Below are 57,671 nucleotides of genomic sequence, written 5' to 3'. Positions count from 1 at the left end.
ACATAGCCAATGATGCTATATTTATTTGTAGGATTCTCAAAATATCTCCAATTTACGTATGCCCGATCCCTTTTTAACATTATTGGATACTGACCCTTCGCCCGCTCCCAAAGATCATCAAATCGGTCATCGGCTTGCTTAATTGGAACGAGATTTGGACTTTCTTTCAGCAGAGCTTTTCTCCTTCTTAAGACATTCCCAACCGATTGGACAAGAGGAAGCTTATTTATTGAGGCAGGCAATTTAGTCATCGCAAGCTTTACTGGATTATTAACATAAATTAACCTCGGAACATAACATAATTCTTTTGCTCCTGTGTACTTTTGAAAAAGTTCTTTTGCTTTAGGAGCAGGAAAACCGTATAAAAAGTCCACGTCCTCTTCTTTGCTGCTTTTTACGACATGATGAACAATATCCTTATAAATCCCCTTGCCACGGCTAGATGGTGATATCATGGCATCAGCACGCATCCCAAACAACTTTTCTTCCGTCCCTACTTGCACTTTTACTGGCATGACTGACACATGACCACAGATCTTGTTATTATCCTCATAAACAGAGATAATCTCTTTGTTAATCGGGTTTTTCCTGAACTTCCAATGCCATTCTTTCTCAGAGCGCTCTTTCCCGAATACTTCTTTAAATAACTCATTAATTCCTTTTTCGTCATTGCTTTTGTAGTTTCTAATCACAATCGTATCACCTGTTTCTTTTCAATATGAAACCAATAGCTGTTGTTTTTAATAAAACAGAAGATAGAGCATAGATTACTGCTCCCGTTATGCCTGTTATCACAATAATTAATAATGGCTGTTGAACCAATGTTTGTACTTTTGGAATGGTGTATACCAACACAAGAGACATAATGGATGTAGCCATGATTACCTTTAAGAACTCTTTTCCAATAAACTTCAAATTTAATCCTTTAGCCAATTTAATTAATATTATAAAACAGATCGTGACATAAATGGCCCCAACAAAGGATGAAGACAAGGCCAACCCTTGATAGCCAATCCAGTTACTAAATAAATAATTAAACAATATATTTAACCCAATTGAAATCCCACCGACAAAAAGGATAATATGACCTTTCTTCTTGGAATAAAATCCTTTTGTAATGACACCATGTAAACTATAAAAAAGAACCGAACCTAAATATAAAATAGCTACTTGAGTTGTGGCAACGGTTGCCTCATGAGAAAAAGCTCCTCTTTCATAAATCAATTCGATTAATTCACTCATCAAGAACATCATACCAACAACAGCAGGCATTAGTACAAAAAACATCAAGGTCAAGCCTTGTTCAATTCCTTTTCTAAATAAGCCGTCATCTTGATTCATAGCTGCCTTTGATAATAGAGGGAAAACCAATGTTCCAATAGTTACCCCAATTAAAGCTTGTGGAAAATGGACAAGGCGGTTCGCATAATTTAAATAGGCGATAACCCCTTCATCAAATCCATTCGCAAAAATGGTATCGACTAACAAATTGATCTGCCCGACAGCTACTGTAATTCCAACTGGTATAAAGATGATGTAGAACGCTTTTACATCGAGCCAATCCATCTTCGTTTTGAAAGCAACGAGCTTTCTGCGAAGAACATATACATACTTTACAGCTAATGAGACAATCGCACCAAGTAAAAATCCAATAGGTAGCGAATAAACTCCAATGACTGGCGATAGCGTAACCGCACCAATGATCGTAAAGACAACGACAATTACCTGTGACATGACAGAGAAAGAAAATTCTTTCCTCGCATCAAGCAAGCCTTCTAGCACGGCATTGATACAAACAATAAAAATAGCCACAAAATAAATAATCGAAACCCATACAGCGATATCCGTTGCTTCAAGATGGAAATTAGGATAAAGAATCGGAATAATGTAGGGAGAAATCACAATTCCAATGACAGAAAGAATAAGTCCAATGATGGCTGTTCCTTTAAGGATATGTGTTAGATGTTGTTTTTCTCTTTGTTCCGTTAACGCTTCTATGTAGCTCGGTACAAATGTATTCTTCATTCCTGTTGTCATAAAAAGAATAATCATGTTTGGAATGATAAATGCAGCTAGGTACGCATCTGTCACATAGGTATCGCCAAAGTAATAAGCAATAATCATATCTCGAATCATACTCGAAACTTTTAATAATAAGGTTGCACCAAAAAATAAGATACTTGCCACTTTTAAGCTTTTCATATTTGTATTACTCCATTTCAGGACAAAAAGGCTTGTCCAAGAACAAACCTAACGCCTTATTGATTTTAACACCTGAATCATAAATAATGGCAAGGCCAACTGACGCTTCACTCGTTTTGGTTCTGACAGCAAGCGGTATAGCCATTCTATTCCGAACTTTTGAAAAAGACGAGGTGCTCGTTTTACTTGACCACTAATCACATCAAAAGAGCCACCCACTCCTTGATATATGGATGCATTTACTCGGTTCATATGTTCCAGAATCCATAATTCCTGTGTGGGACTTCCTTTTGCAACAAACAAAATATCTGCCCCAGAACGATTAATCGCTTGAACCACTTTTTCATCGTCCTTCTCATAGCCATCAATTGTTCCAACAATTTGTATGCCATTGTATTGCTTCTCTAACTCCTGCTTCGCCATATTCGCCACTCCTGGCTTCGCTCCATATAGGAAGACTTTATAGCCTTTTTCCGCTGCAAGAGTACATAAGTGAAGCATAAGGTCAACACCAGTTATTCGTTCGGTAATGTTGCCTTTTGTCAGCTTTGAAGCAACGATCACACCAATACCATCAGGAATTTGATAGGTTGCTTTATTCAGCAATTCCTTTAACTCAGGATCATCTTGTGCTTTCATAATTTTCTCAGGGTTGATGGCCACACAAAAGGACTTTTTCTTTTCTTTTATATCACGATCCACTTCCTGCATGAGTTGTTTATAATTATACGGACATACATCTACACCTAAGATGGTTTCTTTTTGCATAATTCAATTCCTTAACTTGTTTTATTCTTAATTTTATCAAACATTTGCAGAATAGGTCGATACGTTCTACTGATTAACGAAAATTTTTCGATTAGTACTTCTATAAATAAGACCAAAGCAATAAATATAATGGTACTTGCCATAGAACTTACTTGTGAAAAAGCAACAGCCGTAACACCAAATACCGTTGCTAACAAATATATAATCAAAACGGTCTGCTTGTGGCTATAGCCAAATTCAAGAAGTTTATGATGAAGATGGCTTTTGTCTGCAATCGTTATTGGTTTATTTTGAATCGCCCTTCTAATAATAGCAATTGCTGTATCGATAATTGGAACCCCTAAAATCAAAAAGGGAATTAACAATGAAATCGTCGTGACTTGTTTGAAACCCATCAAAGATACAACCGCTAATATAAACCCTAAAAAGAGTGCACCGCAATCCCCCATAAAAATTTTGGCGGGATTAAAATTATAAAATAAAAATCCAATTACAGCTCCAATAATGGCAATAGATAAAAACGCGACGACCACATTTCCCATTAGAATTGACAAAACAAAAATCGATACCGCCGCAATTCCTGATACACCAGCTGCCAGTCCATCTAACCCATCAATTAAATTAATCGCATTTGTTATGATCACAATCCATAAAAATGTGATTGGAATACTAATCCAGTACGGAACAGCTACTGCTTCATTAGAAAACGGTACATTAATGTATTGAATGGTAATTCCTGACATAAAAATGACAACGGATGCAGCAAGTACTTGTCCGATAATCTTTTGGATCGGGGTTAACTGAAACAAATCATCTAATAACCCTGTTGCACCGATGATTAATACACCCAGAAGAATTCCATAACTGAGGTCAACAAACTGAGAAATAACAAAAAAAGCGATAATAAACGTAGCTATTAAGGCAATACCACCAATTCTAGGAACCGCTTTTTTATGTACCCTTCTCTCACCTGGCTCATCCACTGCTTTGATGGCGTAACCGAACTTAATCATAACCGGTGTTAGAAGACAAGAAGATAATATTGTTATCAGAAACACAAATATAAGCAATTCTGTCAACATTATCTCCTCCTCCTCACTGTTTTCTTACTTTTATTATTTATTAAAACTTCCTAAAGTATAGGTTGAAAATCCTGCCTGTTCCCATGAATTTGTATCGATACAATGTTTCGTATCATAGATAATCGAACATCTCATAAGATCTTTTAACTCGTTAGCATCCAATTGTTTGAAATAATCATGGTCCGTTAAAATTAATAATAAATCAGAGCCTTTAACGGCTTCATGCAAATCTTGAGTTTGGCGTTTTAACTGATTTTCCTTTATATGCGGATCGTAAGCAACATACTCAATGCCTTTTTCCTCTAAATGATGAATAATATCTAAAGAAGGACTTTCACGCATGTCATCAATGTTGCCTTTAAATGCAAGACCAAGTACCGTGACTTTCGGATTCGTAATCTCATTGTTCTTAAAAATCGATTCGACACTTTCAACCGTATATTTCGGCATCGAATCATTCGTATGACGAGCTAATTGAATAATCTTAGCCAACTCCGGCGAACTATCAAATAAGAACCAAGGATCAACAGCAATACAGTGTCCACCAACACCTGGACCTGGTTTATGAATATTCACTCGCGGGTGATAATTGGCTAAATCAATCGCTTCCCAAACGTTGATTCCCATTCCATCACTAATTTTTGCAAGTTCATTCGCAAAAGCAATATTCACGTCACGATACGTGTTTTCAATTACTTTTACCATTTCTGCTGTTGTTGCGTCCGTTACATGGATCGTACCCTTAACAAACGTCCGGTACAATTCAACCGTTCTCTGACTGGATTCTTCATTAATCCCTCCGACAATGCGGTCATTGTTGACAAGCTCTTCAAATAGCTTTCCAGGAATCACTCGCTCTGGCGAATGGGAAACAAACAAATCAGTTCCCATTTCTAATTCTGTTTCTTTTAATACGGGAAGAATCACATTCTCGACCGTCTTAGGCGGTACAGTCGATTCTAAAATGACTAAATCACCTTTCTTCAAATAAGGGACGATCGACTGAGTGGCCGATTCTACATATGTTAAATTCGGTGTTTTATCTTTATTTATAGGTGATGGCACAGCAAGAATGAATATGTCGGCCTCTTTTGGAACCGTATCAAACGTTAAGCTTCCACTATCAATAGCCTCCGCTAATTTCTCTTGAAGACCAGGTTCTTCAATGTGTAACTGCTTTTGTTTTAATTTTTCAATCGCAAGTTCATTAATATCAACACCATGAACTTGGTAGCCATGATTTGCAAACATTACTGCAGTCGGCAACCCGATATATCCTAAGCCAACTACTGTTAAGCTCTTTTTCATTCTTCATCCTACTTTCTTTATATAATAAACCGGTATCCTTTTTAATCGTAGCAGCAAGCTAGCCTCCATCTATACTATATGATAACAATTATGATGAAAAGGTTATTTTATTGCAATTATATATTTTTACATAAAAAAGAAAAAAGTCGTCAAACTATTGTCAATGTAACTCTAAATGTATGTAAAAGAGGCTATCATTAGACAGCCTCCCCATTGTTACCTAAGAATAATCCTTTGAAGATCATCTCTTGTCTTTTGACTAATTGCGCCTGTTCCTCCTAAGTAATGTATATGAGGGACAAACTGAATTTCAGAATTAATATAGCTACGAACGGAAGATGGTACACCGTCTTTTTGCGTTAACACAATAGGTGCTCTGTTCTTTGCAGCTAATACTGAACCCGGTAGCGCATCTATAAATACTTCGCCACGTGCGAAGAAAATATTGCGTGGATCAAGATCTAATTGTTTCACAATTTCTGTGCTCGTTGCATAACGATCTGGACCACTAATTCGAGACACATTGCTATTACCAACGACTTGCTTCAAACGGTTTTCAACATTTGCAGAAACCGCAACTGTTCCACCAATAATCGTTGCCTTTTTCACATTATTAGACTCGATATACTTCTGAACACTGCTTGGCAATGAGTTTGCCTCTGAGAAAAGGATCGGTATGCCATTCATCGCCGCATACGATGCGATCGACAGTGCATCTGGTGAATTCGAACTCCCAGACGTAATAATGACTTCGTTGACCCCACCAATTTTCTTTGCTACCTCGACCGATGTCGAGTAACGCTCAGGTCCTCTTACTCGTTCTACGTTTGATGCTACTTTCTTCAACTCATCTAACGCCTTCTTAGAAACAGCCTGCTCTCCACCAAGAATATAGACATTCTTAATGTTTTGAGAACGAAGAAGTGACATGACTTCGCTTGGAACTTTATCTGTTTGTACTAATAAAAGCGGTGCATCATGTTGGTTCGCTAACACACTTCCAGTTAACGCATCTACTGGGTTATCGCCTCGACCAATCACGACTGTATCAAATGACTTCCAGCCATACTTCGCAATTTCAGCACTAGTGGCATAACGCGTCGAACCACTTAATTTGCTATTCACATTATCATTAATATAGTTTGAATTGCTCGTATTAGGGTAATAGAAAGATAGGATGTCATTTACGCTCTTTCCATCAAGAGCCATCCCTCTAGCACCGTATTGACTCATTCCAACGCCATGGCCAAAGCCTCTACCTTTAATTGTATATTCGCCTTTTGATGATAGATTCACTGAGTCGATATAGATGCTTCTCATTACAGCTGTACCAAATATCGTACGAAGCTCTGAAGCTCTTGTACTAGAAGAAGAACGTAGAGTATGGATCTTAATCTTTCCGTCTTCCATCACATAACTGCCATCTTGATTTTTCACAATAAAATCAAAGCGATACGATCCGTTGACCTTACGTTTTCCTTGCGTCGTACCACTAAATGATAGGTCGCTAATTTTCGTTAACTTAATTTCCTTGCCTCTGTAGTCACTTTGATTGTTAATCCATGTTTTAATATTCTTAATAGCGTCATGGTTGTGATCCGCTTCGCGTGTGTCATTCCACCAATCAGCCGGTTTTCCCTCTAATTTCTTAGGGTCAATTTGAACTTCTTTAAATGAGAACTCCCAGCGACTATTTGGGTTATCCTTTGAATCGTACGGATCACTTTTTGCTGGTAAATAGGCAAGTCCTGCCGCTTGAGGACTCGTTCCCCATACGCCTGTATTGGTTTCTGTATGGCCACCATTGCTCGAGCTATAGTAAGCTGGGAAAATCGTTCCACTATGTGTACGAACATGTCCTTTTGTCTCATTTACCGCTCGATCTGTATTCGCATGATGTCTAGAGTAGCCTTCGTATTTTTGGTTAGCAACTGTATCCACTAACACGCCACCAGAATTATTCATATGGTGAAACGCATAGTTACGAGCAGAGACAGCCTGTGCTTTTAATGCCTCTAGTGCATTATTGCCCCAGCTTGCAGGCATCTCACCTGGTACGACACCTTTTAAATAATCTTCCATTGGCAATGTATTAATCGGAACAATGGCGTTATTTTCTCTTGTAAATTTGACCGCACCTAAATAACTACGATCATTGATCGCAAAACGATTGGCTGTACCATATTTAACGGGTCTAATTTCAAATGAGTTCGTAAATGTTTTTACTCGATTATTTCCTTGAAAAAGTTCTATTCTATTATTATTAATTCGAACTTGATAGTTTCCCTTCAATAAGAAGTCAGGGTCATTATCCAAATAATAAGTTCCTGTTATTGATAAATTCATCGTTGTTGCATTGTTATTGTACTGTATTAATTTGACTGAAACTTCATTTGGGATCGAATCCGCTCTCGCTTCTGATATCGCAAGCGGGAAAATCAATACCGTTAACAGTACTACTGCGAAGATCTTTTTTAGCAAACTTGTCGCCTCCTACTTCCTTTAAAATTACTCCTGTCAATCCATCTATCATTCTATCACTTTTTTCGACTGGTTTCCCCACTTTTTTTACAATTTCTATTTATTGCACCAAAATTATTACAAAACTATACAAAAGCAGACAAATGAAAAGGGCGACTCAATCGTCACCCTTTTTATTATTTCGTTTGATACGAATTCTGTCCCATATTTTGATAAAACTCTTCGTACATTATTTGATCGACTTGCCATTTCACATCTGTTGATACGGCAGCCTTACCACCAAGGACATGGAATGATAAGCCGTGACCATAAGCATCCTTTTGTTGTTGCAAATACGCTTCTACCTTAGAAGGCATACGATCTGACTGCACTAACACTAGCGGCATATTCGTTCTAGCTCCAAAAACACCTCCCGCTAGCGCATCTGGGAAGTTTTGCCCTGTTACAATGTGATAGCCATCAATTCCATCAATGCTAGATTCAAAGTAATCATTGATTGCAATCGCAGTTTCATAACGATTAGGACCAGAAATCCTTTTCGGATTCGGAAGCTGGTTCAACACCTTACTGGAAACAACGGCTGTTCCTCCTACAACATAAGATTGACTAAAATCATACTTCGCAAGGAACTCTGCCGTTTCTGCTGGAATCTGATCGTCTTCTACAAATACAATCGGGATTCCAAGCTTCGCAGCATACGTAGACACAGCTAGCGCATCAGGAAAATTTCGACCATTGGCAATGATCACCTCTCCGTTTTTCTCTGCAATATAATTATTGAGTTCTACAGCTGTAGAATAACGGTTCGGCCCTCTAAGTCTTGTAACAGATAATCCTTCTTTTTCTAATTCCTTCACAATCGAGTCAGGAATGGCGACTGTACCTCCTAGGACGACCACATCAGACACATTGTAAGATTTTAATGTCCGAATCGTTTGTTCATCTACTTTTCTAGGTGATGTTAGTAGAATCGGTGCATCTAATTCATTGGCGAGTGCACTTGCTGCTAAACTATCAGGAAATGATTGATTGCTAGCCAAAACAGCAAATCGGCCTTTCTTTTGCTTTACATCTTTATTTAAGTCAGACTCTCTTGGAGTCAGTTCTCTTTCTGCGATTTTAGACCAACCATAATTAGCAATTGCCGCTGATGTCGCTACCGATGTACTCCCAGCAATTCTATTTTCATTATAGAGTAGGTCCATCGCTTGAGCCGCATCAATGCGACCGAAATCATAGTACTTTGAATTTGAATTCGATTGATCCGATGACTGCTCAATCACATAACGATTTTGTTTGTTCGTCAGGTTCGGTGCTTCATTTTTCAACATAGCAGCAAGCGAAGCTGTCATCGGCGCTGCCATGCTTGTCCCAGATAAATCCATATATGAGCTGGAACTAGAACAAGAATCATATGGTTCGAAATTTCCTTTTACACACGTACTATGAATATTCACACCAGGTGCGGTAACACTTACCCAATCTCCATAATTGGAAAACGAAGCAAGATTGTCGGTTTTGTTGTCAACAGCTCCTACTGAAAGAACTTCCGGGTAGGCTGCCGGGTACATTTCCGCTTGCACACCGTCATTCCCAGCTGCAGCAATGACGAAAATCCCCTTATTTACCGCCTCTTTAATCGCATCATGAACTGCTTGTGAATGTTGGTAACTTCCTAAACTAATATTGATAATGGAAGCATTATTTTTCACTGCGTACTGAATTCCTTTTACGATATTCATATTGCTAGCACCGTATTCATCACCTATTTTTATAGGCATTAATCGGACATCGCGAGCAATGGAGGAAATTCCTTCTCGATTATTCGTCTCGGCTCCAACAATCCCAGCGACATGTGTACCATGACCGACATCATCTCTTACATTCGTAGAAGATGTTATGACATTGTAAGACTTATACACTTTATTCTTTAAATCAGGGTGCGACGTGTTCGCCCCTGAATCTAACACTGCAACAATGGTACTGGCTTGCGGGCTATACTGCTGCCATGCCTGTGTAACATTAATTAAATCAAAATCTTTTCGTTGCTTCTTGAACAAAGGGTCATTTGGAGTATTGGTATAATGAAACGTAATTTCTTCTTCAAAATACTCTATTTGACTATCATTCTGCAATTCTTCTAAAAAACGATCATAGTCTTCTGCCTCAATCGTAACTACTTCTAACTGACTTTCAAGTTCTTGATTGCTTGTGCTTAATAAACTATTAATCTCTCCCGAAGACTTTTTAATTAATACTTCTTTTTGCTCTGCTGAAACTGGTAGAGAAAATAAAAAAAGTACAAATAAAGTTAAACTGACTATTCTTAGTTTGTTCAAGAAAAAACCTCCGCTCTAAAAGTGAGTTTCACACTTGCTTTGTCCATTTTACTATTTATTCCTTTTCTCATCAAACATCTTTTTTACTAGATTTATAAGAGTTGGAAACAGAAACGAGGGCACTGAAAAAGTCGATTTTGCTTTTTCAATGCCCTCGTCGAACGTACCATTTTACTTATCTAGTTTCAAAATATCATTCATTGCACTATTTGGTACAACCCCACCAATAACATATAGGTTTTTAGGGTTTGTCATTAAGCGCTCAATTGAAGAATCGACACTTCTTGATGATAAAACGAGAACTCCATTTGCTTTAGCAACTAAAGGAGCTGCAGCTAAAGCATCTGGGAAGTCTTGTCCTGTAGCCATATATACCTTTTCGCTATTACTTTCAGCGTTAAACTCTTTTAATACAGCTCCAAGCGTTTCATACCGAGATGAGCCAGACAACCTTTTCACATTGCTAGCTTTACTTGATACCTTTTTCGACACATCCTTGGACACGGCCATTTCTCCACCTAAAATATGAACCTTTTTACCTTGAAGCATATCTAATTGTTCGTCATTAATTTTTGATGGGTTGGTTAGGACAATTCCCCAATTGTTTTGGGCAGCAATTGGCGCAGCACCTAACGCATCAGCAAAATTTTGACCAGATGCTACAAAGTAGCCATCGACAGAATCAAGCTTTTCATTTATTTTGCGGTTCGTCTCATAACGAGTTTTTCCGCTAATTCTTGTTACATTGCTCTCACCGACAATGTCAGCTGCTTGAGTCATAGCTTTCTTCGATACAGCAGCTTCTCCACCTAAAATAATCACTTTATTGGCACCTAATCGTTTAATCTCACTATCTATAACAGAATCAAGTTGTTGACTTCTAGTTAAAAGAATTGGAGCATCCCCATATTTCGCTGAGAGCGGTGCAGCAGAAAGAGCATCTGCAAACTCAGTGGAAGTTGTTAATATAACGGTTTTATGCTTGCGATCCTTATCAAATCCATTTGGATACATTTCTTTTGAAATTTCAACGGATGTATCCATTCTGCTTTTCCCGACTAATTTCTTAACGTTAATATTGGAATCAATTAAACTTTCTTCTTTCGGTTCAGGTTTCACTGTCTCCGAAGCTTTTTTTTCTTGAGATTCTTCTTTTACAAATCTCTTTGCCCCTGCATAACGTGGGTTCCAATAAGAGTTACTAAGTGACGTTGTTGTCACACCTGCACTCGAGGAAGCATGAACGAATTGATTATTTCCAACATAGATTCCAGCATGTGAAATCCCAGCTTGGTATGTATTTTTAAAGAATACTGCATCACCAGGTTGTAAATCATTTCTAGATACAGAAGTCCCTTGATTAAATTGATCAACAGTCATTCTATGAAGATCTACGCCAACATCTGAATAGACATATCTCATAAATCCTGAACAGTCAAACCCTGACGGTGTTGTTCCTCCCCAACTATATGGTGAACCAACTAAACTTCTCGCTAAAGAAACAATACGGTCAGTTTCTGAATTTGCCTTCGCTTGAAAAGGCATCACTAGACTACTAACTAACAAAACGACTAACAACATGGTAAAGTTACGCCTTAAAAACACAATAGATTTCACTCCTTATTTTTTACTGCTTCTCCATTCTAGCATTATACTATTCGTCATTAAATTACAATTACATTACAAATCGGACATATATCGTCATAGAAACGTAAAAAAGTCTGATAGAGTACCCATAAAAAGGGTGATTTTCAAGGCCACTGAAAAAGTGCTCGTTTATTTAGGACTTGAAAAGGAGCTTTGATCTCGCTCCCGGGATGGGGGGCACGCACCCGTAGGCGGGCGCTGAACTAACCGGCTGCGCCGGTGGATTTCAACCTGCCCTTCCCTCCTGCAGGAGTCGGCCCCCATCCCGTCCGCTTGTTTTAGAGGAAAGATAGAAATTCCCTACTTTTCAACGATCAAAAGAAACTAGGGGAAATAGCGCAAAGAAGGCAATGAAAAAGAAAAAAACGACTTTTTCATTGCCTTCTGATTTTCTCCTTTTTATGGGTACTCTAAGCAATGTACGGAGCCGTTGCCATGTTTTAAGCCTGCTATGAGTGGGTGTCTCATAGAAGGCGCGCAACATGTGAAGCCATTGCTGCTTCCTCGAATTTGCTAAAAGCGACTTTTCCCTTTTCACGCTGATGTTGTTAAATGTAAAAAAAGCCTTCTATGAATTCACATAGAAGGCTTTTAATATGATAGAACAATTATTTGTTATTGTAGTACTCTACAATCCCTTTATAGATACCATTTGCTGCGCTTTCTCTAAAGCCATTCTTCTTCATCCGATCAGCTTCAGCTTTGTTCGTTAAGAAACCAACTTCTACTAAACTAGCAGGCATATTCGTATTACGAAGTACAGAGAAATTCGCTGTCTTCACGCCACGATCCCGAGTTCCTAATTCATTTACTAGGTGCTTTTGAATGGCAGTAGCTAATTTCTTGCTATCTTCGCTCGTTCCAGCTAGCCAGTATGTTTCTGATCCATTTGCTGCTTCAGTAGCAGCATTAGCATGAACACTAATAAATGAACTTGCTTTTGCACGATTAGCAATATTCGCTCGTTCCTCTAACGCAATAAACGTATCATTTGTTCTGGTCATCACAACGTTCGCCCCAGCAGCACGTAATTTCTTTTCTACTCGAAGGGCGATATCTAAAACGACTTCTTTTTCTTGCAAGCCATTTGCTGTAGCACCTGGATCACTACCTCCGTGACCAGCGTCAATAACAATGATTTCATTAAAAACAGAACTACTTGGTGGCTTCGAGTCTTCTCTTATGTAAGAAAGACTTACGTAACCCCATTGGTTTCCGTAACGAATCTTACCCCAACCATTGACCTTCTCATGGATCTCCACTTTTGCGCCACTTACCAAGCGTCCAATGACCGTCCCATTAGGGCTATTACGAACATTTAGTGTTGTGCTTGATGTTACTGTTCCATATGAAACCGACTGTTCATTAAATACCGTATCAGCAACAGCCATCGTTCCACCAATGACCGTCGTGCTTTTATTCGATGATTGAATGTAATTAATGACTGAATCCGATGCTCTCTCTGGACGAGTTAAAAGAATCGGCGCCTTGTATTGTTTTGCTAAGCCAGAAGCCGCAACAGCATCTGGGTAATCTTCGGCTTGGCTGCTAACAGGTGTTCCTCTTACAACAATGTTTTTATCGCCCGAAAGCTTAGCCCATTTTGCCGCTTCCACACTCGTTGCAAACCGATCAGAACCCGAAATACGGGTTACCTTTATCCCTTTGTTCTTCAATTGCTGCTCAACGTTTGAGTTAATGGCTACCGTCCCACCAAAGATCACGACATTTTTGACAGATGAAGGCAAATTAACCGGCAATCTATCTTGACGAGCCAAATAGATTGGCAGATTTTTGTTGGCAACAACACTAGAAGCAGATAGAGCATCAGCAACCGTTAAACCATTGACAAGAATTGCGGTATCCTTATTTGTCAATCCCGCTTCCTTATTAATTTCATTTGCCGTTTGGAAGCGATCTGACCCTGATACTCGCTTCACTTCTTTTACGCCACCACTTTTTAAACGATTGACGACAGAATCACTAATGGCAGCTTTTCCACCTAGAACGTATACCGTATCTGCACCAAGACGACGAATCTCAGCTAACACTCGGTCATCTAAGCTTCCTTGTCTTGAAAGCAAAATCGGGGCATTCTTTGCTGCTACGAGACTTGAAGCAGCTAACGCATCGGCTGGTTCATCAGATCTCGCGATAATTACTGCTGAACTACTTGAAAAGCCCTTTTTCGAAATTTCAATCGCTGTTCCAATTCGATCTGAACCAGAAATTCGTTCCGAAATCGTATTAGCACTCACCGTGTGAGCAGTGTGAAACAACGTGAAAATAAGAGCGATTGTCAAGACAATCCAGCTATTTTTCTTAATAGACATACTCCTCCTCCTTGATTTTTCAAAGTTCTACAAAATACTTATAAAATCTATTATACTCATTTAATAGTTTGGTGAATAGTAGGGAATTTTGTTCATTTTTTCTCACATTTGCTACAATCAGCGCTACATCAGTGTCGAATCTTCGGATTTCCTAAGGAAAAGCACAGAAAAAAAACTCCAATTTCTCTAATAAATGAGAAATTGAAGTTTCGATGGCGTTTACCTATGAAACGATAAAATCGTTCGGACGTTCGTCATTTAATTCAAAGTGATATTTAATCACATCAACAATTCGTTTGGATGCTTGTCCGTCACCGTACGGGTTTGACGCCTGCGACATCGCTGCATACACATCAGAATCGGTTAATAGCTCTTTTATTAACGAGTAAATATGATCTTGGTTCGTTCCAGCTAGCTTTAATGTCCCTGCATCAATTCCTTCTGGGCGCTCCGTCGTATCACGTAACACTAATACAGGCGTTCCTAAAGATGGAGCTTCCTCTTGAACTCCGCCTGAATCTGTTAAGATTAAGTACGCTTGATCCATAAAGTTATGGAAGTCTTTCACACCTAAAGGCTCAATCAAATGAATTCTTTCGTCTGTACCGAAGATTTCATTCGCCGCTTCTCGAACTGCAGGATTTAAATGAACAGGATAAACAACTTGTACATCATCGTGCTCATCGACAATTTGTTTAATGGCTCTAAACATATTGCGCATAGGCTCTCCTAAATTCTCCCGGCGATGTGCTGTTAAAAGAATGAGCTTATCATCTCCAACTTTTTCAAGGACTGGATGATGATAGTCTGTTGTAACCGTTGTTTTTAATGCATCTATAGCTGTATTTCCTGTAATGAAAATCGAGTTCTTATCCTTATTTTCGGCTAAAAGGTTTTCTGCTGACTTTTTCGTTGGCGCAAAGTGCAGATCCGCTATCACTCCAGTTACTTGTCGATTCACTTCTTCAGGGAATGGCGAATATTTATTCCACGTTCTGAGCCCTGCCTCTACATGGCCAACCGCTACTTGGTTATAAAATGCTGCAAGGCTGGCAACAAATGTTGTCGTTGTGTCCCCATGAACCAAGACAATATCAGGTTTCACTTCTTTAATAATCGCATCTAACCCTTGTAAAGCATTTGTTGTGACATCCACTAAAGTTTGTTGACTCTTCATAATATTCAAATCATGATCCGGTGTAACACCGAAAATGGCTAACACTTGATCAAGCATTTCACGATGCTGCCCCGTCACCGTAACAACAGACTCAATGTCTTCATGTTGATCAAGTTCAAGTACTAATGGTGCCATCTTAATCGCTTCCGGCCTCGTGCCAAATACCGTCATAACTTTCCGCTTATTCATGTTTATACCCCTCTACTCGTTTGTCTAAACGGATTATAACAAAAAAATGAGCAGCCTGGCTAATGACAGACTGCTCATTTCTGAGTCATTACTTTAATTGAATAACAATTTCATCGCTAACAGCGGTTTGACCGCCTAGCACGTTAAAGTAAGATAAATGATTATGGTTAATGACTTTCTCAACTTCAGTATGCAAGCTGTTTCGGCCCGCTAACAAAATGGGTGCTCCTTCTTTTGCAGCTAACACAGAACCTGTGAGTGCATCAGCAAAGTTCGTTCCAGTTGCCACAAATACTTGGTCTTGTCCCTTTGCTGTTTGCAGTTCACTCACAATTTTGGCCGCTGTCTCGTACCTGTCACTTCCATTAATACGAGTTGGTTTTGGAAGATTGCTTACTACGCCATTAGAAATAGCCCCTGTTCCACCCACAACGACCGTTTCTTTTATCCGATTATCTGATAAAGCCTTAGTTGTAGCTGAAGCCAGCTTGTCTGTATCCGTTAGTAAAATGGGATACCCATTTTGTGCTGCATATGGAGCAATCGCTAATGCATCTGGGAAGTTACGTCCATAGGCAATTATCGCTTTCCCTTCCTTGCTTCCAAGCTCCTTGGCAATCAATTGCGCTGTTTCGTAACGCTGACTACCACCAATGCGATCGACCTTTAATCCCATTCCTTTAAGACTCTTTTCAACATCAGACGAAACCGCTCCGGTTCCCCCTAAAATAATCGCCTTTTTCGCACCTAATCTATTAATCTCACTTGCCGTAGCAGAATGAAGCGTATCTTTTCTCGTTAGTAAGATAGGAGCATCTAATTTGTATGCAAGCGGAGCCCCTGCTAAAGCATCAGGATAATCGGCTCCAGTTGATATGATGACCGTATCTGCCCCTTCAGCCCAACCTCGCTTTGAGATAGCAGTCGCTGTCTCATATCGACTGGCTCCACGTACTCTCTCTCCAATGTGCTCGAGATTACTTGATGCAACATATCCCTCTAGTTTACTTCCTTTTGTCTGTACCGGGTACCATACAAAATGATTGTTTCGGTGCTGCTGCTTATTTTCATCATAAGAGAACTCATCTTGAATCGTTAATACATTTTGATTTCCGATTGTACCCAAAGACCGCGCTGTCGCTGTCGGACTAACTCTTACATTTAAGTTAGGACTTGACATCACTAAGTCATCTTCTTTAAAAAGATGTCTCGTTTTTTGCAACGGGCGATTGATTTCATACGAATTTTTTTTAAATCCTAATATATGATTGCTTCTATAATCTAAGTCTGATAGCTTCACTTCATTTAATTCTCGATACAAGTTCAGACCAGGATTACTAGATGCAATTCTTGAAAATACTTTATCTTGATAAGAATTCATGTTTCTCTCGCCTTGGTTATCTCCACTTCTAAAGAGTGGACTGTTGGCATGCACCGTACCATTATATGCCATGACCGCAAAATACCAATGCTCAATGACATCAGGATTCATATCATTTATTTTCGGCAAGTCTCTTCCGCTTCGTTGTTCAAAATTGTACTTTAGAACTTGAATACCTGCCTCAATGTTGTATTCAATGTCGTATTTTAATTTTTTTGTGTCAAAATTAAAATGCTGTTCATTGTCCGTAATTTGCATAATGCCAATACCGCCATCGCTACTCACATGAGGCTTGCCATTTTTAAATTGATCCCAATCAGATTCAATATAGGCGATTGCCTTTACAATCTCTGGTGGAACATGATGTTCTAACGCCTTTTCTGTTAATAGTTTGTTTACTTCATGATAAGGCGGATTCTTACAATCTCCCACTTCGCAACTTTCCGCAAATGCAAGCTGCGGCATCGTTACAAACGCCAAGATCAACAACAAAAAAACTTTGCCACTTTTAAATAACTTCATAAGTTTAGCAATCTCCTTTTCTCCTTTTCTTTTCACTTACACAAGTATACAATAAAAACTACATATCTAACTACATTCCTATACATTTTTTTACATTTCAATAGATTCTTTCTTCCACCATTCGACTTTAACTAAAATATTCCTACCAAATTCAACATTTTTCTCCATTGTTTATTCCGTTCTATCACAAACTCTATTATAATAACACTAGTCTATTTACCCTATTTTTCTTCTTTATTATGACAAAACACCCAACAAATAGTCTAAGTATGATTAAGAAAGGCGGCACGTTTATTTTGAAATTATTTCTATTTTTCAGTAGTATCTTTTTCGCACTCGCCATCATTGTTGGTGGTCACTTTTACTATCAACAGAAGTTGGATCTTATTGCCGAAGAATCCGCTGCGTTAACAGCAGGTATAGTAATTGAATCCGTTGAGAAAGATGTGGAGCAAAGCGAACTCGCTTTCTCAGGTCTACTACACGAATGGACAAACTCTATTGAAAGTCACGAGCTTGATATTACTGTTTTCGGGTCAACATCGATCGAATTGGACAATCAGCCGAATGAGTCTTGGCCCTATTTATTACACTCTAAACTAACGACCCACTACCAAGCACCAGCTATCAATTTGACTGTCATTAATGCTGAAGGAACCTTTTCTATCGATGTTTTAAGAGGGAACTATCTTCAACAAGTAGTAAAAAGCCAACCCGATGTTCTTTTTTTTGAACCATTCATATTAAATGACAATGGCCACGTTCGTCTTGAAGACTCAATCGACGCGATTGACCTTTTGCTACAATCACTAAGCACAAGTTTACCTGAAACCGTTATTGTCTTAATACCACCAAATCCACTTTTTGGCGCCAATTTTTATTTAACCCAATTGGAACAACTTAAACAATTTGCCCAGACAAACAACATCCTTTATGTAGATCACTGGCCCCATTGGCCTTCAACAGATGATGAAGCTTTAAACGATTACGTAGAAAATGCAAGACCAAACGCAGAAGGGCACAAGCTATGGGCTGATGCCATGCTGAAAATGATTACGCAGTAACCTCTCTTTTCCTAGAGCACTAGCGTCATTCACAAATTAAGCCTTCTATGAGATCTCATAGAAGGCTTTTAGCTTTTAGCGGCACTCCATTAGCAGCGCTTCTTATCATCTACAAAAGCAGCACCAACAATAATTAATAAAATGAACAGAACGACGATTAACGCAAATCCTGTTCCTCTTCCTGGTTGTTGATACGCGCCTGCAACCATTGGAGCATCATAACCGCAGCCATATCCGTATCCATAGTTATACATTCTTCCCCCTCCTTCCACCAGTGATGTTATATTGTATGTCCAGATGAAAATTTCGTTTAGGTGAAGACCACAATTTTAGAAAAATTGGGGGGAACCTTAGAAGTAATAACTTTATTTCAGTCATATGCAAACAATCCAGTAGACAAATAGAAGTTTAAAAACCTGTCAATGCAATATTGTCTCTAAGACGCAGCTCTCTCTACTAGTTCACTTTCTAATTCTTCAACATTCTCAACTAATGCCTGAACTTGTATACTTCCTTCTTTAATTGATTCATCTACTTCTAATTGAATCTCATTGTAAGAATTGAAACTTTTTTCATTTTGCTCAACAAGCGATTTTGAATTTTCCATGATTGAAGAAATCTCTTGACTGCTTGCATTGACCTCTTCCATCATTGAAGAGATCTCACTTACCTCCTCTGAAAATTGCTTCAGTTGTTCTAGCACTTGATGAATGCCATTATGTACATGTGAGAACATTTTTTTCCCTTCTTCAATCTCTACTCGAGATTTATTCATTGAAATTGCCACTTGCCCAACATCTTGTTTAATCGATTCAACTGTCTTACTTATTTGCTCAGTCGCAATTAGAGAATGATCCGCTAAATTCCTAACTTCTTCAGCAACAACTGAGAAGCCTTTCCCATGTTCGCCAGCTCTTGCTGCTTCGATCGTTGCATTTAATGCTAATAAATTGGTTTGGTCAGCTATATTTTTAATAATCTCGATAACGCTGGAAATTTCAGATGTCTTGATCATCAATCCTTCAACAAAACGCTCTGTTTCCTGAGACTCATGCTGGATATCGTTAAACTGACTATCAATAGTGACCAATGTTTGCTGACTATCATTGGCCAGCTTGCTCGAGGTGGTGGAACGGTCATTTAAACTTTCAACGGTTCTTGCTGCATCATCTACAACGCTTGCTACCTCACTAATAACCGAATTCGTTTCATCAAAGGTTTTAAATACATCAGAATTACTTTTATTAACTGCTTCAAGCAATGCATTCTGCTGACTGTTCCTTAGCTTTAGCTCACTAAACACTCGCTTAAAATCAATGGTCCCTGTCGCAACACGAGATGAATGTCTATTAAAATCATCAAGTGACTTAGATAAATTGGATGCTAGGTGCGACACATTTTGTCCAAGTAAACCAATCTCATCATTCCACCTGTCTTTTATTTCATAGTCAAAGTTCCCTTTATCAAACTCAACTAGCTTTTGGTTAATTTTCTCGATCCTCTTTGTGATAAAATAATGAGAAAACACAACAACTAAAACTGGAATTGTTAATATATTAACTAAAAAAGTCACAGTAGCGAGAACCCCTCCCCCTACCATTTCATTTCGACTCAATATTGAATTAATAAAACCGGATATAGGAGCCCCGACCACACTGCTCAAAACGACAATAATGAGTAATTTAAGCTTTATTGTTTTAAAAAACTTCATTTTCTCTAGCGATTGAAACATAGTGTTAACCCCTCTTTTTCTTTATATTATGGAACTGGGCACTTACTCTGGATTCGAAGCGCCTTTAAATAACGACTCTTCCAAACAAGTAAACCAACCATCAACATATACCCACCTCTTAACTTGATCAAACCTCATTCATGAGATTTTTTTACCACAACTAAAGATTCACCTATTTACAAAAAAATCTCTCCCCCTCTAAACGCTTTCTCCCCCCTTGCTATATATACAAGGTGAGAGGAGGTGATACGATGCTAGTCGATTCTCGCTTGATCCTAGGATTGGAAAATGGTCAAGACAACGAGGGCAACCCGATTCGTAAGACGAAGAGCTTCAACAATGTGAAACCAACTGTGACCGATCAAGAGCTTACTACCATTGCGACCGTGTTAGCGCCTCTTCAAGAATGGGACTTAGTCTCCGTTGACCGTACGAACATTCACAGCTTGATGTAGTTTGAGTTGATCAAAATGACTAGAGAGGAGGAATCCCTTTGAGCAAACGACTTGAGTTAGTGTTTAAAAATGAAATGGGCGGAAATGTGACTCTTTCACTCGACAACCCTGTCTACCCACCGAATGCCGCTAGTGTCAGTTCAGCGATGGATACCATTGTTGAACAAAATGCCTTTGTATCTTCTGGCGGTGACATTGTCGCCAAAAAAGCCGCACGAATCGTTGATCGTACGGTTGAAGATATTGAAATCTAATGGATAAATTGAGGGGGCTGAAATAGGTTCATTTTACCTTTTTCAGTCCCCTCGCTCTATTTTTCGAAAGGAGGACTTTCATATGGACGCTTGGCTGCCAGTTTTAAGTGAGTTTGGCTTCCCGGTCATCGTGACTCTCTACCTTCTCCACCGGATAGAGAACAAGCTGGATCTTGTGAATGAATCGATTTTAAAGCTGCCGGAACACTTGTCCCAACAGCCATTTCGAAGTACCGAGCAGAAGAAAATGATTGAATAAAAGACAAAAGGGGGTGTATAAAAAGGTCTGTTTTTGACCTTTGATACACCCCCTAAGCAATGAGCGGAGTCGATACATCTTTTAAAAGCCTTTTAGAGGAGTGGGTTTCTCCTCACAAGACGCGTAGCGAACCGAGCCATTGCCTCTTCTGTTTTTGACCTTTTGAGAAACCCCTTTGGTGGTGGCAGCTTGAACGCGCTTCATCAAACTTATAATGAGTCAATAAAACGCAAGAATGCTGTTATCCCTTCCTGATCGCGTTTGAAGACGCCGGCATGCTCTAAGATCGTCGCAAATACATTTCCGACTTCATCTTGTAAGATCGCTGGCATATTTTCTTTTGACAACTCTGGGTGTTTAGCCTTTATGTTTAAAGCCCAATCTAGGTGCTTGGCGATCGTCTTACTACCGGAAATCCGTTCCCTCGCATCATCCAATGGCAACACACTCGCAAGTTCCTCTAACTCCTCTTGCAAACGGCCTGGCAAGACAGCAAGACCCATGACTTCAATTAAACCGATGTTTTCTTTTTTAATATGGTGGACTTCACTATGCGGATGGAATAGGCCATCTGGATGCTCATCTGTCGTCCGATTATTGCGCAACACCAAGTCAATCTCAAACGATTCGCCTCGTCTGCGCGCAATCGGTGTGATCGTGTGATGCGGGACCTCCCCTGTAAACGCATGAATCTGCACATCACGGTCTTCATACTGCTTCCACTTAGCTAACACATAATCAGCGGCCTCGACAAGCGATTCACGATCATGTCCTTGAAGACGAACAACCGACATTGGCCATTTAACGATTCCCGCTTGAATGTCTGGGAATGCCTCTAACGTAAATGCATGCTCCATCGGCGCTTGAGCCATCGGGAAGTCGTGACTGCCTCCTTGGAAATGGTCATGACTTAAGATCGACCCACCGACAATCGGCAAATCCGCGTTTGAGCCGAGAAAATAATGCGGGAACTGCTCCACAAATTCAAGCAATCTTGCAAAGGTTTTCCGAGAGATCTTCATCGGCTCATGCTCCCCTAAAAAGACAATGGCATGCTCGTTATAATAAACATACGGAGAGAATTGCAAGTACCATTGCTCCTTAGTTAACGTAAGAGGAATGATTCGTAAGTTTTGACGAGCGGGATGGTTCACTCTTCCTGCAAAGCCAACGTTCTCCTTACATAGTAAGCACTCCGGGTACGAGGCCGTTGCTAACTGCTTCGCTTTTGCAATCGCTTTTGGGTCTTTTTCTGGCTTAGAAAGATTAATCGTGATCTCCAAATTGCCATATTCCGTAGTAGTAAACCAATGCTCATTTTTTGCGATGCGATCTGTTCGAATGTAGTGGACATCTTTTGAAAATTGGTAAAAGCTCTTCGTTGCTTCTGCTGGGCTCTTCGTTTCGTACCGATGATAAAAATCGTTCACTACCTCTGAAGGACGCGCTGTTAAACAGCCCATGATTTTTGTATCAAGTAAATCTCGATACGTAACAGTGTCCTCCTCCAGCACACGATGCTCCACTGCCCAATCTAACATCTCACGTAAGATCTCAACCGGCGTGTCTAGCTTTTCTTCATTGACACTAGCGGGCTCGGCGTCATGAATCCCTAACACTTGAAACAACTGATTTCGACTATAATCCACGTCCCATTTTGTCATGAGACCTTTTTGTAGTCCATATTGGAGGAGTCGTTCAATTTGCTCGTGAATGTGTACACCCATGTGAGACATCCTTTCTATTGTTTATTTCTTATAACCTGTTGGGTTGGCCACATGCCACTTCCAAGCATGCTCAACAATCCTTCTTAACTCTGGGTAACGCGGCTGCCATCCGAGCTCTTGATTCGCTCGGTCTGCTGATGCGATTAACGTGGCAGGGTCTCCTGCTCTTCTTTCTGAAATGACAGCAGGTATCTCGTGTCCTGTCACCTCTCTGCACATTTCGATTACTTCTTTTACGGTAAACCCTTTTCCATTTCCTAAGTTGTAAATGGAGGTTGTATGGTCCCTGCGTAATTTTTCTAAAGCTAAATAATGTGCTTCGGCTAAGTCCATAACATGGATGTAATCACGAATGCAGCTGCCATCTTTTGTCTCATAATCGTCTCCGAAAATTTGCACTTGCTTGCGCTGCCCTAGCGCAACTTGTAAGACGATCGGAATCAGGTGGGATTCAGGCGTATGATCTTCACCAATGCGACCGTATGGATCAGCCCCAGCAGCATTAAAGTAGCGTAGGCACACGGATTTCACTCCATATGCTCCATCACACCAGCGGAACATGTTCTCCATCGCAAGCTTTGTTTCTCCGTAAGGATTCGTTGGAATCGTTGGATCTGTTTCTTTAATTGGAATGTTTTTTGGCTCACCATATGTTGCAGCAGTCGAGGAGAAGACGATATGCTTCACATCATGCTTCACCATTTGCTTTACGAGTGTATGAGACCCAATGACATTGTTTTCATAGTAATCTAACGGCTTCTCCACACTTTCTCCGACGAGAGAAGAAGCAGCAAAATGAACAACGGCTTCAATCGTATGCTTTTGAAAAATGTCACTAAGAAGAGCCTCATCGTCGATCGACCCTTGATAAAAAGTTACTCCATCTAAAAGGGCTTGCTTATGCCCTTTTTCCAAACTATCTAACACAACCACGTCCTCACCCTTATCTTGAAAATAAAGGACGGTATGGCTTCCAATGTATCCCGCTCCACCTGTAATTAAAACACTCATTATGGTTGCACCTCCCATTGTCGCTCGTGAACTCCGTTACCCGCTTCACAAATATAAAAAGTTGGGGTTAATCCTGTTTGTTGTTCATACTCTTTTGTTACTTGTTCTTTGAATATAGCCACGGCTTCGGCTTTGACGACACTAACTGTACATCCACCAAAACCAGCTCCTGTCATACGCGTCCCGATACAGCCTTCCACTTTTCGTTGGGCCTCAAATAATGCATCAAGCTCTTTTCCGGTTACCTCATAATCTTCTTTTAATGATAAATGCGATCCGATCATCAATTTACCGAAAATGGCAAGGTCACCGTTTTGAAGTGCTTCTTTCGCACCATTTGTTCGTTTGTTTTCTGTTACAACATGCTTCGCGCGGCGGTAAAGCAATTCATCTTGAATCAAAGCTTCCATTTCAGAAAAATCAGAACTTGTTAAGTCACTTAATGTTTGGACCTCAGGCTTTTTCAATTGGATTCTACGCAGGGCTTCCTCGCATTGGGCTCTGCGTTCATTATATTTAGAATCGGCAAGGCCTCTGCGCTTGTTCGTATTTGTAATGACGATTTTGTGGCCATGTAACTCTAGCGGCACATCCTCTGCGTGCATCGTCATCGTATTTAAATAAATCGCATGCCTTTCTTTGCAAAGACCCACCGCATATTGATCCATAATTCCGCTATTTACGCCAATAAAATGGTTTTCCATACGTTGACAAAGCTTTGCTAATTCGACACGCGTAAGAGAAGCATGAGCAAGAGAAGCTAAACCATACGCTGTCACCATTCCAACCGAAGCCGAAGAAGAAAGCCCTGCCCCATTTGGAATCGTGCCTTCGTACAGGATGTCGGCTCCCTTTAAGACAACGCCTTCATTGACGAGTTCCTTCATAATGCCCTTCGGATAATTGCCCCAATCATCCTCTTCTTCGTACGTTAATTCATCGAGAGTAAAAGAAACACGTTGCTTAAAGTTCGTACTTGCTAGATGAAACGTGCCGTCTTCTCTCTCACGCACGACCATTTCTGTTCCAATTGTCAGAGCAGCAGGAAAGACATATCCTCCATTGTAATCCGTATGTTCTCCAATTAAATTGACACGACCAGGAGCAAAGAATAATCGTTTTTCCTTTTCCGAAGCAGGAAACAATTGATCAAATTTCTCTACAAGACTCACCGTATTCCACATCTGCGCACACCTCTTTTTTCTTATTTTTCTATTTAAGACAAACTTCATTAATTAATTTAATTAATTAAGATTGTATCATACTTTTAATAAAATGAAAGCCTTTTATCAAAAGTATTTGGAAACGCTTCATTCCTATGACACTTGCGGGCTAAACAAATCTTTTAACACGAGCGTAGCGGCACCGATGACGGTTCCATCATCACCCAATTTGGACTGAATGATCTCCGTTTCACGCGCCTCGGATGTGAGCGCACGCTGCTTAACTACCTCGCGTAACGGTCCTAACACAAAGTCTCCGGCTTTTGCAACTCCGCCTCCAACGATAATTCGTGTTGGATTAATTAAATTGATGACATTTGTGACACCTACTCCAATTGCCCTACCTGTTTCTGCTAACAGTTGCATTGAGAAGTCATCCCCCTCTTGTGCACATTGGTAAATGAGAGCTCCATCAAGGGCATCTGGATTATGATCCGCTTTTTCTAATAGCATTGTATTTCGTTCAGATTGTAAAGCACGCTCCCGTAAAACGCCTCCACCTGCGATCGTTTGCAAACAACCGTAGCTGCCACAGGAACATGGCTTTCCGTTAATATCAACGATCATGTGCCCGAATTCTCCAGCAATGCCATTTTGCCCATGATACAATTCATTGTTTAAAATAATTCCAGCACCAATTCCCACACCGATGTTAATACAGATCACACTATCAATTCCTTGGCCATTCCCAAACCACGCTTCTCCTAGCGCTAATGCACGTACATCGTTTTCAACGAAAGTCGGAATTTGAAAGTGCTGTTCGACGGTGTCTTTTATCGGAATATCACTTAAATGAAAGTTTGGCGCAAAGACAGCCACTCCTTTCATATGATCAACAATCCCGTGCATCCCAATGCCAATGCCAATCACTTTTTCTTTTCCTACCTTGGATTCCTCTATGACCGCACCAACAGCTTCTGTGATGGTCTCAAGCAAGAGGTCATTTGTCAGCTGTTTTGGAAGCTCAAGCTCACACTTTGCTTTGATCGTTGCATTAAGGTCTGTGACAACCGCGCGAACAATATGTCCGCCTACATCAATTCCCACGATAAACGAGTGTTGATCATTGATCGTTAAAAGAATCGGTTTACGGCCGCCTTGAGACGTGCCAACCTTGCTTTCTCTTACTAAATTGGCTTTGATTAATTCCGTCACAATATTTGTAACCGTCGGCGGAGTCAGTTTGGTTTTTTTCGCTATTTCAGCCCTTGATATTGGGCTATGGAGTCGTATGGTATTTAATATCGTGGACTTATTTAACGTTTTCATCCATTGAAAGCTACCGGTCATTTGAATCTTGGACATAAAAAGCCCCTCCTTCTCTTTAAGGCTCCTTTAAACTTTCACCTTTTAAAGGAGCTGATTCTCTTACATTAATCTAACCTAGCAGAAGAAGGGGCATCTATTCATCGTTATAGCGCTTTTAAGATCGCTACGTCTACTGCTTTTACCTGAACAGAGGCTTGCACTTCTTCATTCGTTAGTAGGTTGATATATTTTTTATCAGTAGGCATATCTACTACAATATCATTTTCATTATGGTTCAAGATAAAGACATGTTTCGCTTCTTTGGAATTTCTCTCTAACACTTCTACATTTGGTGGGGTTTGAGCAATCAATGGCTTGATGCCTTTTTCTGCTGTGACCGTTTCAAGAAGCTTACCAATATAACCCGGTTCAGGTTGAGTGCCAACATAGATCGCTTTCCCTTGCCCAAATTGGTTCTGTGTCACAGCTGGCATTCCTTTGTACCACTCTTTTCCAAATGTAGCCAAAGCCTTTGCTTTTTCCAAGTGTATAATATCCGTCCAAACAGAGCACTCTATTTTTTCGCTATTTTGTAAAATATAGCTCTTCTCTCCTTCTGCATAAGGAGAAAACTCTTCAATAGAAATGCCTAACAACTTTTTAAGAGGCGATGCATAGCCACCAAGGTGGATGCGGTCATTTTCATCGACAATGCCGCTAAAATAAGAAACGAGTAATGTTCCGCCTCTGGATACAAAGCTTTCGAGATTCTCTCTATCTCCTGGCTTCACCATGTATAACATAGGGGCAATAACCACTTCAAATTTGGATAAATCATCACCTGCTTGAACAAACTCAACTGAAATATTACGTGTATATAACTCTTTATAATAGGATTGAACTTGCTGCAAGTAATCGAGGTTGTTATTTGGCTTTCCTTCTAATTCAATTGCCCACCAATTCTCCCAATCAAACACAATCCCTACTTTTGCTGGTACTCTTGTTCCTATAACGGAGTCAAGCTTCTTTAGTTCATTTCCTAACTGCTTGACCTCTTGATAAATTCGGCTCTCTTCGCCACTATGTGGAATCATCGCACCATGGAACTTCTCTGCCCCTGCTCTGCTTTGTCTCCACTGGAAGAACATAATGCCATCTCCGCCACGTGCTACCGTAGAGTAACTCCAAAGCCTCATGACATTTGGCTTTTTTAATAAATTTATATCACGCCAGTTCACTTGACCCGTTACTTGCTCCATTAAGAAAAACGGCTGTCCTTGCTTTAAGCTTCGCATCAGATCATGCCACATCGCGTGTGTGTAAGGTACCCCGTCTCTTGGATCTGGGTACGAATCCCATGTGACGACATCGAGCTCTTTTGCCCATTTAAAATAATCAAGTGGCTTGAAATCAATCATAAAATTTGTAAACACAGGAACATCTGGAGTCACTTCATTGACAATGGCTTTCTCTGTTTTATATAGATGGAAGATCGCATCATCCATAAAACGTTTATAGTCTAGCTTTTGTCCTGGATTCACAAACGTTGCTGGGTTGCGCGGAAGTTCAATCTCCTCCCAGTTATTATAACGTTGGCTCCAGAAGCTTGTTCCCCAGCGATCATTTAGTTCATCAATGGTCTCATAACGTTTTTGTAACCAATCGCGGAAGGCAACGGTTGATTCTTCGCTATAACACTCAGAAACATGGCAAGCATATTCATTGTTAATATGCCACATTTTTAAGCCTGGATGGTCCTTATATCTCTCAGCCAATTTGCGCACAATGATCCGAATATGTCTAATATAATCCTTGCTATTTGGCGAATAATGCTGCCTTGATCCAATCGAATAAGGAACTAAGTGCTTATCGACCGCAAGTGAATTGGGGTATTTCTTTGCCATCCATGCCGGAGTTGAAGCTGTTGCTGTTGCTAAACAAACATTTACCCCATGATCATAAAGGATATCTAAAATTTTATCGAGCCATTCAAAATCAAACACGCCTTCTTCTCTTTCTAGCATAGCCCAACTAAAGATTCCGACTGACACAAGGTTAACCCCTGCCTGCTTCATCAATCTAGCATCTTCATACCATACATCCTCTGACCATTGCTCCGGGTTATAGTCCCCGCCGTAAGACATATTTGGAAGAACTTCAGATACTGATTTCATGTTTGCCCACTCCCTACAACCTTTTGTATTTTCGTTCCTACAGATTCGTTTTCGCTAATTGGATCGGTGAAATCTCCGCTCTAGCATAAGGTGTTAACCGAACCACAAAGGCAAAGTCCTCACTTACTAGTTCATACTTATTAAGGACATCCGGTCCACAACTAGCTGATCCGAGTCCATGCTGCTTGTAATCGATGTTTACTGTAATCTCGTCTTCCTTTTGCAAATCATATGTGTGTGCAGCCTGATCTAGCTGGTGCATGGAGTAATAATGAGCACTAAAATCAAATTGCGGCATACCTGTTGCGATTAGCCCCACGCCATTTTGATTCGTAAACGAAGCCCATCTTACTTCATGACGATTTCCATTTTCTTGCGGATAAGCATATGGTGTATAAAGTCCGTCCACATTACTTGACCAAATGCCCGTTCGTGCCGCAAGCTTGCTATCAACATACGCTTCATTTGGACCAAGTCCATACCACGAAACCGTGTCAAGTGCTTTCGGTAGCTTCATTTGAAGGCCAATTTTCGGCAGCGTCTTTGGTCGATCTCCTTCAAATTTGCCATCAACTTGTAAAAGAACATCACTGCTTCCATAAATCGTGTACGTATACGTGGTCAAAAGAGCCCAACCTAACTTCGGAGGAGCAATCCGTGTCTGAACTTTTACTTCTACGCTCTCGTTCTTTGAATCTACATTATAGTCAAATGAATCAAGGCGATGCTGCAACCAATGTAACCCTGCTTTTTCCCAAATCTCTTTGTTGCTCACAGGCTTCCATTGACCTGTTGTATACATATCATTATCTATAAGCGCGCGCCAAACGTTTAATTTGGGACCATTCTCAATGACACTAACCCCGCCGTAGGTCCATGAGCTTAATTGACCTGTAGCCGTATTAAAGGATAGTTCAAACCCATTCCCCAAAACGACAAACTCATGACTCGTTTCGTATGTTTCAAGGAGTTTGGCTGTTGGCCGTTTTATATCGCCCTTTTTTTGCTGTAATAGCTCAAATTGCGCCCAGGCAATTTCGTATCCCGCTTTGGCCCATTTCGTATCCTCCGCTAACGTGATCGTCATATTCAACCAATAATCCGTTCCGTTCTTTTTAAAAGAAGATATAAAATAAGGAACGGTAATGACAGAGACTTCACGAGGATCAATCTGATCAAGAGGAAGAGTTCCACTAGCAACAACAAGGTCATCAGCTACAACTGTCCAACGTAACGTTAGATGATCTAGAGAAAGAAAGTCATAATTGTTCTTAATGCTGAATGTTCCATTCGCACGGTCAACCTCTTCGATTACAACGGGTTCAAGAACTTTTTTGTATTCATACAGCGCTGGTGATGGCGTTTGATCTGACATGACTAACCCATCCATCACAAAATTGGAATCATTCGGTTGGTCGCCAAAATCACCACCATACGCGAAGTACTCCTCTCCACTCTCTGTAAACTGCCGGATTCCGTGGTCTCGCCACTCCCAAACAAATCCACCTTGGAGCCTTTCATAGCGATAAAACGTCTCCCAATATTCCTTTAACGCCCCTGGGCTATTTCCCATCGCATGGGCGTACTCACAAAGAATGTGTGGCTTCTGTAAATCGTTGCGTTTTCCTAAATGTTCAATGATAGCAATATCTGTATACATCGTCGTAAAAAGATCGGACGAAACAGGCTCTCTCTCCGGATTCATTTTGCCTTCATTCATGACAACCCGGCATTCTCCCTCATAATGGACGAGTCTTGACGGATCCTTTTCCTTCGTCCATTGATACATTGCGTCATGATTTCGGCCATAACCCGATTCATTTCCTAGTGACCACATAATGATCGAAGGATGATTTTTGTCGCGTTCTACCATCCGTTTCATCCGGTCAAGATACGCCTCTTCCCACTCGGGATCATCACTTATTTTATGGGGATCTCCAATGTATTCAAAACCATGACACTCCAAGTCCGCTTCATCAATGACATAAAGACCGTATTCATCACAAAGGTCATAAAACACCGGGTCATTTGGGTAATGAGCGGTTCTCACTGCATTGATATTGGATTGCTTCATCAGCTTGACGTCCGCTACCATCGCCTCATAAGGAATCGCCCTGCCCAAATCCGGATGATGATCATGCCGATTGACCCCTTTTAGCTTAATAGGAACTCCATTAAACAAGAACAGCCCATTCTTTAACTCAACTGATCTAAAACCCACCTTTGTTGGAATGACTTCTAAGACCTCGCCTTTGTGATCTTTCACACTCATCACTAACTGGTAAAGATAAGGGGTTTCTGCCGTCCATTTTCTAGGATTGTGAATCGGGACGTCAATTCGATCATTAGCCAAAACGGCGGCAGGGCATTGCCACTCGTTTACGATTTCTAACCTTTGGTCAAGCAATAAAAACTCCACCTGATATCTCTCTAAAGACGAAGCCGCATCGTCAAAAGAAGCCTCCACTTGCAGCGTTGCATCAGCATAATTCTCATCTAGCATCGTTTTTACAAAGAAATCGTTCATGTGAACAGTTGGTCGCGCAAGCAAATAGACATCTCTAAAAATTCCACTAAGCCACCACATATCTTGATCCTCAATATAACTAGCATCGGACCATTGATAGACTTTTACCGAAAGAGTATTCTTTCCTTCTTGAATACATGACGTTAAATCAAATTCAGCAGGAATTCGACTTCCTTGACTATAGCCAACTTCTTTTCCATTTACCCATAGATGAAAGGCACTATCGACTCCTTCAAAGCGGATCATTACCTTTTTATCTACCCATTCGCTGTCGATATAAAATTCACGGCGATAGGAGCCTGTTGGGTTCTCTGTTGGAACCCTCGGCGGATCGACCGGAAACGGATATTGTTTGTTCGTATAATGGGGTTTTCCATACCCATGCATTTGCCAATTGGACGGGACGACAAGATCATCCCAATCACTAACATCATAAGCTGTCTCAAAAAAGGAAGCCGGAGATTCATTTGGCGTTTGGGCATAGTGAAATTTCCAGACCCCATTTAACGATTGAATATATGGAGAATTTGCTCGTTCACACGTTAGTGCAGATGGAACATCGCTGTAAGGAATAAAGTAAGAGCGTTCTGGTAACCGATTTTTCTGCAGCACTGCGACATTTTCCCAGTCATTTCTTCCCTTCATACATAAACCATCCTTTCTGTTCATTAACCTTTAACCGAACCTCCAAATACACCTGAAACAAAGCTCTTTTGGAAGACAAGGAACAAAATCAACATTGGTATTAAGCCAATAACCGCCCCTACCATGACCGGTCCATATTGTACCGTTTGTCCTGGCTGAACCATCATCGATAGTAATAGTGGCAATGTGTACATCTCTCTTGAGTTCACAACAACTAATGGCCAAATAAAGTTGCCCCATTGCTGCATAAAGGTTACAATCGCAAGCGCTGCACACGCAGGCTTCATCGTCGGAAGAACAATACGGAAGAAGATCCCAAAATCTCTACACCCATCAATCCGTGCTGACTCAATTAACTCCGTTGGAAATGACATCATCTGCTGCCTCATTAAGAAAACTCCAAACGGCGTAACTAAAAATGGAACAATTAACGCCAAATAGCTATCCATCCAATTGAAGTTCATCATAATGATAAACATCGGAACGAGCATGATTTGGGTTGGTACCATCATGATTAACAACACCATATAAAACAATGGTTCCCTGCCCTTAAACTTGTATTTCGCAAAGGCAAATCCAGCTAGTGCGGAGAAGAAAACGGTACTGACCGTTGTCACCCCGGAAACGAACAAGCTATTAAATAATGCTCTCCAAATCGGCCATGTTTCCTGTAATCTTGATAAGTTCTCAAAGAAGTTCGTACTAGGAATTAATGTTGGGGGTATCTTAAAAATCTGAGATTCCTGCAATGTCGAAGCTGTAAACATCCAATAAAATGGGAAAACAGAAATCGTTGCACCAATGATGGCGAACACATATAAAAGCAATTTGTTAAATTCGCGTCGCTGATTCATTTTATACTTCCCCCCCTTTTGAAGCTTTCACTTGGAAATAAGATAAAACGGCAATGATCGTTGTGACCACATACGCACCCGCCGAAGCTAATCCAAAGTTAAATGAGCCGAAAGCTTTGTCATATAAATAAAGGATGACCGTACTTGTTTCATTTCTTGGACCTCCACCTGTTAAGACAAATGGCTCGGCAAATAATTGAAGCGTTCCAATTGTTGATAAAATCCCACAGAATAGTAAAACTGGTTTGAGCAACGGAACCGTAATCATAAAGAAGCTTTTTACTTTTCCAGCTCCATCAATGCTGGCCGATTCATATAACTCTTTTGGAATGGTTTGCAAACCTGACAGAAGAATAATCGCGTTATAACCAGTCCAGCGCCATGTTACGGCAATAATGATTAGAATTTTTGCCCACATTCCATCAGAGAACCATTGAATAGGTCCTAACCCCATTAATCCTAACGCTTGATTAATCAATCCGTATCCTTCGTTAAAAATCAATGAAAATACTAAGGCATACGTAACCAAATCAATTAACGCCGGCAAGAAAAAGCCTAAACGAAATAATCCTTTCGCCTTTAACTTGTCTGAGTTTAATGTCGAAGCCACAATTGTTGCTAATACGAGCATGATTGGTACTTGGACTATTAAAATGAGGCCCGTTGTTCCTAGTGACTTCCAAAAGAGAGCATCTGAAAACAACCTTTTGTAGTTTTCTAGTCCAACAAATGTCATTTCTCCAGCTCGCCATGTACTAAAACTTAAAATAAAAGAATAGACCACCGGATAGAGCATAAAAATTGCAAATACTAGAAAGAATGGCGCAACGAATAAATATGGACTTACGTTAAACACACTACGTTTTTTCTTCATTTTCAAATCACCTTTACTATTCTTGGGACTCACATCTGCTTTTGCCATCGTGACACCTCCAATAAGTGATCCCCTAAAGAGAAGAGGTGAGCTTCTGCTCATTGGTTTAGCCTCTCCTCCAGGGACACCATTTTTCCCAATTACTCTACAATTTCAAGACCTGTTTCACTAGCTGCACGTTGTTCCGCATCTCTTAATGCTTCTTCAATATCTTTTCCGTCGATAACAACATCTCCAATGGCTTCAACCATAGCTGAGTTAATATCTCTAAAGTATGGTCCATAGTCAATCGTTGGGATATCTGTTGACACTTCACCGAAGAACTCCGATAAAGAAATACCAAAATACTCATCTACTTCTTTAAATTTCTCTGTTTCATAGTATGGCTGCCAAGAAGGGAATAACCCATACTCCATTTGAACATCTTGACCTTCATTCGTCATAAGCGTATATTCAATGAATGCCCATGCTAGCTCTTCATTTTGCGTTTGTGACGAAATCGCTAGAGCAGAACCACCGGAATGGGATTGGTTCGGGCCACCTTCTTCAAATGCTGGCATTGGCATAATGCCCCATTTTCCTTCTTGATCCTCCGCTTGAGTTTTGATTGTACCTGCATACCATACTGGGAATAACACAGTTGCAATTTGGTCATTGGCAAAAGCACGGATTCGATCATCCCATGTTGGTGCTTGCACATATAAATCTGCATCAACAAAATTCTTAAACATTTGCATCGCTTGGATGTTTTCTTCTCTTACAATTTGGATGTTTCCATTTTCGTCATAATACTCGCCACCTAATTGGTTCATAAGCATTCTGTATGTTTCAGCAATGTCATCATTCGTTAACGAGTGTGCAGACATTTTCACGCCTAATTCCGCGTCAATTTTTTGTCCTGCTTCAATAAAGTCATCCCATGTTGTTATTGAGTCTGGATCAACACCTGCTTGCTCAAAGAAATCTTTTCTATAGTAAAGCCCTACAGGTCCGATATCCCAAGGAAGAGCATAGATTCCTTCATCATTTTTCACTAGATTCATCGCAACTTCAGCAAATTCAGCTTCTTGCTCACCTAAACGATCAGAAATATCAACAAACTGTCCTTCAAATACATGCATAAAGTTAGGAAAATCTCGTTGTTGAATTTGCATAATATCTGGCGCTCCTTGACCAGCCGTCAATGGAGGAATAATGCTATCATAATCACTTGACACATATTCAACAGTTACTGTAGTTCCTGGATACTCTTCCATAAACTTTTCTGCCGTCTCCGTCAAAGAGTCTGCCGCTAAATTCCATGCTGCTACTTTAATTTCTCCTGATAATTCACCTGTTTCAGTATCATCTCCTCCATTACTAGGAGAACCCGTTTCTTCTGAGCTATCGCCACCTGAACAAGCTGCTAGTAACATCATTAATACAATTGCAAGTAAGAAATGTTTCATCTTCATTTTAAAACTCCCCCTTTGTTTGGTTACTTTAAATTGAAAACCCTTACAAATAATGTTGTTACATCACCCCTTTCAATGAACCGTCTTAATTAATTTAATAAAGATAGTAGCTCAATTTAAAGAACTTCTTGCCTGCTTCACTCTCGCAAGCATTTGCCTTGCAGTTTCTGTTATTTCCCTTAAGCGCTCTTTTGTCAAATCGCCCCGTGTGTTCACGAGTGTGCTTCCAACACCCGCAGCAACAGCGCCATGTTTCATGTACTCCCCGATGTTTTCAAGGTTGACTCCCCCTGTTGGCATCAGAGGAATTTGCGGCAATGGTGCCTTAATATCTTTAATGTATGCTGGCCCGAATGCATTCGCAGGAAACACTTTAATTATATCTCCACCATTTTCATAGCCTTTTAAAATTTCAGTAGGCGTTAACGCACCTGGTATACTCACAGCTCCATAACGCTTTGTCAATTTGATCAAATCAACATTCACAGTTGGAGAAAAAATAAACTTGGCACCAGACAATATCGCCATCCTTGCGGTTTCTGCATCAAGCACCGTACCAGCTCCAACAATCACCTCTTGGTCTAACTCAGTTGACACTTCTTCAATTAAGGTCATGACCTTCGGTGTATCTACCGTAATCTCTAGTGTTTTCACGCCCCCTTCGCGTAGCGCTGTGGCAATCTTCAACATGTCAGATGGCTTCGCCCCGCGAATAACCGCTACAATTGCATTTTCCTGAATTTGCTGTATGAGCTCCATTTCACCCTCCTTATCTCTGAACATCTTCTATATTAGGTTTGATAAATGCCTCAATTTCTTGTTTATCAGGCAACCCTTCAACATCGCCTTCAACCATTGTTACCATGGCTCCTACGGCATTTCCTCTTTGCACTGCCTCTTCTATTTGCAAACCATCTAATAAGCCAGAAGTGAACCCTGCTAAAAAACCATCTCCTGCACCAACCGGATCAACAACATGTTCAACTAGGTACCCTGGGACGAGCTTGCTTTCTGTTTCGGTAAAGTAATAAGCACCTTTTGCTCCTACTTTTAACACAACTAAAGACGGGCCAAGCTCCAAGAAACGTTTTGCGATTTTTTCTGGTTCCTTCTCACCAAGTAAAAACGCTCCTTCATCAATACCTGGCAAAATAATATCAACATTTTCAGCAATTTCGAGCAACGTTCTTCTTGCCTGTTCCTCTGACCAAAGCGACCTTCTTACGTTCGGGTCAAAAATAATCGTTACCGAGTGCTTCTTCGCTATGCGAATCGCCTCTTTCACCATTTCATAACAGCTAGCACTTAATGCTGGGGTGATGCCTGAAAGATGCAGGTACTTGGCTTTTTTTAGGTACTCTTCATCCAAATCATTCGCACTCATTCTGCTAGCGGCCGATCCGTTACGATAATAAGTGACTCTAACATCCTTAGGGTTTCTTACTTCTTTAAAAAACACGCCTGTTGCCGCTTCGCTGTCTAATTGAACTTGACTCGTATCGACCCCTTCCCCTCTTATAAAAGAGAGAACAGACTTTCCAAATTCATCATGGCCCACACGACTGATCCAGCCAACCTGATGGTCTAACCGACTTAAACCAATCGCAACATTCGACTCTGCCCCTGCATATGTTTTCGAAAATGTATGAGCGTTTCTTAATTGTCCCTTTGAGATTGGTGTAAACAACACCATCGTTTCTCCCACTGTTACAACATCCATTTAAGCCCCCCTTAAAACGAATGATGTTTGGCTTTTACCACTCTGCTACAGAACCATCACGGTGACGCCAAACTGGATTTTTCCATTGATGTCCTTTAGTAGCTAACTGGCGAACCTTCTCTTCATTAACGGATATCCCCAGTCCAGGACCTTGTGGTATTTTCACATGACCATCTTCATAATCAAACACAGATGGATCACTCAAATAATCTAGCAAATCACTACCTTCGTTGTAGTGAATGCCTAAGCTTTGCTCTTGAATAAAGGCATTGTGAGCGGTTGCATCAACATGTAAACATGAAGCTAAAGCAATCGGTCCAAGTGGGCAATGAGGCGCAAGCGCAACATCATATGCTTCAGCCATAGAGGCTATTTTTTTGCATTCAGTTATTCCACCTGCATGTGAAAGATCCGGCTGAATGATATCCACATAACCATCTGTCAAAAGGCCTTTAAAATCCCATCTTGAAAACATTCTTTCTCCCGTTGCTATCGGAATATGCGTGTGTTGAGCAATCTCTCTTAGCGCTTCATTGTTTTCTGGTAAAACCGGCTCTTCAATGAACATCGGGCGATAAGGTTCTAGTTCTTTTACCAAGATTTTGGCCATTGGCTTGTGGACCCGTCCATGAAAATCAATACCAATTCCGATGTCATTTCCTACAGCCTCTCGAACCGCAGCAATTCGTTCGACAGCTCGATCGATTTTGTCGTATGAATCAACGTATTGAAGTTCCTCCGTTCCGTTCATTTTCACCGCTGTGAAGCCAGCATCTACAATATCTTTCGCTGCCTTACCAACATCACTAGGTCGATCTCCACCAATCCAAGAATACACTCGGATCGATTCTCGACATGCTCCCCCTAGTAATTGGTAAACTGGAGCATTGAAGTATTTTCCTTTAATATCCCAAAGAGCTTGGTCAATCCCCGCAATGGCACTCATTAAAATGGGCCCCCCACGATAAAAGCCTGAGCGATATAACACATTCCAATGGTCTTCAATTCTCAGTGGATCTTTGCCTATGAGATACTCCGATAGTTCTTCGACTGCAGCCTTCACTGTATGTGCCCGTCCTTCAATTACAGGCTCCCCCCAGCCAACAATGCCTTCATCCGTTTCCACTTTCAAAAAACACCACCGTGGCGGTACAATAAAACATTCTAAATGGGTAATTTTCATCACGTCACCACCTTAACAAGTTTCATATCTTTCTCTTTATACCCAAACAGTCTTAGCCCCTAATAAACTAACGTTTTGACTAACTTAATTTAATTAATTAAGCATATTGTAACCGATATCATTTCTGAATTGTATGAATAAATTCTTTATTTATATAAAAATATGAAACTTTCTTTACTCAATTTATTTTATTTTTAAGCGTTCATAAAGTAAAAGGAAATAGAAAAACCCGCCACCAAGGACAGGTTGATACCTTATTTTTTATAATATAAATCACGGTACTTCTTCGGGGTGATTCCTTCCTTTTTCTTAAAAGTCGCCACAAAATTACTACTATCATTAAACCCAACTAAGAAGGCGACATTTTTAAGCGGGATTTCTGGGTTTTGAATTAATATCTCTTTTGCCTTACGAATTCGAACTTGAATCAAGAAGGAATAAGGACTCACTGAAAACGTGTCTTGGAATAGACGATTCAAATATTGCGAACTAACATTTGAATATTGAGCAATATCATCAAGGCCAATATCCTCGGCATAAACGGTTTCAAGCCACTCGACAATCGGCCGCACTTTTTCATAAAAATGCGAAAGGGATGGTTGGTTGTTGACCTTTCCATATTTCCGTAAATTCACTAGAAAATGATATAACGAGCTAGATAAATCAAGCTTTGAAAATTCCGTTTCTGCTTCAATCTTTTGCAGCATATCTTCAATGATTCCAACAAACGGCAAACTCTCCATATCCGTATACAGCGTAGAAAAATTAAGCTTTAACGCATCTAAAATCGAAACAACCGACGCTCCCCCAAACGTAATATAAACCGTTGACCACCGTTTTCCACTCGTCCAGTAGGAATGGGGCGTATAGGGCTTCAACAACGTTCCATGTCCTTTTGGCAAGCGGTATTCCTGCCCATTAAACGTAAATCTTCCTTCTCCTTCAACGGTTTGTAACCAGTGATAGTAAGGATACCCATTCGGCCTTGAAAAATCTTCTTCTTGTGGATTATAACCGACACTCTCTACAAACAATGGCAACGCGTCATCGACAGTAATATATGTATATCTTACTTTTTTATAATACATCCGGTTTATCACCTACAGTAAGGTTGGAGTTTCAAAGATTGTAGAGACTAACTACCTCTAACGGCAATCGAATATAAAACGTGGTCCGCTTCTCCACTTCACTTTCTACCTTTAGTGCTCCTCGGTGGTTATTTTGAATGATGTTTGTTGTGACCATCATCCCAAGACCCGTACCGCTTTTCTTGTCGTAAAGAAAGGTTCTCCTAATTGTACAAACTTTTCTGCCTAACCATTATCAATTATTTGAATGAGGACATCTTCTTTGGTTGTTTGTACTTTGAATAGAATTTCCCCTTCATTTTATTATAATTGATAGATTGTCAAAAGTCGAAACTAGCTTCTAGTTGAATGTTTACAGTTATTTGTATAGTGGTACACATAATATATACGCACGTAGGGGGTTATCTTATGTACGAGACAAAACGCACTTTAGCAAACGTCGATAAAGAGATTCTAATAGAAGCACGCAACAAAGCCATAAAGCTTCAGCTCGATCAAGACTTCATTTCCTTGTTGAATCATGAACTAAATAGAAGAGAAAAGAGAAATAAATGAGATGACATTTAGCACTTTTCAGGTATGGCCTCACCTTATCGTCTCTGATGTTTAATTGAAGACTTTTTGTGGTATTCATCTATATGACTCATTATAAAGGGGGACATATGATGACAAATACATATAAAAGTAAAGGGTTAGCAAGATTAGATCATAACTTGCTAGTAGAAACGCGAGAAAGAGCCCTCACACTCCAACTAGATCAAAAATTTATTGAGTTAATAGAGAAGGAAATAAAACTGAGAGAAAAATCGGATATAAATTCATCAATCAATCTACAAGAAACGTAGACTTTGATGATCATAATAAAAAGGAACGAGGCTCTTTGCTCTCGTTCCTTTTTTGGTTCATTTCGATCAGTAATTATGATTATAATAATCAGGGAACTGACCTATCCCTTGTCCGAACGCATATCCATGCTGCCAATGATAATCATGAAGACTTTTCTTTTTTAGAGTAGGCTTTTGCTTAGCTAGTGCTTCATGGTGAGGTTTGTTATCAGGCCATTGGTAATGGTTTGGTCCATAGTGGTAGCCAGGATAATAATAATGGCCGGGGTGAACAACAACCGGCTGCTGCCACATGTGGCGGTGCCCATAGCTTGGGTAAGCAACCGGAAATGCATTTACAAACATATCATCACCTTTTCCTAAGTGCTACTATATCGTATTGAATACGTACCGATTACGAGCTTATCCTTTTGAAAATTAGGCTTTTGCCACCCACTCCCAATTCAAAACATTCTCAGAAACTCTAAAACTAAGCTCGCAAAACATTGTAAAACTCTCCAATGAAAGTATAGATGTCGTGGATTCGCTATACTTTTTATACAAATCGAATATTATGTAAGGACAATACCACCTCTCCTTTTAAAGTCGAAGGAGAGGTGTTTATATAGATCTATTCAGGGTAAATAGATGATAAGCGCTCCTATTTCAAATAAAGGTGTGATTAGAATGGAAAATAACTCTAACAATAAAAAGCCTTGGTACAATCAAGGCTGGGTTTGGCTCATTGTTGCCACTATTGGGATTGGTGTTCTGTTTTTTGCTATTACTGGATTAACAGAGCAAGTCTCTGACGTCAACCAATCCATGCAAGACCAAACAGAGGCCATCGAGGAACAAACCCAAGTAACCGAATCCATCAAAGAAAGCATGGACAACCTCATTACAACGATCCAAGATGCTGTAAATAGATTCACAGGAGCAAATAGCTAACCAAATAGATTGAAAAACAGGAGAAGCATAGATGCTTACTCCTGTTTTTTTGTGAGTAAGCTGTTGCGTTCTGTCCAATTTGCGCGTTATTCTGTCCAAGTACCGAGATTTGCTGTCCAAACGAGCCAATATTCAATCCAAAGAGGCCATGTTGCTGGCGAAACAACATCCGTTAGTCAAAATAGCTTAATTCATAACAACGATTTTTGCCCATTCCGGGCTTTAATGGCAATGAAGTTAACAATTTGGAGGCAACCGATGCTGAGGTGATCTGAAGAAACGTTCTAGCTTGTTCATTGGAAATCGTATCACTAATTAACAACAGATAATCATTAAGAGTGGTCAAATGTGCCTGTTTGTCCTTCGAGTGGCAATGAGAGCAGATCCAATACCCTCTTATTCTCTGCATAGGCAGGCAGTGACACTCTAAACATTGCACACCCGTCCGTATATCATCAATAGATAGAGCAAACTGTTTTAACATATCAGAATGAGAGGGAACATGCTTTTTTATTACCGTACGTGAGAGCTGATTTAATTGTTTTAGTGTCATTGCTTCATTTTGAAAGATTTGATGATAGTAGTTTAGTTTTGAAGGGACCATTTCTGCGTGCAAAATCTTTTCGCGGGCTTCTTGATATGCGGGAGACGTTCGAATAACGGCAGAAGGATTTGTAATAACAACAAGCGGGATGATAGGAGGGGTGGGAAATTTATGTTTTTCTAGCCAAGACTGAAATTGTTGTTGCTGCCTCTTCACCTGTATGATTGGGTCTTGAAACTTCTCTTCTTCTCCATTTTTTTCCGGATAAGCTGTTGAAATTCTTGATCAAAATAAAGGGTTCCTGTTATATTTTTTATTTCTAAAATCATGAAAAAACGTGTTGTTACTATAAGAGTATCAATCTGGAAAAAGTGGTCCTTTCCTTGTTTCAACCTATTATCATGAAGGATCAATCCATCATCAATCGGCTGCGTTTTTAAATGATAATCAATCGCCTGCTCTCCTCGGTAGCCAGCCTTCCTTTTCTTTAATTCTTCTTCAATTTTATTTCTAATACTATGATGAGCCGGTAATCTACGGAGCAAAGCTTCTAATTTCAAAATTTTTAGAGGAATCTTTCGTTCTTTTTTTACAATCATCCTTTTGCCTCCCTTCGTATAGGAGAAATTCAATAAAATGGAGGAAAATTCCTGCATTTTACTGAGTGAAACTGGTGCCTAGCTTTTTGTTCAGTCGCGTTTTCCGTTTTTTCTGTCCAAAGTCCTCGATTTGCTGTCCAAACATGGACGTATTCAATCCAAACTCGCGCACCTGCTGTCCAATCACCTCAACCACAAAAAAAGAGCGGGTTCCCCCACTCCTCTCTATCTATTATTTTTGAAAAAACACCGTAAATGTAAGTGCAAGCAACGTGAAGATTCCTGGATTTTTTAATGTGTTTGTCATTGAAATAACCTCCTGAATATTCATCTGTTTTTGATACCTTTATACTACCAAGCATCTAAAAAGCTGTAAGCATTCATGTCAGGTTATATTCCAATAAATATATATTTAAAATACATCTTATAAAAATTCCAGTACCTTCGCATCACTCCACTACACTCATATCAAACCCACGCTCTGTCACATAGCCTTCAATTGAATGCACATTGATTCCTTTTGCAACCGCCCCTGCTTCTGCTACCAAATAATCATCAACGTATTTATACTCATCATATAAATACGCAACTCTCGCCAAGCCTTCTTTTAAAAGTGACTCCTGCACATTAACACCATCCACAGTAAAAATATGGCCAAGCAAGCGGTCGTACCGGTCAAAATCAGCATTTTCATCCATCTCAATTACAACGTAGCCACTCTCCAATAACTCCTCAACATGTTCCGTACTTTCTCTCCCATACAGCTCCTTTTCATTCGTATCCTCTGGTGAATCTACTGCTAAAAAGCGTACCCTTATCGACGAATCTAGCTCAGAAAACGCATTTACTAGATCTGGGTCATTCACATAATCTAAGTTTAGATCAGTAATACGAATCGTATCGCCATCTACTATATTTTCAACGCTCGCAAAAATCCAATTGCCATCAAGGAATGCGGCATCCTCTGCTACAATTTCTATTGGCCTTTCCCTCTCTAGAGGCGCACAAGCACTCAGAAAAATCAGGACCACAATCCACAACAACTTTCCTTTACCCATTTTCAAGACCTCACTTTAAACCATGATTATTGCCATTCCCATTATAACGCAAAACAAAAAAGAGCTCAGCTCAATACATCTTTCATCGCACCGAGCAGAACTCCTATTAGATTCCATTAACAATGGTGAGCTTTTTCAATGGCCTGAGACAAGACTGCGACTTCTTCGACTTTTAATTTCCGCTTCAGCTTTTCTTCAAAGTACACTTTCAAGTTCTCCATGATCATCTTGTTAGTCATTTTCCTCACCTCATTCATATCATAACAGCCCTTTGCTTCCCTTTCATCAACTCTTACATATAATTTACCTAATTTACAAAACTTTCATCTCCCATGTCAAATATCGACAAAACCCGGAATTGATATCCACTCCCCTAGGCAACAACTACAAAAAAATGTAAAATAAAGTAGACTTATTATATCGGCTCACATGGGGGATTTATAGAATGAGGTATCATTTAGAATTAGTACGGAGTTTAGTAGAACCAGATACAAAAGTTGACCAGTTAACTATTGCAGAAGAAATCCCTCTTCACACCGGGAAAGTGATAGGCATTTTCTTATTAAGTCTAGCAGTCTCGCTCGTTCAAGCCTATTACGGCTTACATACATCGGGCATTTCCCACGCACTCACAACCTATACAACAAGTCAATTTGAGTTAGCTAAGCTCATGATCGGACTAGGTGGAGCACTCGATGCTTTGCTTTCTCCTCTCACCTATTTGTTGTTCACAAGTGCATGGTTTTGGGTGTTCCTTGATGAAACACATTATCGTCAAGCCTTTGTCGTATCTGTTATTAGTATGTTTATCCTCACAGTCGGAAACGTTGCGCTCTTGCCTTTTGAACTATGGCTCGGAGTTCAAGCGGCTACATCACCTTTTGCTCTAGGTGTCATCGCTCATCTGTTTACGACGAATGAATATTACATTCACTTTTTTGGACAGATTTCAATCTTTTTGCTATGGGCGATCTTTTACCAAATCTATGCTTTTTCAAGAATTGCATTTACGAAAAAATGGTTCTTAATCCTAATTACAGTGTTAGTTCATCTCATCATGATGCTCACCTCTGTGTTTTTAATCTTTCTATCAAACTTTCTTAGTGCGGATTTAATGTAAAAAGGTGGTAACAACTAGTGAAAAAATGGAAAGTGAATGCAATACTGATTGCTTGTATCTTATTTATTTCTGTGAATGTCTTTCTCATCGTCGGCGAAGAGAGCGACATTGCGCGCTTACAAATCATTGATGGGATGCTATCACCCACAGAGCGCAATCTCGTTGAATCAGTAGAGAAGCCAGGCATTATATTATCTACGAACGAAGAACATATTTATTTTAATGAACAGATCGGGTCCATGGGAGACCTTTATGTACAAGAGGGGCACGAGGTTCAAGCAGGCGACGTTCTATTTACATATGAGAACATTGAAATCGAATCGACCCAGCAAGAATTGCAATCTAAAATCGACCAAATTGATTTAAACATCTCTCAACTATCTGAAGAGATTTGGACGCTCTCTTCCATTAAAAATCGTCTTCATCAGACCCACTATCAATTAGATGAAGAAGAGGAAGAGGAAGCAATCACAGCATTTCAAGAGCAACAAATAGATCAATACGAGGTCCAAATTTTACAAAAGCAACACCAAATTGAAACACTTGAATGGGAGAAGGATCTTCACGAGCAATCTCTACAAGCTATTTATAGCCAGCAATATGAACTAGAGGTGACGAGCCCCGTAGCAGGAATCATTAAAGAGGTGAACACTCAGCAAAACGAACCATTGTTGACGATTGTTTCGAATACATTAATTGCTCAAGGTGAGCTAACACAAGCCGAATCACTTGAGATCCGTGAAGGTCTGAGAGTCGAGATTGCTACACACCACCAAGAGCCAATTGACGGTATTCTCTCTCGAATTTCCAACCTCCCTTCAGAAGAACCTGCTCTAGATAAAGAAACTACGTATCCTTTTTATGTAGATTGGGAAATGGCGGAGCAAGCTGACGATCTAAAGGTTGGTTATCATGTGAACCTAAACATTATTCAACATGAAATTCTTAGTGCCATTACCATTCCACAATCGAGCATTCATGTCGAGAATGATGAGTATTCTGTCTTTATTATTGAAGACGGCTTCCTTGAAAAAAGGAATATTGAATTAGGAATGCTTGAAGAGCCTCACCAACAAGTAACAAGAGGCGTCGTATTAAGAGATCTTATTGTTGAAAACCCAACTGGTTTGTTGGATAACAATCCATTCGTCACTAAATTGCAGCTTCGCGAAATTGATGAAACCGCCCAGCTCGCTTTTCGAAAGCAATCTCTCTTAACGCTTATGCTGCAAGGGTTTGTTCAGTAAAATAGAAAAGGTCTATTCAGCCTAGTTCAAATATATAATGGTTCGCCTTTCCTAATAATTACTTAAATACTAATTTATTATTTAAAGAAATCTTTAAAATCCCTAGTCGAGCCTCTTGTTTTAATTTCAATAAAATAGATCACGAACAGCAACTAGATACTCTTCGTGATCTCATTTTTTATTTTAATATATTAGGTAGCCATAATGTAATTTGTGGTACATAGGTAATAATCGCTATATTAATTAGCAGCACAATATAAAATGGAATAAGCGGTTTCAAAATATGTTCGATTCTTAAACCTGCAATTTGAGAAGCTACAAATAAATTAACCCCAATTGGAGGTGTTAACATCCCAACTGCCAAGTTTACGATCATGATAATACCAAAATGAACAGGATCAATTCCAAACATGACCGCTACAGGAGCTAAGATCGGGGCCATGATCACAATCGCCGCACCCGTCTCTAAAAACATACCAACTATGAGGAGAATCAAATTAACTAACAACAAGAAAACAACCGGGCTATCAGAGATAGAGACAAACCAATCAGCTACGATATATGGAACTCTTTGAGATGTTAATACCCAACCAAATAGCCCAGCATTTCCAATAATAAACATAATAATTGATGTAGATAAAACCGAATTTCTCAACACTTCCATTATTTTATCTATCGTAAAGGTTCTATAAACAAATACACCTAATAGTAAAGCATAACCAACTGCTACAGCTGCTGCTTCAGTCGGAGTGAAAATCCCACCATAAATACCACCTAAAATGATTACCGGCATTAGCAACGGAAGAACAGCTTCTCTTAATGCACGCAAACGCCCTTTGGCAGTCATTAACTCTTTTTCCTCTTCTGTTAATTCAATCTTTTTCCCGTACCCTTTTATTTTACTGATCAAATAAATGGTAAACATTAAAGATATCGCAATCATGAAACCTGGAACAACCCCAGCCATGAAAAGGTCTCCAATTGAAATAGACATTCCTGCACTTAGAGCAAAGATAATTAATGGTATAGAAGGTGGGATAATTACACCTAGTTCACCCGAAACGGCTTGTACGGAGGTCGAGAAATTCTTTGGAAACCCTCTTTTAACCATAGCAGGAATTAAGATACTACCAATCGCTGCCACTGTTGCAGCACTTGAACCGGAAATTGATGCAAAAAACATTGCAGTTAAAACCGTTACCATTCCTAGTCCGCCAGTAATTTTCCCCACTAATGAGTTAGCTAAATTAATTAAACGCTGCGAAATGCCACTGTACTCCATCAAACTACCTGCCAGAATAAAAAATGGAATCGCCATTAATGGAAATGAATTAAGTGATCCAAATATTCTTTGAATGGCTACTTGTAAAGAAGTACCATCCTGCCACATAGCGATCATTGATGCTAACCCCATCGAAAAGGCAACCGGTACACCAATGATAAACATGATAAATAAACTAATGAATAATAGGAGTGCCATCTTGATCCCCCTCTTCTTTTTTCGTTAGTAAGTCATAGAGCACAGCTATACAGTTTAAAATTGCTAACATGCTTCCGACAGGTATAGCTGCATAAATCCAAGTGACAGGAATATCAAGTGAGCCCGTTGTCTGATGGGCTAAGTTACCCATAATGTCAAACCCAAATTTGATGAGTAAAGTCAAAAAGATAATATTAATGAGAATGATGACCATTTCCATCATTCTTTTTATCTTTTTAGGAATCAAATATAAGACGGCCTCTACTGAAATGAGCAAACCTTTTCTTAATGCAATGGCGGTTCCTAACAATACAATCCATACCATAGAATATCGAACGACTGCCTCTGACCAAATTAGCGGGCTACCTAATACATATCTTGCAAATACTTGATAGATGGTAAGCAGGGCAACGAAACCAAAGATTACGGCAATAAATTGAAACACCCAAAAATTCAAGCGGTCTATTGCATGAACGATTCTTTTCATCTTATAACACCTCTTTACTTTGTTAATTCTGTAAGTACTTCATATATACCCGTCGGCTTGATATACATGAAGTACTTATAGAAAGGAAGGGGGAAGAAAGATCCCCCCTTTGCCCTTAATTCGTGCTTAGAATCATTTCATATACTTCTATTATTTCAGGGAATTGATTTTCTACAAATCCATCAAGTTTCTCTTGGAATAATGATAGATCTGGTTCAATAATGGTCATTCCAGCTTCTTCGAGACTAGTTAGATAACCTTCTTCTCCAGCTAAAACTTCCTCAGCAGCAAATGCTTTCGCCTCTCCATTAGCCGCTTGAATTAAAGCATCTTGTAATTCAGCCTCTAGTGATTGGAATGTCCCATCACTAATCACAATACTAATCGGCTCTCTTACATGCTCTGTTTTAATAAGATAATCAACAACCTCGTTAAACTTCGAATTATAAATTAGCGAAAGCGGATTTTCTTGCCCATCAATAACTCCTTGTTGCAAAGCCGTAAAGACTTCTCCAAATGCCATTGGTGTTGGGGCGGCTCCTAATGTCTCCCATGACCTTACAAAGACTGGACTATCAGGAACCCGAATTTTTAAGCCCGATAAGTCTTCAGGAGAATTCACCTCTCTATCTACTGTTAACATGCGTGACCCTCTTGTTAGATAGGAAAGAATACGGTTACCAGATTCATCGGCAATACGTTCTGAAATTTCCTGACCAACCTCACCATTGTAGACCGTTTCAAAATGCTCTTGACTATCAAACATAAATGGAACTGTAAAGATTTGAGCGGTTGTTGAAGAGTCAGATAAGACACCTGCTCCCCCTACCCAAATATCCGCACTACCTATTTGTAATCCTTCTAATAATTCATTGTCATTCCCTAAGGAACCGTTTTCATAAATGTCGATTTTTAGTTTTCCTTCTGTTAAAGCTTCAACTTCTTCCTTAAATTTTTCAACAGCTTGTGCATGAATTTCAGAATTCGGCCAAACGTGCCCTAACTTTAATACATGCTGCTCAGTTGAACCCTCTTCACTGCTACCTGCACTCTCATCAGATGAACACCCTATTACTAAAAGCATTGTCATAAGTAATAATGCCACGTTGAAAATAGATTTTTTCATTGAAGGTTCCCCCTTGAGTTTTTTAACTATATTAAACAACTTGGAAATAAGTTGTTTAATATAGAAAGTACGCGACTTTCATTTCTGTAAAAAAGTCTTTATTTGTTTTTCCAATGGAGAATGCACCATAACCTGACTCTTTAACTCCGCCAAAAGGTGCATGAGCCTGACTAGCGGTTCCATGGTTTACATGAACCATTCCGCTTTCAACTTCATTGACAAATTTATAAGCAAGCGCGAGGTCTTTTGTAAATATGGAAGCAGCAAGACCATATTTGACATCGTTAGCCACCTGAATAGCCTCTTCTAGATTATCTACTTCTATAACTGATAGAACAGGGCCAAAAATCTCTTCCTTAGCAATTTTCATTTCTGATTGGACACCTGTGAATAAACCAGGAACGATATAATACCCTTCTGAATACTCTCCCTCTGATAGAACGTTTCCACCATATACTAGCTGGGCCCCTTCTTCTTTTCCTGATTCAATATAGGATAACGTCGTATCTAACTGATCCTGATTCACTAAAGGACCAATAGTAGCTGAAGAATTCGAAGCAGGACCGACTTTAACTTGCTCAAGCTCTGCTTGAATCGCTTGAATGATCTCCCCTGCCTTTTCCTTCAAGACAATGACTCTACTAATAGATGTACAACGTTGTCCGCTACAAGCAAAAGCTGCACTTACAATTTGTTGCGCTACATAGGCAGCTTCATCATAATCGACCACTACAGCAGGATTTTTCCCCCCTAACTCCAATTGAGTCTTCTTTAATAGTTTAGTCGCCTTTTCATTGATTCCAACTCCAATATTAGTAGAACCAGTAAAGCTAATTCCTTTTACTAACGGATGACTGATTAGTGCGTTACCTACTTTTGATCCTCCACCAGTGACTAAATTGACAACTCCTTTTGGTACACCGGCCTCTTCCAAAAGTTCCATTAAACGAATCGATGACCAAGGTGTTTCAGAAGCAGGCTTATAAACGACTGTACAACCATAAGCTAAAGCAGGAGCAATTTTTCTAACTGGTGTAACAACAGGGAAGTTCCAAGGTGCAATTGCAGCGATGACACCTAATGGTTTGTGAAGGACTGACGTGGCGATATTACTTTTTTCACTAGGTAAAGTAGATCCTTCGATTCGAAGAGCTTCTCCTGCAACGAAACGAGTTTCCTTTACAGCACGCCCGACTTCTCCCTTTGATTCAGCTAAGACTTTACCTTGTTCGGCTGATAAGATAAAAGCTAGTTCATCACTGTGCTTTTCGAGTAAATCAGCAAATCTCGTTAAAATAGCCCCACGGTCTGGTCCAGGTACGTTTGACCACTCTTTAAATGCCTCATGTGCAGCTTCAACAGCTTGATGAACATCGTCCTCATTGGATGCTTGGAACAAGCCTAACACTTGTTTTTTTCTAGCAGGATTATAGATTTCAAATGTTTCTCCTGTTCGACTCCTTATCCATTCTCCATTAATATAATTATTATAGGTTTTCCCAATTTCATCTTTGAGCCAATCATTAATTGTTTTCAATTTTCTTCCACTCCTTCTATGAGTTCTTTAGTAGTTCTAGATTAACTGGAGTTAGAGGATTTAACCCTTTTAATACGGCAATAACATTATCGACTGCTAGATTTGCCATTTCGACCCTCGTTTCAATTGTCGCACTCCCTACATGTGGAGCTAGAACTACGTTGGGTAACTGATTTAAATTCGGTTCTAGTACTGGCTCTCTCTCAAAAACATCCAATCCAGCTCCTGATATTTCATTGTTAGCGAGTGCTTTGACCAGGGCCGCTTCATCAATAAGTGGACCTCTAGACGTATTAATGATAAAGGCATTTGATTTCATGAGAGCTAACTCCGCTTTCCCAATTAAATGATAGCTATCGTCGGTCAAAGGGGCATGTAATGATATAAAATCTGATAACTTTAACAGCTCTTCAAACTCTACGTAAGTAGCATTTAATCTCTGTTCCTTGTCTTTTGGTAATGGTCTGCGATTGTAATAAAGAACATCCATATTAAATCCTTTTGCTCGTTCAGCTACAGCCTCACCAATTCTTCCCATTCCAACTATCCCAAGTGTTTTACCATGCACGCTTCTCCCCAATAACAGCTGAGGTTTCCACCCTTCAAATTTTCCATCTCTCACAAACTGATCACTCTCAGGGATCCGACGCGCACTTCCTAAAAGTAATGCCCAAGCTAGATCAGCCGTTGCTTCGGTAAGCACATCAGGCGTGTTCGTTACGATTACCTCATTTTCTGTTGCAGCATTTAGATCAATGTTGTTAAATCCAACTGCATAGTTGGCAATTACTTTTAATTTCGGAGCAGCATGTATTACCGCTTTATCCATTTCGTTAACCAGTAAAGAAATGACTCCTTCTTTATCCTTTATCTGCTCAATCAATTGTTCCTTCGTTAAGTCAATGTCACTCGTATGAACATGCACTTCAGCTACTTCTTCTAACCTGCTTATTGCATCTCCAGGAAGTTCACTAGTTACTAATACTTTCGGTTTCAAATGAACCCCTCCAAATTTATAGTGTGATATAACTTTCCTTTTCTTCTGTCATTGCGGCTCTACAAATGTTCTTCAAATCCTCTAGTGTTGGTTTTCTTGGATTAACCGGTACATTCCCAGACAACATTGCTTCTTCCACGATAAAATCAAGATGTTCTTCTTTCACACCAAAATCAGAGAGTGTTTGATGTATACCAATATCATCTTTTAATTGTCGAATAGCTTCCACTGATTTTTCTGCCGCTTCTCTTTCTGTTAAGCTGTACGTATCAACACCAAAAATTGAAGCAATTTCTGCAAATTTCTTAGGATTGCCAATTACGTTAAATTGCATTACTTCTGGAAGAAGAATGGCATTTACTGTTCCATGAGGAATTTTAAAATGAGCCCCTAACGGAATTGCCAGTGCATGAGCAAGTCCTAAACGTGTTGAGTTAAATGCCATTGCAGCAATTAAACTAGCCAGAAGCATATTTGAACGCGCTTCCAAATTTTCCCCTTGAACGACAGCCATTCGTAAGTGCTCAGAAATCATTTTCATCGCTTGAACCGACAAGCCTTCAGAAATAGGTTGTGTTGCTTTATTAACATAAGACTCCAATGCATGGGTTAATGCATCCATGCCTGTTGCTGCTGTAATATGAGGAGGCAGGGAAGTTGTTAATTCTGCATCGGCAATGGCTACATTCGGACAGTTGTATACACTTCCTACACTAAGTTTGACCTTTGCTTCTTTATCTGAAAGAACAGACCAGATGGTAATTTCACTGCCAGTTCCAGCTGTTGTTGGGACGGCAATGACTGGCACACTTGGATTTGGCACCATATTAATTCCTACATAATCTCGGATATGCCCTGGGTTATTTAACATTAAGCCAATTGCTTTAGCTGTGTCTAAGGAACTGCCGCCTCCAACACCAACCACCACATCACACTCTTCTTCTTTCCCAAGTTTGAGCCCTTTATCAACCGAATCAATGGCTGGATCCGCTTCAATTTCTGAAAAAATTTCGTATGGAATTTGATTTGATTTTAATGGTTCCTCAAGTTTCGCTACGACACCTGCATGTAAGACCCCTTGGTCACATACGATTAATACTTTTCGTCCACCTAATTCTCTTACATGTTCGGGTAATGAGTTAATCGCCCCATTTCCAAACTCTATTGCTGTAGGAATTTCATATCTAAAAAATTTATCAAAAATCATTTTTGTACCTCCCCTAATGAATTTAATTCATACGTGGCTGCCGCTAAGTCTACTCCGTAACGCATTCCAATGGAATTAAGTTCTTCCACCACTTTCAAAGGTAACTCTATGCCATTTTCTTTCCGTTCTTCTGCTCTGCGACTTTCAATTTCACCTGGTATAAAAATTTCTTCAACCCCTGTTGCTTTGGGTTCGGCTTTAATTTCTGTAATATATTGATCCATTCTCTGTTTAAAAAGCTCAATCGGCATAAATGCGTTAACATCAATTGCTAAGAAAATATGACCTACATTTTGAGGCTCTTCCCAATTGCTGTACATGTTATTAACGTATTTGCCAAATCCTGCACCCGTTAAGACACCTGCAAGAATATCTATAAACATCGAAATGCCATACCCTTTTGGTCCCCCAAGCGGCAAAACAGACCCTTCTAACGCTGCATTAGCATCCGTAGTCGGGTTGCCTTCTTTATCAATTGCCCACCCTAACGGAATGCTGTTTCCTTTTTGAGCTTCAACAATAATCTTTCCTCTTGCAACAACACTTGTAGCCATATCAAGAATAAATGGAGGATTTTCTCCGGCCGGTATTCCTACCGCTAAAGGGTTTGTTCCAATAAATGGTCTAACTCCACCAGTTGGTGGCATCGTTTGAGATGCATTTGAAAGTACAAGTAGAATGATATCTTGATCTATAGCTTTTTTAGCGTAATAAGCACCTGTCCCAAAATGATTGGAATGTTTTACTCCAACTAAAGCAACCCCGTTTTCTCTTGCCTTTTCTAAGGCAATCGTCAAGGCGTTTGTACCCACAACAGAGCCGAAATTATTATGACCATCTACTAAAAGAGCTGCATCACTTTCATTACTAATAACTGGCTTAGCATCAGGGTCAATCATTCCCTTTTCAATACGCTCTAAATAAATCGCAGTTCGTACGACTCCATGAGAATCGACGCCACGTAAATCCGCTTCAATGAGGGAATTAGCAACAATTCTAGAATTCTCTTTAGAAACTCCGGCTTTTTCAAATACGCTCGAACAAAAGGATTCAAGCTTTTCCCAATGATATCTAGTTGCTATTGCCATCAATCCTCACCCCCTTGCTCTGTAAAGTTTGTTTCACCCAAGTTCGATCAACCGTTCCGTCCTCGATCGATTGCATTATCGTTTCTTCCAATTTTTGCTGCTTCTTAGCTAAAGCTAAAACTACCTCAGCATTCTCTAATGGAACAGCCACTAAGCCATCTTCATCGCCTACGATAATATCTCCTGGCTTAATCATCATTCCCCCTAATGAGATAGGGACATTTATCTCTCCCGGTCCATCCTTATAAGGGCCTTTATGATTAACTCCACATGCATATACCGGAAAATCATCTTCAGCAAAGGCTGCCGTATCACGGATGGCCCCGTTAATCACAAATCCTCCAATTTGGTTACGCTTTGCTAGTCGTAGCATAATCTCTCCAACAATGGCATTAGATAAGTCTCCACTAGCATCAACAACAATCACATCACCTGGCTGAGCCATATCAATCGCTTGGTGTACCATTAGATTGTCACCCGGTCTTGTTTTGACTGTCAGCGCTGTCCCAGTTAATTTACCACCTTTATGATAAGGCCGTAGACTTGCATGAGCACCATAGATTCGATGTAGATTATCACTAATATGAGGGGTCACAATCGAACGAAATTCATTGACAAGGTCTTGACTAGGTCTGTTCACTATGGGTAAAACTCTAAATCCTACGTTTTCCATTTAAACTCCTCCTTTTGAATACCCTGTTTCCTCTTTCAATTGACAAGACTGCCTAATGATTAAAGAAGGCTCTAAAGAATCAATAGTTGCCTGTTTTTTTTGCTTGGATTTTAATGCCTCAATTAATTTCCCAGCTGCCAACTCTCCCATTTTATAACTTGGTTGTGAAACAGTTGTTAAAGGCGGATTCAAATGTTGAGACCAAACCGTTTCATCATATCCAATTAAACTAACATCTTCTGGAACAGATAGCCCTAATTCCTTAATTCCTTCAAGAATTTCCAGTGTCATCATATTATTCGTGGAAAAGATAGCATCAGGTCGCTCACGTTGTGATAATAGTTTTTTCACCTCTTGTTTTGCTCCCCCCCTCTCTTCATCAATAACCCGAATCAGATTCTCATTCACATTCAAATTATTTCTCGCAAGTGATTGCCGATAACCCTCTATTCTTTCTAAACGGGGACTAATTCCACTTGGAGGGTAAACCATTATTGCAACAGACTTCTTTCCGATCTGGATAAAATGTTCCACCGCAAGATAAGCACCTTTTACATTATCAACGACAACTGTATCAATCGGTACGCCTTCGATTTTCCGGTTTATTGCTATAATTGGAAATCCACTATCTACCAAGGAATGAAACATTTCTTTATTTTTCATCGTCGGGTTAACGATAATGCCATCTACTTGCTTTAAACGCAATCCCTCGATATGTTCTACTTCTAATTCGGACTTGTCATTTGAATTACAGATCATCAAGTTATATCCTTGCGCTCTACATGTGTCCTCTACACCTTCTAAAACTTGTGACCAAAATGGATTCTGCAAATTAGAAAGCACAATTCCTATAACATTTGTTTTCATTTGCTTTAAACTTTTAGCTACTGCATTAGGCCGATAATTTAACTCCTCAATAACCTTCATTACTCGTTTCTTTGTCTCTTCGTTGACGTGAGAGTAATTTCCATTTATGATTCGAGACACCGTTGTTTTTGAAACCCCTGCTCGTTTTGCTACTTCGTCCATCGTAATCTTCATCATTACTCAACCATCCCTTATTTTCTAAAAAACTCCTATGACCGGTGTTTTTTTGGAAATCGATTCCCGAAACCGATTTCCGAAACCGATTAACTAGATATTATCACCGATTGTTAGCGTTTTCAATATTATTTTTGAAAAACTTTAATTTTCTGTTTTTTAACTTTACAGAATAGTCCTATAATAATAACCATAGCGGTTAACACTCGCCATTAACTTTTTTCTACAGTGAGATTTGCAAATTACCTTAATGCGGAAACATAAAGAAACAATCGCACTACAATTGTAGTGCGATTGTTCCATTTCAACTAACGATATTCCGTCACCCCATACCTTTTGCCATCACCAGTACGTCCGTTCACATAATAATCTAAGTCATGCATAATTTTATGAGCTAAACGCACCTCTTCAACATTATTTGCATCCAATGCTCTTTCGATTGCCTCGATCGTCCGCTTGGCATCATTACGCAACGCTTCATTTGTTTCGATGTCTAACATCACTTGGAGCTCATCGATAATTCCATTTAGATTATTCTCATTTTTGCCCCAAGAAAAGCCAATGTAGCCATTCCATCCAACTAATTGATTTAACTCACCATGTACAGCCTTGATGATCTCCCCAGTTTCTCCCTCAATTTTTGGGCTATCATCATTGGACTGATCGGTTTCATCCACTTCCTCTTCATGCCCAACTGTAATAACCTCTACAGCCTCTTCTTCTTCAATAGAATCTTCAATAGCCTCCTCATTTTGACTCACGGAATACCAATTTATTGCAATGACCACACCAAATATGGCCATTAAAGAATAAACGATGATATAGGCAGCTTTTTTACTTTTCATTTTATGGACTCCTTTTACTCTCTAAGTAATGATTAATTAATACAAAATGAAGTTTTAAGAATGTATGTATTCCATTTCATAATCAAAATTCTACCACACATCTTGGACAACACCCCAACCATTTACTTATCCTCCACAGACAAACAAGCAAGATTTGTCATTCAAATCCAATCAACCTCCTAGAGAAACACTACTTCCTTTGACGCATCTGATCATTAGTTGGATGCACTTTTTTCTAAATTTTTTTCAAAAAAATAAAAGCCTTTTTATAAGGCTTAAAAAGTCATTCACGATTTTAAATTATATTTTTGCTTTAATGACTCTGGAGCCATTTTCACCATCCGCTCAAAGATAAATGTCACAATGACGACATCATCGAGAATGCCTAAAAACAGGATATAATCTGGAATCAAATCAAATGGAAACATGACATACCCTATGATCAGTAGCACCCCTATCCACTTTTTATGAACAGAAACCTCCTTGGATAAGAAGTAGTCTTTCAGAAAAGGAGCAAATCTCCACACTTTTAAAATGAATGTTAGTCGTTTTACTACCTTCCGCACCTGTTTCACCCACTTTCTATGCCTAGCTTATCTCAAAATCAAATATTCGACAAACGCCATATGGACATAAAAAAACAAGAGCCTGAAAATGCAGCTCTTGCTCATGTACAAAAGGATGAAGAGTGGCACAAAAATGTCACTTTCACGCCCCCCCTCTTTGTTACATTTCAAATTTATACCCGACGCCCCAAACGGTACGGAGCACATCACAGCCCATGGTTTTAAATTTATTTCTTATTTTCTTAACATGAGCATCAACTATACGAATATCGCCTAAAAAGTCGTAACCCCATACATGCTCAAGCAATGTCTCTCTTGTATACACATTCCCCGGTGCTTTGGCCATGTGTAGCAATAAATCAAACTCCTTTGGCCGAAGAGACACATTCTCTCCCTTGTAGATCACTTCTCTACGATTTACATCAATCTTAAATTCGCCATAATCATACGTGTAGCTTTGCTCTTTTGAACTCTCCTTACTTGGCGTGTCGACCCTTCTTAAAATGGCCTTGATTCTAGCTACCAACTCTCTTGGGCTAAATGGTTTGATTATGTAATCGTCCGCCCCTAACTCTAAACCAAGAACTCGGTCCAACTCATCCCCACTCGCTGTTAACATTATAATAGGGACATCTGACACCTTCCTAACCTCGCGACAAACATCATACCCGTCCATTTCAGGCATTAATATATCCAATATAATCATGTCTAGTTGATGATTTTTTGCCAAATCCAAAGCATCTCTTCCATTCTCAGCTTCGACGACATTATATGTTTGCTTTTTTAAATAATGATGAATAATGCCTCGAATGTTATCATCATCATCCGCTACCAAAACATTAAGCAAAGATAACCTCTCCTTTAATTCCTCGAATTGTAATGGAATCTCGCATAAGAAGCTTTTACACATATCAAAGGTAGCATTAACAATTAGCTCGTTACAAGGGACATAAGTTTGAAAACACGTCCTAACTTCTTTCCAAAATTTAAAAGCCTTGAAAGGAGTGGGTTCTCCTCTCAAGGCAAGTAGCAGCGTTGGCGCTGGTGTTCCAAGCTTTTTAAATGATTTATTTCAAGAAAGAAAGGAAGTTTGAGTACGCCGTTTTTAACCTTTCATAATAACCAAACAACTTATCAAACGTACCTTCATGCTTCACACTCGTATTATCTTCAGTCTCCGAGTCAACCTCTACCTCCTTATTAGCATCTTCTGCGTCTGTTGTTTCCTCAACTTTTGTTGTCTCTTCGTCAATGGCTGAATCTACTTCTTCTACTACTGGAGCGTCTTCTTCATTAATTGGAGCTACTTCTTCGATGCCTTCTTCTACTTCTAGAGCTTCTTCATCAATGATTGGCTCAA

General features: G+C 39.7%; 54 protein-coding genes (1 of these 54 running past the window's edge). 9 read left to right on the top strand and 45 right to left on the bottom strand.

Annotated elements, in window-relative coordinates; translation table 11 throughout:
• The 11 genes from LQ50_RS13325 to LQ50_RS24375 all read right to left on the bottom strand — a co-directional run.
• On the bottom strand, nucleotides 1-692 hold the 5' portion of the coding sequence (locus LQ50_RS13325) for a GNAT family N-acetyltransferase (RefSeq protein WP_034630129.1). 343 nt of this gene lie to the left of the window's left edge; the window shows 692 of its 1,035 coding nt (coding positions 1-692); the start codon lies at nucleotides 690-692; the stop codon falls past the left edge of the window.
• A gap of 7 nt (nucleotides 693-699) precedes the next feature.
• On the bottom strand, nucleotides 700-2,202 hold the full coding sequence (gene murJ / locus LQ50_RS13320) for a murein biosynthesis integral membrane protein MurJ (protein ID WP_034630126.1): 1,503 nt from the start codon (nucleotides 2,200-2,202) through the stop codon (nucleotides 700-702).
• A 48-nt stretch (nucleotides 2,203-2,250) separates the two neighbouring features.
• Nucleotides 2,251-2,970, bottom strand: coding sequence for a WecB/TagA/CpsF family glycosyltransferase (locus tag LQ50_RS13315; RefSeq protein ID WP_034630123.1), 720 nt, complete (start codon nucleotides 2,968-2,970; stop codon nucleotides 2,251-2,253).
• Nucleotides 2,971-2,981: 11 nt separating this feature from the next.
• Nucleotides 2,982-4,052, bottom strand: coding sequence for a glycosyltransferase family 4 protein (locus LQ50_RS13310; RefSeq protein WP_052144753.1), 1,071 nt, complete (start codon nucleotides 4,050-4,052; stop codon nucleotides 2,982-2,984).
• Between the two features lie 33 nt (nucleotides 4,053-4,085).
• A complete protein-coding gene (locus LQ50_RS13305; RefSeq protein ID WP_034630121.1) occupies nucleotides 4,086-5,360 on the bottom strand; it encodes a nucleotide sugar dehydrogenase in 1,275 nt (424 codons plus the stop codon).
• A gap of 216 nt (nucleotides 5,361-5,576) precedes the next feature.
• Complete coding sequence (locus tag LQ50_RS24395) at nucleotides 5,577-7,841, bottom strand: SpoIID/LytB domain-containing protein (RefSeq protein ID WP_052144752.1); 2,265 nt, start codon at nucleotides 7,839-7,841, stop codon at nucleotides 5,577-5,579.
• A 176-nt stretch (nucleotides 7,842-8,017) separates the two neighbouring features.
• Nucleotides 8,018-10,180, bottom strand: a complete 2,163-nt coding sequence (locus LQ50_RS24390) for a cell wall-binding repeat-containing protein (RefSeq protein ID WP_052144751.1) — start codon at nucleotides 10,178-10,180, stop codon at nucleotides 8,018-8,020.
• A 171-nt stretch (nucleotides 10,181-10,351) separates the two neighbouring features.
• Nucleotides 10,352-11,785, bottom strand: coding sequence for a cell wall-binding repeat-containing protein (locus LQ50_RS24385; protein WP_052144750.1), 1,434 nt, complete (start codon nucleotides 11,783-11,785; stop codon nucleotides 10,352-10,354).
• A 650-nt stretch (nucleotides 11,786-12,435) separates the two neighbouring features.
• A complete protein-coding gene (locus tag LQ50_RS24380) occupies nucleotides 12,436-14,160 on the bottom strand; it encodes an N-acetylmuramoyl-L-alanine amidase (RefSeq protein WP_052144749.1) in 1,725 nt (574 codons plus the stop codon).
• 223 nt (nucleotides 14,161-14,383) lie between these two features.
• Nucleotides 14,384-15,526, bottom strand: a complete 1,143-nt coding sequence (gene wecB / locus LQ50_RS13280) for a non-hydrolyzing UDP-N-acetylglucosamine 2-epimerase (protein WP_034630118.1) — start codon at nucleotides 15,524-15,526, stop codon at nucleotides 14,384-14,386.
• An 88-nt stretch (nucleotides 15,527-15,614) separates the two neighbouring features.
• The gene (locus LQ50_RS24375; RefSeq protein WP_052144748.1) at nucleotides 15,615-17,429 is read right to left on the bottom strand and encodes a cell wall-binding repeat-containing protein; all 1,815 of its coding nucleotides are present in this window, start codon (nucleotides 17,427-17,429) and stop codon (nucleotides 15,615-15,617) included.
• Between the two features lie 296 nt (nucleotides 17,430-17,725).
• Between LQ50_RS24375 and LQ50_RS13270 the strand changes: the two genes are divergently transcribed.
• Nucleotides 17,726-18,493 (top strand): SGNH/GDSL hydrolase family protein, encoded by a 768-nt coding sequence (locus tag LQ50_RS13270; protein ID WP_034630115.1) that lies wholly within the window; start codon nucleotides 17,726-17,728, stop codon nucleotides 18,491-18,493.
• An 89-nt stretch (nucleotides 18,494-18,582) separates the two neighbouring features.
• Here the strand turns inward: LQ50_RS13270 and LQ50_RS24980 are convergent, their stop codons facing one another.
• Both LQ50_RS24980 and LQ50_RS13265 read right to left on the bottom strand, forming a co-directional pair.
• Nucleotides 18,583-18,702 carry a YjcZ family sporulation protein gene (locus tag LQ50_RS24980; protein WP_152608216.1) on the bottom strand — a complete coding sequence of 40 codons (120 nt, stop codon included), beginning with the start codon at nucleotides 18,700-18,702 and terminating at the stop codon, nucleotides 18,583-18,585.
• Between the two features lie 227 nt (nucleotides 18,703-18,929).
• Nucleotides 18,930-20,225: a methyl-accepting chemotaxis protein gene (locus tag LQ50_RS13265; RefSeq protein WP_034630113.1), complete on the bottom strand. Its 1,296-nt coding sequence runs from the start codon at nucleotides 20,223-20,225 to the stop codon at nucleotides 18,930-18,932.
• Nucleotides 20,226-20,476: 251 nt separating this feature from the next.
• Between LQ50_RS13265 and LQ50_RS13260 the strand changes: the two genes are divergently transcribed.
• The 3 genes from LQ50_RS13260 to LQ50_RS13250 all read left to right on the top strand — a co-directional run bounded on the left by LQ50_RS13260 (nucleotide 20,477) and on the right by LQ50_RS13250 (nucleotide 21,193).
• A complete protein-coding gene (locus LQ50_RS13260; RefSeq protein ID WP_034630110.1) occupies nucleotides 20,477-20,680 on the top strand; it encodes a DUF1659 domain-containing protein in 204 nt (67 codons plus the stop codon).
• Nucleotides 20,681-20,718: 38 nt separating this feature from the next.
• Nucleotides 20,719-20,934 carry a DUF2922 domain-containing protein gene (locus LQ50_RS13255; RefSeq protein WP_084138795.1) on the top strand — a complete coding sequence of 72 codons (216 nt, stop codon included), beginning with the start codon at nucleotides 20,719-20,721 and terminating at the stop codon, nucleotides 20,932-20,934.
• 82 nt (nucleotides 20,935-21,016) lie between these two features.
• Nucleotides 21,017-21,193, top strand: coding sequence for a YvrJ family protein (locus LQ50_RS13250; protein WP_034630108.1), 177 nt, complete (start codon nucleotides 21,017-21,019; stop codon nucleotides 21,191-21,193).
• Nucleotides 21,194-21,402: 209 nt separating this feature from the next.
• Here LQ50_RS13250 and galT read toward each other — a convergent pair whose 3' ends face one another.
• The 14 genes from galT to LQ50_RS24975 form a co-directional block, all read right to left on the bottom strand.
• Nucleotides 21,403-22,920 carry a UDP-glucose--hexose-1-phosphate uridylyltransferase gene (galT, locus tag LQ50_RS13245; RefSeq protein ID WP_034630106.1) on the bottom strand — a complete coding sequence of 506 codons (1,518 nt, stop codon included), beginning with the start codon at nucleotides 22,918-22,920 and terminating at the stop codon, nucleotides 21,403-21,405.
• Between the two features lie 21 nt (nucleotides 22,921-22,941).
• A complete protein-coding gene (galE, locus tag LQ50_RS13240; protein WP_034630105.1) occupies nucleotides 22,942-23,931 on the bottom strand; it encodes a UDP-glucose 4-epimerase GalE in 990 nt (329 codons plus the stop codon).
• Nucleotides 23,931-25,115, bottom strand: a complete 1,185-nt coding sequence (locus tag LQ50_RS13235) for a galactokinase (RefSeq protein ID WP_034630102.1) — start codon at nucleotides 25,113-25,115, stop codon at nucleotides 23,931-23,933. The genes galE and LQ50_RS13235 overlap by 1 nt, the downstream gene beginning before the upstream one ends.
• Nucleotides 25,116-25,247: 132 nt before the next feature.
• Complete coding sequence (locus tag LQ50_RS13230) at nucleotides 25,248-26,459, bottom strand: ROK family transcriptional regulator (protein ID WP_052144747.1); 1,212 nt, start codon at nucleotides 26,457-26,459, stop codon at nucleotides 25,248-25,250.
• Nucleotides 26,460-26,566: 107 nt separating this feature from the next.
• Nucleotides 26,567-28,576 (bottom strand): beta-galactosidase, encoded by a 2,010-nt coding sequence (locus tag LQ50_RS13225; protein ID WP_034630100.1) that lies wholly within the window; start codon nucleotides 28,574-28,576, stop codon nucleotides 26,567-26,569.
• A gap of 37 nt (nucleotides 28,577-28,613) precedes the next feature.
• Nucleotides 28,614-31,748, bottom strand: coding sequence for a beta-galactosidase, LacZ type (gene lacZ, locus LQ50_RS13220; RefSeq protein ID WP_034630098.1), 3,135 nt, complete (start codon nucleotides 31,746-31,748; stop codon nucleotides 28,614-28,616).
• A gap of 23 nt (nucleotides 31,749-31,771) precedes the next feature.
• Nucleotides 31,772-32,602, bottom strand: coding sequence for a carbohydrate ABC transporter permease (locus LQ50_RS13215; RefSeq protein ID WP_034630097.1), 831 nt, complete (start codon nucleotides 32,600-32,602; stop codon nucleotides 31,772-31,774).
• 1 nt (nucleotide 32,603) lies between these two features.
• Nucleotides 32,604-33,524 carry a carbohydrate ABC transporter permease gene (locus LQ50_RS13210; RefSeq protein WP_237563709.1) on the bottom strand — a complete coding sequence of 307 codons (921 nt, stop codon included), beginning with the start codon at nucleotides 33,522-33,524 and terminating at the stop codon, nucleotides 32,604-32,606.
• A 92-nt stretch (nucleotides 33,525-33,616) separates the two neighbouring features.
• Complete coding sequence (locus LQ50_RS13205; protein ID WP_034630095.1) at nucleotides 33,617-34,930, bottom strand: ABC transporter substrate-binding protein; 1,314 nt, start codon at nucleotides 34,928-34,930, stop codon at nucleotides 33,617-33,619.
• Nucleotides 34,931-35,041: 111 nt separating this feature from the next.
• Entirely contained in the window at nucleotides 35,042-35,689 is a 648-nt protein-coding gene (locus LQ50_RS13200; protein ID WP_034630094.1) for a bifunctional 4-hydroxy-2-oxoglutarate aldolase/2-dehydro-3-deoxy-phosphogluconate aldolase, read from the bottom strand.
• A gap of 10 nt (nucleotides 35,690-35,699) precedes the next feature.
• On the bottom strand, nucleotides 35,700-36,650 hold the full coding sequence (locus LQ50_RS13195) for a sugar kinase (protein WP_034630092.1): 951 nt from the start codon (nucleotides 36,648-36,650) through the stop codon (nucleotides 35,700-35,702).
• A 34-nt stretch (nucleotides 36,651-36,684) separates the two neighbouring features.
• Nucleotides 36,685-37,833 carry a galactonate dehydratase gene (gene dgoD, locus LQ50_RS13190; RefSeq protein WP_034630091.1) on the bottom strand — a complete coding sequence of 383 codons (1,149 nt, stop codon included), beginning with the start codon at nucleotides 37,831-37,833 and terminating at the stop codon, nucleotides 36,685-36,687.
• Between the two features lie 254 nt (nucleotides 37,834-38,087).
• A complete protein-coding gene (locus LQ50_RS13185; protein ID WP_052144746.1) occupies nucleotides 38,088-38,921 on the bottom strand; it encodes an AraC family transcriptional regulator in 834 nt (277 codons plus the stop codon).
• A 31-nt stretch (nucleotides 38,922-38,952) separates the two neighbouring features.
• A complete protein-coding gene (locus LQ50_RS24975; protein ID WP_237563711.1) occupies nucleotides 38,953-39,078 on the bottom strand; it encodes a hypothetical protein in 126 nt (41 codons plus the stop codon).
• Between the two features lie 251 nt (nucleotides 39,079-39,329).
• Here LQ50_RS24975 and sda (LQ50_RS24970) point away from each other — a divergent pair, with 251 nt between their 5' ends.
• Together sda (LQ50_RS24970) and sda (LQ50_RS13180) are read left to right on the top strand one after the other, a co-directional pair.
• On the top strand, nucleotides 39,330-39,476 hold the full coding sequence (sda, locus tag LQ50_RS24970) for a sporulation histidine kinase inhibitor Sda (RefSeq protein WP_152608215.1): 147 nt from the start codon (nucleotides 39,330-39,332) through the stop codon (nucleotides 39,474-39,476).
• Between the two features lie 110 nt (nucleotides 39,477-39,586).
• On the top strand, nucleotides 39,587-39,766 hold the full coding sequence (sda, locus tag LQ50_RS13180; RefSeq protein ID WP_034630086.1) for a sporulation histidine kinase inhibitor Sda: 180 nt from the start codon (nucleotides 39,587-39,589) through the stop codon (nucleotides 39,764-39,766).
• Between the two features lie 66 nt (nucleotides 39,767-39,832).
• On the opposite strand, the gene LQ50_RS13175 is transcribed toward sda (LQ50_RS13180), so the two are convergent.
• Nucleotides 39,833-40,111 carry a hypothetical protein gene (locus tag LQ50_RS13175; protein WP_034630084.1) on the bottom strand — a complete coding sequence of 93 codons (279 nt, stop codon included), beginning with the start codon at nucleotides 40,109-40,111 and terminating at the stop codon, nucleotides 39,833-39,835.
• A 321-nt stretch (nucleotides 40,112-40,432) separates the two neighbouring features.
• On the opposite strand from LQ50_RS13175, the gene LQ50_RS13170 reads away from it, so the two are divergent.
• The gene (locus LQ50_RS13170) at nucleotides 40,433-40,696 is read left to right on the top strand and encodes a hypothetical protein (protein ID WP_152608214.1); all 264 of its coding nucleotides are present in this window, start codon (nucleotides 40,433-40,435) and stop codon (nucleotides 40,694-40,696) included.
• Nucleotides 40,697-40,868: 172 nt separating this feature from the next.
• Here the strand turns inward: LQ50_RS13170 and LQ50_RS24965 are convergent, their stop codons facing one another.
• The 4 genes from LQ50_RS24965 to LQ50_RS26280 form a co-directional block, all read right to left on the bottom strand.
• Nucleotides 40,869-41,456 (bottom strand): hypothetical protein, encoded by a 588-nt coding sequence (locus tag LQ50_RS24965; RefSeq protein WP_052144745.1) that lies wholly within the window; start codon nucleotides 41,454-41,456, stop codon nucleotides 40,869-40,871.
• The gene (locus LQ50_RS24960) at nucleotides 41,453-41,839 is read right to left on the bottom strand and encodes a nuclease-related domain-containing protein (protein ID WP_052144744.1); all 387 of its coding nucleotides are present in this window, start codon (nucleotides 41,837-41,839) and stop codon (nucleotides 41,453-41,455) included. The genes LQ50_RS24965 and LQ50_RS24960 overlap by 4 nt, the downstream gene beginning before the upstream one ends.
• Before the next feature lie 449 nt (nucleotides 41,840-42,288).
• Nucleotides 42,289-42,897, bottom strand: a complete 609-nt coding sequence (locus LQ50_RS24360; RefSeq protein WP_052144743.1) for a thermonuclease family protein — start codon at nucleotides 42,895-42,897, stop codon at nucleotides 42,289-42,291.
• Between the two features lie 116 nt (nucleotides 42,898-43,013).
• Nucleotides 43,014-43,136 carry a hypothetical protein gene (locus tag LQ50_RS26280; RefSeq protein WP_272913722.1) on the bottom strand — a complete coding sequence of 41 codons (123 nt, stop codon included), beginning with the start codon at nucleotides 43,134-43,136 and terminating at the stop codon, nucleotides 43,014-43,016.
• A gap of 206 nt (nucleotides 43,137-43,342) precedes the next feature.
• Here LQ50_RS26280 and LQ50_RS13155 point away from each other — a divergent pair, with 206 nt between their 5' ends.
• The gene (locus LQ50_RS13155) at nucleotides 43,343-44,017 is read left to right on the top strand and encodes a hypothetical protein (protein WP_034630078.1); all 675 of its coding nucleotides are present in this window, start codon (nucleotides 43,343-43,345) and stop codon (nucleotides 44,015-44,017) included.
• Between the two features lie 17 nt (nucleotides 44,018-44,034).
• Complete coding sequence (locus LQ50_RS13150; RefSeq protein WP_034630075.1) at nucleotides 44,035-45,264, top strand: efflux RND transporter periplasmic adaptor subunit; 1,230 nt, start codon at nucleotides 44,035-44,037, stop codon at nucleotides 45,262-45,264.
• Nucleotides 45,265-45,442: 178 nt separating this feature from the next.
• On the opposite strand, the gene LQ50_RS13145 is transcribed toward LQ50_RS13150, so the two are convergent.
• The 13 genes from LQ50_RS13145 to LQ50_RS25450 all read right to left on the bottom strand — a co-directional run.
• Nucleotides 45,443-46,744: a TRAP transporter large permease gene (locus LQ50_RS13145; RefSeq protein ID WP_034630072.1), complete on the bottom strand. Its 1,302-nt coding sequence runs from the start codon at nucleotides 46,742-46,744 to the stop codon at nucleotides 45,443-45,445.
• Nucleotides 46,722-47,231, bottom strand: a complete 510-nt coding sequence (locus LQ50_RS13140) for a TRAP transporter small permease (protein WP_034630069.1) — start codon at nucleotides 47,229-47,231, stop codon at nucleotides 46,722-46,724. Before LQ50_RS13140 ends, LQ50_RS13145 begins: the two co-directional genes overlap by 23 nt.
• A gap of 115 nt (nucleotides 47,232-47,346) precedes the next feature.
• Complete coding sequence (locus LQ50_RS13135) at nucleotides 47,347-48,357, bottom strand: TRAP transporter substrate-binding protein (RefSeq protein ID WP_052144742.1); 1,011 nt, start codon at nucleotides 48,355-48,357, stop codon at nucleotides 47,347-47,349.
• A gap of 55 nt (nucleotides 48,358-48,412) precedes the next feature.
• Complete coding sequence (locus LQ50_RS13130) at nucleotides 48,413-49,894, bottom strand: aldehyde dehydrogenase family protein (RefSeq protein WP_052144741.1); 1,482 nt, start codon at nucleotides 49,892-49,894, stop codon at nucleotides 48,413-48,415.
• A gap of 16 nt (nucleotides 49,895-49,910) precedes the next feature.
• Nucleotides 49,911-50,891, bottom strand: coding sequence for a 2-hydroxyacid dehydrogenase (locus LQ50_RS13125; RefSeq protein ID WP_034630067.1), 981 nt, complete (start codon nucleotides 50,889-50,891; stop codon nucleotides 49,911-49,913).
• A gap of 16 nt (nucleotides 50,892-50,907) precedes the next feature.
• Nucleotides 50,908-52,098: an iron-containing alcohol dehydrogenase gene (locus LQ50_RS13120; protein WP_034630064.1), complete on the bottom strand. Its 1,191-nt coding sequence runs from the start codon at nucleotides 52,096-52,098 to the stop codon at nucleotides 50,908-50,910.
• Nucleotides 52,095-53,186: an Ldh family oxidoreductase gene (locus tag LQ50_RS13115; RefSeq protein ID WP_034630061.1), complete on the bottom strand. Its 1,092-nt coding sequence runs from the start codon at nucleotides 53,184-53,186 to the stop codon at nucleotides 52,095-52,097. The genes LQ50_RS13120 and LQ50_RS13115 overlap by 4 nt, the downstream gene beginning before the upstream one ends.
• Nucleotides 53,170-53,859, bottom strand: a complete 690-nt coding sequence (locus LQ50_RS13110; RefSeq protein ID WP_034630058.1) for an RraA family protein — start codon at nucleotides 53,857-53,859, stop codon at nucleotides 53,170-53,172. Before LQ50_RS13110 ends, LQ50_RS13115 begins: the two co-directional genes overlap by 17 nt.
• Nucleotides 53,860-54,903 carry a LacI family DNA-binding transcriptional regulator gene (locus LQ50_RS13105; protein WP_237563708.1) on the bottom strand — a complete coding sequence of 348 codons (1,044 nt, stop codon included), beginning with the start codon at nucleotides 54,901-54,903 and terminating at the stop codon, nucleotides 53,860-53,862.
• Between the two features lie 305 nt (nucleotides 54,904-55,208).
• Complete coding sequence (locus tag LQ50_RS13100) at nucleotides 55,209-55,745, bottom strand: hypothetical protein (RefSeq protein ID WP_034630056.1); 537 nt, start codon at nucleotides 55,743-55,745, stop codon at nucleotides 55,209-55,211.
• Nucleotides 55,746-56,032: 287 nt separating this feature from the next.
• Nucleotides 56,033-56,311 (bottom strand): YkvA family protein, encoded by a 279-nt coding sequence (locus LQ50_RS13095; RefSeq protein ID WP_034630053.1) that lies wholly within the window; start codon nucleotides 56,309-56,311, stop codon nucleotides 56,033-56,035.
• Nucleotides 56,312-56,471: 160 nt separating this feature from the next.
• Nucleotides 56,472-57,158: a response regulator transcription factor gene (locus LQ50_RS13090; protein WP_034630050.1), complete on the bottom strand. Its 687-nt coding sequence runs from the start codon at nucleotides 57,156-57,158 to the stop codon at nucleotides 56,472-56,474.
• Between the two features lie 220 nt (nucleotides 57,159-57,378).
• Nucleotides 57,379-57,671, bottom strand: a 293-nt coding sequence (locus tag LQ50_RS25450; protein ID WP_034630048.1) for a hypothetical protein, incomplete at its 5' end; no start/stop codon positions are given.

The organism is Halalkalibacter okhensis, from assembly GCF_000787375.1.
GTDB lineage: Bacteria > Bacillota > Bacilli > Bacillales > Bacillaceae_D > Halalkalibacter > Halalkalibacter okhensis.
The sequence above is the reverse complement of the archived record's forward strand: the minus strand, read 5'-3'. Positions and strand labels throughout refer to the sequence as shown.

What these genes read in the sequence shown, in the direction of transcription:
- murJ (WP_034630126.1), bottom strand. Translation starts at nt 2,202, where the DNA reads ATGAAAAGCTTAAAAGTGGCAAGTATCTTATTTTTTGGTGCAACCTTA.
- LQ50_RS13315 (WP_034630123.1), bottom strand. Translation starts at nt 2,970, where the DNA reads ATGCAAAAAGAAACCATCTTAGGTGTAGATGTATGTCCGTATAATTAT.
- LQ50_RS13310 (WP_052144753.1), bottom strand. Translation starts at nt 4,052, where the DNA reads ATGTTGACAGAATTGCTTATATTTGTGTTTCTGATAACAATATTATCT.
- LQ50_RS13305 (WP_034630121.1), bottom strand. Translation starts at nt 5,360, where the DNA reads ATGAAAAAGAGCTTAACAGTAGTTGGCTTAGGATATATCGGGTTGCCG.
- LQ50_RS24380 (WP_052144749.1), bottom strand. Translation starts at nt 14,160, where the DNA reads ATGTCTATTAAGAAAAATAGCTGGATTGTCTTGACAATCGCTCTTATT.
- wecB (WP_034630118.1), bottom strand. Translation starts at nt 15,526, where the DNA reads ATGAATAAGCGGAAAGTTATGACGGTATTTGGCACGAGGCCGGAAGCG.
- LQ50_RS24375 (WP_052144748.1), bottom strand. Translation starts at nt 17,429, where the DNA reads ATGAAGTTATTTAAAAGTGGCAAAGTTTTTTTGTTGTTGATCTTGGCG.
- LQ50_RS24980 (WP_152608216.1), bottom strand. Translation starts at nt 18,702, where the DNA reads ATGGTTGCAGGCGCGTATCAACAACCAGGAAGAGGAACAGGATTTGCG.
- LQ50_RS13265 (WP_034630113.1), bottom strand. Translation starts at nt 20,225, where the DNA reads ATGTTTCAATCGCTAGAGAAAATGAAGTTTTTTAAAACAATAAAGCTT.
- LQ50_RS13260 (WP_034630110.1), top strand. Translation starts at nt 20,477, where the DNA reads ATGCTAGTCGATTCTCGCTTGATCCTAGGATTGGAAAATGGTCAAGAC.
- LQ50_RS13250 (WP_034630108.1), top strand. Translation starts at nt 21,017, where the DNA reads ATGGACGCTTGGCTGCCAGTTTTAAGTGAGTTTGGCTTCCCGGTCATC.
- galT (WP_034630106.1), bottom strand. Translation starts at nt 22,920, where the DNA reads ATGGGTGTACACATTCACGAGCAAATTGAACGACTCCTCCAATATGGA.
- galE (WP_034630105.1), bottom strand. Translation starts at nt 23,931, where the DNA reads ATGAGTGTTTTAATTACAGGTGGAGCGGGATACATTGGAAGCCATACC.
- LQ50_RS13235 (WP_034630102.1), bottom strand. Translation starts at nt 25,115, where the DNA reads ATGTGGAATACGGTGAGTCTTGTAGAGAAATTTGATCAATTGTTTCCT.
- LQ50_RS13230 (WP_052144747.1), bottom strand. Translation starts at nt 26,459, where the DNA reads ATGTCCAAGATTCAAATGACCGGTAGCTTTCAATGGATGAAAACGTTA.
- LQ50_RS13225 (WP_034630100.1), bottom strand. Translation starts at nt 28,576, where the DNA reads ATGAAATCAGTATCTGAAGTTCTTCCAAATATGTCTTACGGCGGGGAC.
- lacZ (WP_034630098.1), bottom strand. Translation starts at nt 31,748, where the DNA reads ATGAAGGGAAGAAATGACTGGGAAAATGTCGCAGTGCTGCAGAAAAAT.
- LQ50_RS13215 (WP_034630097.1), bottom strand. Translation starts at nt 32,602, where the DNA reads ATGAATCAGCGACGCGAATTTAACAAATTGCTTTTATATGTGTTCGCC.
- LQ50_RS13210 (WP_237563709.1), bottom strand. Translation starts at nt 33,524, where the DNA reads ATGGCAAAAGCAGATGTGAGTCCCAAGAATAGTAAAGGTGATTTGAAA.
- LQ50_RS13205 (WP_034630095.1), bottom strand. Translation starts at nt 34,930, where the DNA reads ATGAAGATGAAACATTTCTTACTTGCAATTGTATTAATGATGTTACTA.
- LQ50_RS13200 (WP_034630094.1), bottom strand. Translation starts at nt 35,689, where the DNA reads ATGGAGCTCATACAGCAAATTCAGGAAAATGCAATTGTAGCGGTTATT.
- LQ50_RS13195 (WP_034630092.1), bottom strand. Translation starts at nt 36,650, where the DNA reads ATGGATGTTGTAACAGTGGGAGAAACGATGGTGTTGTTTACACCAATC.
- dgoD (WP_034630091.1), bottom strand. Translation starts at nt 37,833, where the DNA reads ATGAAAATTACCCATTTAGAATGTTTTATTGTACCGCCACGGTGGTGT.
- LQ50_RS13185 (WP_052144746.1), bottom strand. Translation starts at nt 38,921, where the DNA reads ATGTATTATAAAAAAGTAAGATATACATATATTACTGTCGATGACGCG.
- LQ50_RS24975 (WP_237563711.1), bottom strand. Translation starts at nt 39,078, where the DNA reads ATGGTCACAACAAACATCATTCAAAATAACCACCGAGGAGCACTAAAG.
- sda (WP_152608215.1), top strand. Translation starts at nt 39,330, where the DNA reads ATGTACGAGACAAAACGCACTTTAGCAAACGTCGATAAAGAGATTCTA.
- sda (WP_034630086.1), top strand. Translation starts at nt 39,587, where the DNA reads ATGACAAATACATATAAAAGTAAAGGGTTAGCAAGATTAGATCATAAC.
- LQ50_RS13175 (WP_034630084.1), bottom strand. Translation starts at nt 40,111, where the DNA reads ATGTTTGTAAATGCATTTCCGGTTGCTTACCCAAGCTATGGGCACCGC.
- LQ50_RS13170 (WP_152608214.1), top strand. Translation starts at nt 40,433, where the DNA reads ATGGAAAATAACTCTAACAATAAAAAGCCTTGGTACAATCAAGGCTGG.
- LQ50_RS24960 (WP_052144744.1), bottom strand. Translation starts at nt 41,839, where the DNA reads ATGATTGTAAAAAAAGAACGAAAGATTCCTCTAAAAATTTTGAAATTA.
- LQ50_RS24360 (WP_052144743.1), bottom strand. Translation starts at nt 42,897, where the DNA reads ATGGGTAAAGGAAAGTTGTTGTGGATTGTGGTCCTGATTTTTCTGAGT.
- LQ50_RS26280 (WP_272913722.1), bottom strand. Translation starts at nt 43,136, where the DNA reads ATGACTAACAAGATGATCATGGAGAACTTGAAAGTGTACTTTGAAGAA.
- LQ50_RS13155 (WP_034630078.1), top strand. Translation starts at nt 43,343, where the DNA reads ATGAGGTATCATTTAGAATTAGTACGGAGTTTAGTAGAACCAGATACA.
- LQ50_RS13145 (WP_034630072.1), bottom strand. Translation starts at nt 46,744, where the DNA reads ATGGCACTCCTATTATTCATTAGTTTATTTATCATGTTTATCATTGGT.
- LQ50_RS13140 (WP_034630069.1), bottom strand. Translation starts at nt 47,231, where the DNA reads ATGAAAAGAATCGTTCATGCAATAGACCGCTTGAATTTTTGGGTGTTT.
- LQ50_RS13135 (WP_052144742.1), bottom strand. Translation starts at nt 48,357, where the DNA reads ATGAAAAAATCTATTTTCAACGTGGCATTATTACTTATGACAATGCTT.
- LQ50_RS13120 (WP_034630064.1), bottom strand. Translation starts at nt 52,098, where the DNA reads ATGATTTTTGATAAATTTTTTAGATATGAAATTCCTACAGCAATAGAG.
- LQ50_RS13115 (WP_034630061.1), bottom strand. Translation starts at nt 53,186, where the DNA reads ATGGCAATAGCAACTAGATATCATTGGGAAAAGCTTGAATCCTTTTGT.
- LQ50_RS13110 (WP_034630058.1), bottom strand. Translation starts at nt 53,859, where the DNA reads ATGGAAAACGTAGGATTTAGAGTTTTACCCATAGTGAACAGACCTAGT.
- LQ50_RS13105 (WP_237563708.1), bottom strand. Translation starts at nt 54,903, where the DNA reads ATGATGAAGATTACGATGGACGAAGTAGCAAAACGAGCAGGGGTTTCA.
- LQ50_RS13100 (WP_034630056.1), bottom strand. Translation starts at nt 55,745, where the DNA reads ATGAAAAGTAAAAAAGCTGCCTATATCATCGTTTATTCTTTAATGGCC.